Below are 55,500 nucleotides of genomic sequence, written 5' to 3' on the forward strand. Positions count from 1 at the left end.
GATGCAGACGACGTTCGGGAACCGCTATCCCATCGTGCAGGGTGCGCCGTTCTCCATGCTCGCACCGGCAATCGCCGTCGTGGGCGTCGCCAAGGCGACAGACCCGTCTGGCGTCGCGTGGCAGAGTGCACTCTTACAACTACAGGGAGCCATCATCGTGGCCGCGCTGGTCGAGGTGCTCGTCGGCTACTTCGGACTGCTCGGACGCCTTCGGAAGTTCATCTCACCGGTGGTCATCGCGCCGACCATCGCGCTCATCGGCCTGTCGCTTTTCAGTGCGCCGCAGGTCACGTCGGCCACCAACAACTGGTGGCTCCTCGGCCTGACGCTCGCGCTCATCGTCCTCTTCTCGCAGTACCTCGACACCGCACACCCGGCGTTCAAGCTGTTTCCGGTGCTCCTCGGCGTCATCGTCTCGTACGTCGTGGCCGCCGCGCTGTCCGTTACGGGCTTCATCGCACCGGGCGCATCGGGCTACGTGAACTTGCAGACGGTCATCGACGCGCCGGCGTTCATGCCCATCTACCCCCTGCAGTGGGGCTTTGCGGGCGGAGCAGGAACGACGACCCTGTCGCTTCCGGTCGTCGGAAGCGTCGCGTTCGGTATCCCACAGTTCTCGACCTCGTTCATCATCGGCATGCTCGCGGGCGTCGCCGCCTCGATGGTCGAGTCCTTCGGTGACTACCACGCGGTCGCGCGTCTCTCCGGCATCGGCGCGCCCTCGGAACGCCGTATCAACCACGGCATCGGCATGGAGGGCATCATGAACGTCTTTTCTGCCCTCATGGGCGGCAGTGGCTCTACTTCCTACTCCGAGAACATCGGTGCAATCGGTCTCACGGGCGTGGCCTCTCGCTACGTCGTGCAGGTCGGCGCTGGCGTGATGCTCGTCATGGGATTCGTCGGCTACTTCGGTCAACTCATCGCGACGATTCCCGACCCCATCGTCGGCGGCCTCTACATCGCCATGTTCGGCCAAATCGTCGCCGTCGGTCTCTCGAACCTGAAGTACGTCGACCTCGATTCCTCGCGGAACGGCTTCGTCATCGGCATCGCCCTCTTTGCGGGGCTGGCTATTCCGGCGTACATGGGTAACGTCGGAAGCGCCGAAGCCTTCCGACAGGGAATGAGTCAGGTCGCCCTCGTCGGTCCCGTCCTCGGGAACCAACTCGTCGCGGACACCATCTTCGTCATCGGCTCGACCGGCATGGCCGTCGGCGGTCTGTTCGCGTTCTTCTTCGACAACACCATCGAGGGAACCCGCGTCGAACGCGGCCTCGAAGAGTGGGAAGACACCGTCGAAGACGACAGCGAGTTCGAATCGGCTATCGACCGACTTCGGGGCGACGAGCCGGCGACCGCGGACTGAGCTGTCGGTTCGATATAGATTTTTCCACGTCGGGTCGACAGGAGACGCGGCACCGACTGATATCCTCGTCGGTTAATCGATGGTCTTACCACTATTTAGAGGGGCCGAAAGTACAGGTAGTGAACCGCATTACCGCTGAGTGACACGATTTAGGGTTCCCTAAAAATCGAAGTCCTTTTATTAGATTAGGCGAGCCTAAACGTATGAACTACTCCCGACGGAGTCTGTTGAAGACGACGGGACTGGCGGTTGCGTCGGCCGGTCTCGCTGGATGTAGCGGACCGTCAGAAGACGCTTCCGCGTCGACTGGGAACGAATCGACGGAGACGGGAACAGCGACCGAGGCGGACGCTTCCGTGACCGTCGACGCAACGGTCGCCGTCGCGGCCGAGTGGAACGTGATGCGTGCACGACTGTACGACACCATCGCCCTCGCCAGCGCAGGACGGCTGGGGACGGCTGCCCGTGTTGCGGAGGACGTGTTCGCTCGGTTCGAACAGGCCTCCAGCGAGTGGGGCACTCACGAGCAGTTGGAGAAAACGAACGAGGAGAACTACGAAACGTTCGAAGAGCACCTCGGCGGCGCGAAGGACGCGTTCTCGAAGGGTAACGCCGACTCCGGCGTCGACCTCGCAGTGCAGGCTTCGGACAACCTGCTCGCGGCCCAGCGCGGCCGTGTCGACTCGGCCGTCGTCGACGCGATGGGCGTCCTTCTCTTCGGCGCTCGCGCACGGGACGTCGAGATGCTCGCGGCCGCCGGCGAAGTCGAGGCAGCGGCAGAACTCGCTCACGAAATCTACGAGTCGTTCGAGGAGGCACCGGAACACTCGGTCCTCGAAGACGCGTCGGGCGAACTCTACGAAACGTTCGAGGCTGGCATCGAAGGCGCGGCCGATGCTGGCGACGCCGACAGCATCGCCTCGTCCGCCCGCTCCGCGGCGGACGCAACAGTCGAGGCGAGTTACGAGCTTGTCCCAGAATCCGTTGCAGGTGCGGGGCACCTCGCACTCATGCAGTCGGTCGGATTCGACGCCGAAGTCCTCGCCGGTCTCGGCGGTCCCGGCGACGACTACGCTCACGCCTCTGCGCTCACGCTGTACCGTGCCCGCGCAGCGGACGTGACGCGACTGGTTGCACAGGGCAAGACCGACTTCGCCGCCACGCTCGCCGGTGATATCTTCGCGCACTTCGAGGGCGCACGCGCTCACGAAGCGCTCGAAGAAGCCGACCACGACGCCTACGAAGGCTTCGAAGGCGGTCTCGAATCGCTGAAGGAAGCTGCCCAGTCAGGCGACACCAAAGCGACCGAAGACGCGCTCGCGACGGTCGACGAGAACCTCCTCGCAGGAATCTCGGCGCTCGTCGGCGGCGAATCGGCAACGATGCTCGAAGCGGCGTTCTTCCGCGCCCGCCTCGGCGACGCCCGCGAACTCGTCGCCGTCGGCGAGACGGACCGCGCCGCCTCCGTCGCCGAATCGCTCTTCGCCCGCTTCGAGGAGAACGAAGCGAACCTCCACGAGGCCGTCGAACACGAGTCCGAAGACCTCTACCACCGCTTCGAAGAGGAACACCTTGCCGGACTCGTCGACGCCGCGAAGGCCGGAGAGGCCGACACTGCGACGACCCACGCCGAGGGCGCGCTGGACGCGCTCTTCGAGTTCGAGACGGCCGTTGGAACGACCGCAGAAGTGTCGGCCGCCGAGGCCGCGTTCTTCGGTGCCCGCGGCTTCGACGCCGCAGCACTCGCAGAGGTCGGTGCGGCCGACCGCGCAGCAGCAGTCGTCAAGTCCACGTTCGGCTTCTTCGAGGAAGGCGCAGGCGGCTACCACGAAGCGCTCGAACACGCCGACCACGACCTGTACGAGTCGTTCGAAGGCGCGCTCGGCGGCGTCCGAACCGCGGCCGAAGAAGACGGAGACACCTACGGCGCGGCCAAGACCTACGGCCAGAAGGCGGTCGATTCGATGTACGCCGTCGTCGCAACCGCCGCCGCCGACGCGGGTCTCGCAACCGCTGCATCCGAGCGCATGAGCGGCGTCTTCCAGACCTTCGAGGGCGCTCGCGTCCACGAAGCGCTCGAACACGCCGACCACGACGCCTACGAAGGCTTCGAGGAGGCGCTTTCGACCTACGTCAAGGCGCTCGAAGACGGAAGCGAAGTCGACGCCGCCGCAGAAGGCTACGTGACGGCGACCGCCCGCGCCCAGTTCGCAGTCGTCGGTGCCATCGACAAGGCACCCCTCGACCACTCGAACCACAACCACAGCCACGGTGACGGAGAAACCGAGTACACCGGCGGCCCGAACGTCGTCGAGGGCGTCCCCGAGGACGCAGACCACGTGGTTGAGATGACCGCCGTCGCGTTCGAACCCGCCGAACTGACGGTGACAGTCGGCGACACGGTCGCATTCGAACACGCCGCTGGCGAGGCACACACCGTGACCGCCTACGGCGACAAAATCCCCGAGGGCGCAGCATACTGGGCCTCCGGCGGATTCGAGTCGCAGGAAGCCGCCGAGGCTGGCTGGGAAGAAGGAAAGGGTGCGGTGCAGTCCGGACAGTCCTACACGCACACCTTCGAGACGGCGGGCGAGCACCAGTACCTCTGCATCCCGCACGAGGCCGCGGGTATGACGGGTACCATCGTCGTCGAAGAGTAAGATACGCAGAAATCGGGGTGAAAATCCCCTCGTAGGACTCCATTGACGCGATAGTGGGTCGCCATCGCGGCACCGGCGGGCGGTTTCTGGTCAGTCACCGCCCCATCCGGTCCGTCCGAGGGCGACGAGGACGAGGTATCCCACGAACCCAGCAACGAACAGGAGAATGGGAATTGCGAACGGGCCGAACACCTCGATAAGTCCGTCTATCGGCCCAAGTTGGAGCATACCCGACAGATGGTCTCGTCGGAGTTAATTTCCTCGGCGTCGCGTCTGTCGATTCTTACACCCGCGCGACCGATTTTCTGGACCGTCACTCGTCGTCGAGTGATTCGTCAGCAGATGTGGCGTCCTCGTCGCCGAACTCCGTCGGCGCTCGCGACCGTCGGTCACCGCCGTTCGACAACTCGGTCATCGGCGATTGCTCGGGGTTGCGAGCGGGAGTCTCAGACTCTACGGAGTGAACGTGTACGTCGCGCTGGGGGTACGGAATCCCGATGTCTGCGGCGTTCAGCCGGGTGTATATCTCGCGGTTGAGGTTGTGCGTCGCCTTCCCTCGCTTGAGCGGGCTGTTGACCCAACAGACGAGTTCGTACTCCAGCGCGTCCGGGCCGAACCGACGAAATCGCGGACGCGGACGGGGCGTGTCGAGAACGAGTGGTTCGTCGAGTGCGAGGTCGGTGAGAACCTGTTCGAACTCGTCGATATCGGTGCCGTAGGCGACGCCGATGGGAACTTTCAGACGGCGGCGGCGATTCGGGGCGGACTCGTTGATGATTTTCGCGGCGTTGAGCACCGAGTTCGGAACCGTGACGAGGAGGTCGTCACGGGTGAGAAGCGTCGTCGAGCGAATCCCGACTTTGACCACCGTCCCCGCCTCACCGGAGTCGAGGACGACGTAGTCACCGATTTTGTACGTGTCGTCGAAGTAGAGCGCGATTCCACCGAAGAAGTTGGCGACGGTGTCCTTGGCGGCGAACCCGACCGCGATACCGGCGATGCCAGCCCCCGCGAACAGCGGGGTGATTTCGATTCCCCAGAGATACAGGAGCATGCCGATGGTGCCGACGGAGACGACGATTGTCCAGACGTTCGAAAAGACGGGTGCGAAATCGTACTGGTGGCCTTTGTCCTTGACCGCCTCGACAAGTCGATTGACGAGGCGGTTGAGCGCCCACGCCCAGACGATGATGCCGAGAGACACAGACGGCCGACCGAAGAACGTGTGGAGTACCGCCGAATCGACGACGAGAGCTTCGGCGACCGCCGGAGTCTGCGCAAACAGATAGATGCCGGTCAACGAGATGGTGATGACGATGGGCCACCGGAGTTCTTTGACGACGATGTTGTCGAGCGACGTCTCCGTTCGTCTCGTGTACCGAAACAAGAGGCGGAGGACGACCGCCTCCATGACGAATGCGCCGCCGACGGAGACGATTAAGACGAAGAGTGTCGCCTCCGCCGCCGACAGCCCCGAGAGGAAGTCGGAGAGGTGCTGGCTCATGCGGCGGAAGTCGCGGCCATCGGGGATAACGATTGCTCCGGTCTGAAAGGCTCACTCCGAAAGCGACCCCGCAGCCGAAAGGTTTTGTTCGACGCACCCGCGAGGTCGAAGCAAATGTTCCGATTCGGCCACTGGGGCGTCTCGCTCCTCGTGTTTGCCCCGCTCGGGTTCGCGCTGGTTCAGACCGGCCACCCGGAACTCGCGTTCGTCTCGGGGGCGGTAATGTGCTGGTTGGCGATGCTCCCCGATTACGACATGCGTATTCCCGGTATCTCACACCGCGGACCGACACACACGCTCCTGTTTGCATTCCTCGTCGGTGGTGTCGGTGGCGGCGGTGCGTTTCTGCTCGCAAGCAACGTCGGCCAGCCCGAGGCGGCGGCGACGACACTCGGCGCGTTCGGGTTCGCCGTCGGCACGCTTACCATCATTGCACACCTCCTCGCCGACGCGCTCACGCCAGCGGGAATCCGTCCGTTGTGGCCGCTTTCGTCCCGGAAATTCACGCTCTCGCTGTGGACCGCCGATAACACCGTTGCCAACTACGGACTCTTCGCAGTCGGCGTCTTCGCGGTTGCGGCGGCGGCCTACCTCTCGCTTATCCTTTGAACGAGCGCGGCCGCACTTCCCATATCGTCCCTCGAATCTGAGGAATCATTAAGGTCTGTCCGGGAGTGAACCGAGGCATGGACGACGATGCGATGCGCCGATTCCCGGTGCCCGACCTCGACGACCTCCCGGACGACCTGCGCGAGCGAATCGAAGACGAGACAGAACGCGCCGGGTTTACGCCCAACGTCTTCGCCGCGCTCGCGTACAAGCCCTCGCACTGGCGGGCCTTCTTCGACTACCACGACGCCCTCGTCGACGACACGGACCTCGAACGCCACGAAGTCGAGATGATAATCGTCGCCGTCTCGGGTGTCAACCACTGTTACTACTGCAACGTCGCCCACGGCGCACTCCTTCGTATCTACGCGGAAGACCCGCTTCTCGCGGACCAACTGGTCGCCAACTACCGTACTGCGGATATCCCCGAGAAGCACAAGACGATGCTCGACGTGGCGGTCAAACTCACCGAGCGCCCGGTCGAAGTCGGCGAAGACGACCTCCAGCGACTCCGAGACGTAGGGTTCTCTGAAGAGGAAGTGTGGGATATCGGTGCGGTCACCGCCTTCTTCAACCTCAGCAACCGTATGACGATGTTCGCCGATATGCGACCTAATGAAGAGTTCCACACGCTCGGGCGGGAATCTCGCGGGGACTAAAAACGCGAGGTGTGTTACTACTCGCCATTTATTGTCAACCAGCGGAACTCTTATGGCCTCGTCCGGAGACCGTTGACACGCAATGGCGAAAGGCAAGGTTGCATTCTTCAAGTCCTCCGGCGGCTACGGCTTCATCGAGACAGAAGACCACGACGACGACGTGTTCTTCCACATGGAGGATATCGGCGGCCCTGACCTCGAAGAGGGTCAGGAAGTGGAGTTCGAAATCGAGCAGGCCGATAAAGGCCCGCGTGCGATCAACGTAACGCGGCTCTAAGTCTGCGGACGCTTCGACCGACGGCGACTCGACTGCAAACAGAGTTTTTCATTTTCAGTCGGTGAGCGGCGCGGCTCCGGCGTATCGACCGCCCGTGGTCGCGCCATGTGAGGTGGGAGTTCAGCTACCGGCGCTCGCCCGGTTGTGGGTCGGCGTGAGCGGGCGCAAGTAGGTCATCTATCGGTTGTGCGTCGAGCCATTCGAGCAGTCGGACGAGTTGGTCGCTCGCGGCCTCGAACAACGTCGCCCCTGCTTCGGGCGTGGCGTCTGTCTGGTCACCGAAGACGCCGTTTTCGGAGTTCTCGATGGCGTCGTAGAACGTCCGCGCGCCGTGCTCGCGGTAGTCGCGGCCCTTGAAGGTTGTTCGCCCGCCGTCGCGAGCGTCTTCGAGTTGGTCTTCGCGGACGAGGTCGCGAGCGATGTGCATAATCATCGCCGTCTCCTTCGGACCGCCGTGCGGGCCGGGATGGTCGAACAGGTCGGTCACGAGGTCCGGAATCGACTTGTCCCACATCCACTCGATGGCGTACATCGTGCCGTCATCGCGGAGGCGGCGGCCGACTTCGCGGAGGTGCTGGACGTTGCCGCCGTGGGCGTTGACGTACACGACGCGGTCGATACCGTGGTACGCGAGGTTGCGCGTCATCGACTCCACGTAATCTCTGAACTGCGGGGCGTCGACCCACATGGTTCCGTGGAACTGTCGGTGGTGCGGACTCACGCCGACATTCACAGTGGGCGTACAGAGAAAGCCGGTTTTACCGGCCGCATCGCGGGCCAACGACTCCGCGATGAGGTGGTCAGTCGCGAGCGGGAGGTGCGGGCCGTGCTGTTCGGTCGACCCGAGCGGGACGACTGCAAGCGACGATTCGGCGACGTAGTCGCCCAGTTCTGGCCACGTCTGGTCCGCGATGTACATGACCATCACGACGCAGCGGCGGGTAAAGAAAGTAAAGTGCGAGTGAATCTTCTGACCTATTCGCGCTCTTGGGACCGCAGTTCGATGCGGCGAATTTTCCCCGAAGAGGTCTTCGGGAGTTCGTCGACGAACTCGATTTCGCGCGGGTACTTGTACGGCGCAGTTTCCTCTTTCATGAACGCCTGGAGTTCGTCCACGAGTTCGTCGGAGCCTTCGTATCCTCCGGTGAGAACGACGAACGCCTTGACGATACTTCCGCGTTCCTCGTGGGGACTTCCGACCGCCGCGGCCTCCGCGACCGCCTCGTGAGAGACGAGCGCGTCTTCGACCTCGAAGGGACCGATGCGGTAGCCCGCAGAGATGATGATGTCGTCGGCGCGGCCCTCGAAGAAGAAGTAGCCGTCCTCGTCGCGAGAGGCGAGGTCGCCGGTGCGGTAGTAGTCGCCGGCGAACGTCTTTTCGTCCAGATGTGGCTTCTCGTAGTAGCCGTCGAAGATGCCCGGACAGTCGACCGGGACCGCAATCTCGCCGATTTCGCCGTCGTCGACTTCTTCTCCGTCTTCGTCGATGAGGGTGGTTCCGAGACCCGGCGTCGGCTTGCCCATGCTGCCGGGTTTCACGTCGATACCGGGGTAGTTCGTGAGGAGGGCCACCGTCTCGGTCTGTCCGTAGCCGTCGCGGGGAATCACGTCGAACGCTTCGCGGAACGCTTCGATTGGCTCGCGGTTGAGCGGTTCACCCGCCGAAAGCGCCTCTTTCAGTTTCAGGTCGTACGAGGCGAGGTCGTGCTGGGCAAACATCCGATACTGGGTTGGGACGGCACAGAGCCGAGTGATTCCCTCTTCTTCCATGATATCGAGGAACGTCTCGGGTTCGAAGTCGCCGCGATAGACGAACTGTGTCGCGCCCGTCGTCAGTCCGACGCCGACGGGACTCCAGAACCACTTCGCCCAGCCGGTGCCGGTCGTCGCCCAGAGGAGTTCGTCAGAGAGGTCGTCGTCGGCCGTGACGCCCCACCAGTAGGGCGCGTTGACGAGTTCGAAACAGCGCATCCAGCGGTGGCGGTGGCGGACCGGTTTCGGCTTACCCGTCGTCCCCGACGTGTAGTTGATGGACATCGGGTCTTCGGCCTTCAGTTCCGGGCCGTCGTGGCGGTCCGACTCGCCAGCGACTACCTCGTCGAATTCGGTCCAACCGTCGGCGTCACCGCCGAGGACGACGAAGTGTTCGAGCGGCGTGTCGGCTCGCACCTCGTCGACCATACCGACGAGCGACTCGTGGACGATTGCGGTCGTCGCTTCACAGTCGTTCGCGCGGAATTCGATGTCCTTGGGCTTGAGCATCGACGAACTCGGGACGAGCAGCGCGCCCCGCTTGAGCGCGCCGAGTTGGATGGCGAACACGTCAGGGTCACGCGGAAGCAGGTGAATGACGCGGTCGCCCTTTTCGACGCCCATCGATTCGAGCGCATTGGCAAACCGATTCATGTCGCGCCGAAGGTCGTCGTAGGTTCGTTCCTCACGCCCGCCGTCGGCGTCGCGGAACTTCAGCGCGACCCGGTCGCCGAACGAGTCGGCGTGCGATTCGATAACCGCAGGGATGTTGTACCCTTCCGGGATGTCCCACTCGAACGATTCCAACTCGACCGTGTAATCGATTGCCATGGCTCGACAGACAGAGAGGACCATAATAATTGTTCGTCCGAAATTTGACGGGTGTTCGGCGCGCCGTCAGGCCATCGGTGCGCCTTCTTGTGAACCCTCGTCGGCCGCACCCACGTCGTCGTCGCCGTCGTGGCCGGATTCACCGCGGAGTGCCAGCGCGAACGCGCCGAGACCCACGATGAGGACGGCGAACTCGAGGACGCCTCCGAGGGGGACGAAATCGAGCAACGTGAGGACGAACAAGCCGGTGAACAGCGCGACCCAGCGGTTGTTGTAGTCGGCCAACGAGAGGAGCCACGCCCCGAGGACGAGCGCGCCGTAGATGCTCGCCACCCAAAGGGCTAAGAGGAATCCGACGCCGCCGGCGAGCGACAGCGGGATTCCCACGATGGTCAAGAGCAGCACGAGCAGGACGATTGGAACGCCGACGATGGTGAGGAGTCCCGCGCCGCCGCTCCGGACGGCTTTTTTCGTTCCGAGTCCCGTCACGCGGCGGGCGAACTCGGGGGCGACGAGGACGATAATCGAACCGAGGACGAGGTTCACGAGGAGCCAGTAGCCCGAAAACACCCAATTCGGAATCGTTGGCCCTTCAAACTGGCCGAACTCGACTGGGACACCCGCGATTGGCGGGGAGTCGATTCCGACGTTGTCGACCTCCGTCACGCCGCCATCGACGACGGCCGCGGAGTCGATAGCTGTGCTCTCCGCATTGTATTCGAGCGACCCGCCGACGCGAGTGTTCGGACCGACAACGAGGTCTTCAGCGCCGACTCTCACATCACCGCCAACTGCACCGTCGAGTCTGACGTTGCCACCGGCGGCCTCCAACGACCCATCGATAGTGGCGGTGTCACGCACGAAAACCGCGCCCGCGGAGAGGCTCACGTCGCCACCGACCGTTCCTTCGATAGTCGCGGAGCCTGCGACGCCTTCGAGCGTCCCGGTAATCTCGCCAGTCTCCGTCACGAGGACCGTCCCCGCGGTGGTCTCTACGTTGCCATCGACCGTTCCGGCGATGACGACCGTCCCGCCGATTGCTTCGAGGTCGCCGGTGAAGGTTTCTCCTTCCTCGACGACGACGGTACCGCCGGCTGACGGCCCTTGCTGTGCGGTCGCGACGCCTGCGAGCGAGCCGACGACGAGAACCGCCAACAGGAGTGCAACCAATTGTTTGGATGTGAACATCGGAATCACCGAGGCTTAGCCTCGGTTTACTGATACGATGCGCCGGAGTATAAACATCGAGTGACACTTTCAGTATCGGAGAATCAGCCTCGTCAGTGGAAGACCGAGGGCAGTGTCGAAACCATCCGGTTCGTCCACCTTTTTGCTGATTGCCGGAGACGGTTCGCGCATGGAGTACACGACGCTCGGGAACACCGGCATGGAGGTCTCCCGCATCTGTCTCGGCTGTATGAGTTTCGGCACCTCCGACTGGCGCGAGTGGGTCTTAGACGAGGAGGCAGGCCTCGAACTGGTCGACCGCGCAATCGACCTCGGTATCAACTTCTTCGACACCGCGAACATGTATTCGAACGGCGAGTCGGAGCGCATTCTCGGAAAGGCGCTGGAGGGCCGCCGCGACGAGAACGTCGTCGCCTCGAAGGTGTACTTCCAGATGGACGAAAACGACCCGAACTCGGGCGGTCTCTCCCGGAAGGCCATCGAGCAGGAACTCGACAACTCCCTCGACCGCCTCGGGATGGAGACGCTCGACCTGCTCCAGATTCACCGCTGGGACGACGACACCCCTATCGAGACGACGATGCGCGCCCTCGACGACGCGATTCGGCGGGAGAAAACCCGGTATATCGGCGCGTCGTCGATGTGGGCACACCAGTTCGCCGAAGCGCAGTACACGGCCGACTCGCTCGGTCTCGACCGCTTCGCCACGATGCAGAACCACTACAACCTGCTCTACCGCGAGGAAGAACGCGAGATGCTACCCCTCTGTTCGAAACAGGGCGTCGGCGTCATGCCGTGGTCGCCGCTGGCCCGCGGCTATCTCACCCGCCCGCACGAGGAGTTCGAGGCGACGACCCGCGGCGAGACCGACGAACTCGCCAAGGACCACCCGTACTTCGAAGGCGGCGGCCGCGAAGTGAACGAACGCGTGCAGGAACTCGCCGCCGAAAAGGACGTGAAGATGGCGCAAATCGCGCTGTCGTGGGTGCTCCACAAGGACTGGGTCGACGCACCCATCGTCGGTACCACGAGCGTCGAACACCTCGAAGACGCCGTCGAAGCGCTCGATATCACGCTCTCCGACTCGGATATCGAGTATCTCGAAGAGCCGTATCAGCCGGTTCGCGTCTCCGGCCACGACTAAGGGAAACCATTTCGGCCCCCAGCCGAGAGATTCGACCGTGTACGACGAACTCGCCAGACTCGCCCGCGACGACCCCGACAGAGTAGCTCTCGGTGTCGAGTTGGTTTTTGCGGCGGTCGCGCTCCTCGGCGTCGCGGCGACGCTCGTCTCACCAACTCTCTCCGCTTTCTTCCTCACCGACCTCGGGTTTCAGGTGGCGGCAGTCGCAATCGTCGCCCTCACGGTCACGTCGTTACTCGCCGCCTCGCGGCGCATCGTCCGCTTTGTCACCGGCCGCGGCGGCCTGAGTATCGAGTCGTTCTGGCGACTGCTCGAAGTGATGTTCGCGTTCTTCGTCACCGGTATCATCGCGTTTGCAGTTCAACTCGGCCAGTTCGCACCAAGCGTTCCCGACCCGCGTGGCAGCAGTCTCTTCGTCGGTCTCTTTCTCGCGTTTATCCTCGCGGGTGTCGGACTCGCGGTTATCGTCTGTCTCCGCGGGATGTGGCTCGTCGTGAACGCCGAGATTCAGTCCGCGCTGGGTGCGGACTGAGCCGCCTCGGCTCGGTCGAGTCGTCTGACCGCCCGAAGCGCGACGGTCGCAATCGCAATCTCCGCGAATCCGACGACGAGAAAGGAAGGGAGGTAGCCAACCATGTCGGCGACGACGCCGCCGATGACGAATCCGGCGAGGAAACCGAGGCTGCCGAAGACGTTGAATCCGCCGAGCGCAGCACCGCGTTCGCCGGGCGGGGCGAGGTCGGTGACGAGTGCCATCGTCGCCGGTGCGACGAGTGCTCCGAAGACACCGACGGCGACCATCAGTCCGGCCGCGAGTTCGAATGAGGGTGCGAGACCGACTGCGATGATGGAGACGCCGTACAGCATCGACCCGACGACGACAGGGGTGAACCGGCCGACGCGGTCAGAAAGCGACCCGAACGGGTACTGCAAGAGGGCGAACGGGACGAAAAAGAGCGCGAGCACGCCGCCCGCGACGGTGGCGTTCACGCCGAACGTTTCGCGGAAGTAGAACACGCCGACGAGCGCGAAGAACCCGGCGGTCATCCGGTCGATGAAGCCGAAGGCGTAGGGGACGGCGAACGCCGGTCGCGAGGCTAATTTTCGGAGGATAGTTCCGATTCCGACGCGGGTCGTATCGGGGGTTCGGTCGGGGACGGTAGTGACGATGAGGGCGACGAAGATGAGCACCGCCGCCGCCGCGTAGAGGGGCGCAAGCGGGTCGAACGTCGAGAGTCGCCCGCCCACGACCGACCCGAGTGCGGCACCGAGTCCGATGGCGATACCGGCAGCGCCCATATTCCGACCGTTTCCGCCCGCGAGGTCGGCGAGCATCGTAATCGACAGCGAGAACGCGCCGATGGTCATCGCACCGCCAAGCAGGCGGACGACGAGCACAGCCCCGAACGTCGCATCGAGTCCCGGCATCGTGGCGAGTGCGAGGAGTGCGAGATAGCTCGATGCGCCGCCTAGCGCGCCGATGACGATGAGCCACGTCCGACTCCCGACCGTGTCGGAGATGGCCCCCCACACGCTCGAAAAGACGACGAACGCCGCGAACTCGGCGACGAGAAAGAGCATCCCCGCCGAGAGGTCGCCGCTGCTGCCGAGTCTCTCGACGAGGTCCGAGACGCCCGGATACAACAGGACCTGCGAGACGAGCACACCCCAAACCGCGAGAGCGAGCGTCATCCGTTCTCGGTTCGTCGAATCCATACGTCGTCGGTCGTTCTGAATCAAAATAGCACTGTCCTTGTCGAATCGGTGTACTGTCCTTGTCGAATCGGTGGTCAACCGAGACGCGCGGGGTCGAAGTCGAGAAACGCCGTTTCGTATCCTTCGTGTCGTGCCACCTGCGGCGGCACGTCCACCGTCACGTCGACTTGGGGGTCGCCGATGTCCTCTTCTGCTGAGAGTCCCGATACAGGCGCGCCGTAGTGGAACCCGAGAGCAGGGTCTAGTCCGGGGTCGAGACGCCCATCGAACTGGGTCGTTTCGCCGGTCGAGACGGCCGCAGAGATACCCATTCGTGGGACGACGAGCCGGTTGTAGGGCGTTTGCGCCGAGAGGGCGAGATAGGGGTCGTCGCCGAAGCGACTGTCTGAGACGACCGTCCCGGCAAGTCGAAGGCCACCGGTCGTCGCGGTTCCCAGCGAGTCGCCGGGGAGCGACTCGGGGACGGTCCCGAGCGGGACTGCATCCATTCCCATCGGGTCGAGTGCGGCCAAATTGCCCTTCTTCTCGTCGAGTAGTTTGTAGGTGATGTCGTTGCGGTCGTCCGCGCTGTACTCGAAGTCGAGCGTCGTCGATGCGGGCGACCCGAACTTCCCCGCGAAGTCGCCGAAGCGGGTCAGCGAGGGCGCGCCGACGTTCACCGTCACCTCGTATGTTCCGTCGCCGTCGAGGGCGAAATTCGCCCCGTAGTGGAATCCCATTCGCTGGGAGAGCATCGCGTAGACGACGTCTTCGCTGACGAGGTTGCCGTCGCGGGTAAGTTCGACAGAAAGGCCCGTGTCGGGCACGACGATACCTGTCTCGGGGTCCCAGACGGACACCATGAGGTGGACGTCCTCGCTGGCGGTGTGCGGGATTTTCGTCGTTCGGAACCCCGCAGACTCGTCGTCGATGACCCAGAATCGGTGGGGATAGCTGTAGAAGACGCCAACGCGAAGGTCGCCAGCGGCGGCCGTGCCGACCATCCGCATCCCTTCGATGTGGGTCGGGACGTACACCTCGTCGGGGCGGTTCGAGAGGACCGGTGGCTCGTTGGACGTGTAGAGTCGGCCGAGTTTGGCGAGACATCCTGAGAACCCCGCCGTTGCGACGGTTCCGGCCGTGACGAGGAACCGACGACGGTCCATTATGCCTCTCGGAGTGCGGTCAGGTCGTCGAGTAACGTCTGTTCGTCCGGTTGGTTGCCGCGGTAGGTTCGCTCGACGTAGCCGTCGCCGTTGACGAGCATTACGAGACCGAGGTGGGTGAACATGTAGTTGCCGTCCTCGTCGGGTTCGTTCTTCTCGAAGAAGACGCCGAACTGGTCTTCGACGACATCCTTCGCTTCGGCCTCGTCGGCGGTGCGAAGGAAGTGCCAGTTACCTGCGTCCATATCGACGTTCATATCGTTGGCCTCCTTTTTGAAGGCCGCTGCGTCGTCGCGGGCGGGGTCGAACGTAATCGGGTAGAACGACACGTCGTCGGCGTAGCCTTCCGAGATGGAGTGAATCTGGGCTTCTCGAAGGGCGCTGATGAGGACCGGACAGACGGTCATACAGTTCGTAAAGAAGAACGTGTGGAAGTGCGGACCGTCGATGTCGCGGACCGAAACCTCGGTCTCGTGAATCGGGTCGGTGAGTGTCACGTCGGGAACCTGCTGGCCCCACGCGGGATACGGCAGGTCCTCGCTCGTGACGTCGTTCTCGCGTTCGGGTTTCGAAAGTGAGACGTTGGAGTTTCCGCCGATGCCGCCGAGACAACCGGCGAGTCCGACTGCCGCGCCCGTCCCGACAGCACGGAGATACGTTCGTCGATTCATTACTCTCATTATCGGGTGGGGACTCAAATGCCGTTTGGTGTGCGTTTCGAACGCCAACGCGACGAAATGTGACTCAGGTGTCGGATTGAATCTTCGACGCACACACCAGAACGGACTTGCCCCCGAAGTCCCTAGCCGAGGTATGTTCGACGGGTCTCCGTCACGCCGGGCGTTCCTGAAAGCCGCAGTTGCGGCCGGGGGCGCGGCGGCACTCTCCGCATGCCTCGACCGGGCACCGGACGACCCCGTACCAGCGGGAACCGCCGAGTTCGACACCCTCCCAGACAGGCAACACGCGTGGAACGACGTCTGTGCGACCGACGACCACGGGAACGTCGAGGTCCCGCACCACCAGATACTTTTGTACCTCGACCTGTCCAGCGATGGACCGCCGACCGAGGACCAGCGAGCGACGACCGAGCAAGCCTTCCACGTTCTCGACCGTGCCTACGAGCGAAGCCACGAGGGTCTGCTCTGGTCTGTCGGCTACTCGCCGCGGTACTTCCAGCGATTCGACGAGTCGCTTCCCGAGCGCGTCGACCTGCCCGAACCGCGGGCGCTTTCACCGTTCGAAACACCAGACTTCGACCGACAGGACGCGCTCGTTCACCTCGCATCGGACCGCGCCGACGTGGTTCTCGAAGCCGAGCAGGCGCTCTTGGGCGAAGTCGACGAGGCGAACGGCGTCGCGGTCGATACCGACCTCTCGGGCGTGTTCTCGGTCGATGACCGACGGACCGGCTTCGTCGGTGCGGGACTTCCCGCGAAACACCAGTCGGACCTCAACGGCATCCCGGATGGCAACCCGGTCCCCAAACAATCCCCACTTTTCATGGGGTTCAAAGCCGGGTTCGCAAAGAACCAGGCTACCGAGGACTACGTCACTATCGACGAGGGGCCGTTTGCCGGCGGGACCACGAAACACATGGCGAACCTCCGGCAGCGACTCAAGGACTGGTACGACGAAGAAGACCAGTACCACCGCATCATGAAACTGTTCTCGCCGGGCCACGCCGAGCAGGGTCTCGTGGAGGGTATCGGCGACAACCTCGGTGACGACAGCGGCATCGACGCGATGGTCGACCGCATCCGCGAGGACGCAGAATCGTTCGGCCACGTCGGCCACGCCCAGAAGGCCGCCCGCGCCAACCGCGACGACGAAGGAAACGTCAAACTCCTTCGGCGGCACTTCGAGTCGGCCGACGACGACGTGGCAAGTCTCCACTTCCCGTCGCTCCAGCGCGGCATCTCCGACTTCGAAGCGGTCCGCGAGGCGATGAACGGCACCGACCTGACCGACGTTCCGACCGTCCGCCAGCGCGTGAACAACGGGATTTTGGAGTATATCTTCGCCAAACATCGCGGGAACTTTCTCGTCCCGCCGCGGCGACTTCGGGCGTTGCCGACGGTGACCGGTGACGCGCCGATGTCGGGCGAGTAGGCCGTATGGAGGCGTAGCAGGGCGTCGGTTGACGACTCAGACGTACCCTAAGAACCCCAGCGAGAGCCAGATTTGCCACGCGCCAGCCAGTATCATCACGCCAGCGGCGACCTTCTGCACTGACCCGACGTACCCCGAAAACGACCGGATTAGACCACCACTGAGGGCCGCCAACACCGTTACGATAGCAAGCGGGAGCGCGGCGGCCGCGGCGTAGGCTCCGAGTGAGATGGCCGCCTGCGCGGGCGGAAGCGCAAGTGACTGTGTGACGACACCGAGGAAGATAGGGATGACACAACCCGCGGCGGCGAGTCCGTACACTGCGCCGAAGATGCCGAAGCCAGCCACTGATGCGCGGTACTCGGGGAGTACGACGTGGAGACTCGGCGCACGTCCGGTAAACATAAGCAGACCAAAGACCACGAGCGCCGCGCCGATAACGGGTTCGAGAAGCGTGATTTGGGAGGTGATTCGAGTACCGATGAATCCGAGAGCGCCACCGAGAGCGCCGAGAACGACGAGTGCCGCGAGTGAGGCGACGGAACCGCGGGTGACTGCACCGCCGAGGCCGGCCTCATCACGGGAGAGGTAATAACCGACGTAGCCCGGAAGCAGCGGGAACGCACAGGGCGCGAAAAAGGTTGCGACGCCAGCGCTGGCGGCGAACACGAGCGTCCCGGCGAACGCGGGGTCGAGACCGAGACCGAAGCCAGACCCGGGCATCAGCGCACGTCCTCGATAGCTGCCCGGAGGTTCTCCTCGCTGGCGAGTCCGCGGTGGGTCCACGATATCGACCCGTCGGCATCGAAGACCACGAGATACGGAAGCCCGTTCGCCCGAACCGCACGCATCAGTTGGCTTTCGGGATCGTGGCCGACGGTCCACGAGCCATCGTGTTCGGACCACCAGTTTTTGATGTCGTCCATGGTGAGTCCGCCGCCGAGTCGCTCGTTCGTCACCGAGACGAACGCCACGTCGTCGCCGAACTCGTCGTGGAGGGAGCGAAGGGACTCCATCTGGGCGACACACGGCGCGCACCACGTCGCAAAGAGGTCGAGGACGGTCGGCGTCCCCTCGACGGGCACGCGAACTTCACCCGCAGTCGACCCCTGTGCCTCGATGGTATCGACGACGAGTGGAAGGTCGCCGGTCTGTCCAGTACCATCCGCCGTGTCCGTCGATTCCCCGGAATCAGCCTCAGTTGTGGTGGACCCCGAACCCCCGGACCCACCGCCAAGACAGCCTGCGAGTCCGGTAACGCCCGCACCCGCGAGGACACTGAGGAGGTCGCGTCGTCTCACCGGGTATCACCTCGGCTGGCTCGGCGGGGCCATTGCGTCGTAGCCATACGGTGGCTAGTCAATCTCGCCCTAAAGAACCGCTGGTGTCGTGCACGAATCATGCGCGAGAGATAGTGTGCGCGTCGAATCCAGCTTATCGAGCGTTTTCGACGGCGGTCTGGATAGCGTCCCACGTGGGTTTGACCTGTTCGCCGTTTACGAGAATAGTGGGCGTCCCGTTGAAACCGCGTTCGTCGACGGCATTCGTCCGGTCCGCCTTGACGACCGGGCGATAGCGTTCACGCGAAGCAGCCGCAGCAACAGAACAACCGTCGAGTTCGGCGTCGTTTGCGAGGTCCTTGAGCGTCGTGAGGGACTCTTCGGCGTTGCCGCCGGCGAGTTCCGACTGCTTTTCGAACAGCGTGTGGGCGAACTCGAAGAACGTCTCGTCGTCGGTTTCGTCCTGAACCGCGCGAGCGGCCGACGCACCCTTCCACGACCACCAGTCGTCGACTGGAATCGGGAAGTCGTGGTGACGGTACTGGACGATACCTTCGGAGACGTACTCAGATTGGAGTTTCGGGAGTACATCGAGCGAGAACGTCGCACAGTGGGGACACGCGAAATCCTCCCAGCCGTCGACGACGACCGTCGCATCGTCAGGGCCGAGAGATGGCGTGGAGAGGGAACTGACCGCATCGCGCTTAGAGACGTCACAGCCGATGTCGGCGACGATATCGGATTCAGTACTGGTTCCGGTTTCGGTGCCGGTCGCGGTGTTCTCCGACTCGTCGTCTCCCCCGAGGCACCCGGCGGTGCCCAGGGTCAACGCACCCGCCGTCGCGGCGAGGTACGCGCGTCGTGTTTGGCGCATACCCGGTCTGGGTAGCGGACGGACTTAGATTCACCGAGGTGTCGCGAGTCTCGTGAATTCGGCGTCTCGAACGATATCGATTAACCCCGGTGTCTCCTCCCTTCGGCCGTGCCAACCGTCCACTTTCGCGGCCGAGAAATCGAGTGCGACCGAGGGGCGGTCCTCCGGGACGTGCTTCGGGGAGCCGGTGAACCCCCACACAACGGTCACTCGTCATGGCTCAACTGCCACGGGAGAGGCTCGTGTGGGACCTGCGCCGTCCGGGTTCAGGGTCCCGTAACCTACCGGACCAAAAAAGAAACGCGGCGGCTTCGACTCCCGCCGCACGACCCGGATTCTGGGCTTCGACTGGCGTGTCAGACGCTCGTTCTCGGTGATATCTGGGTCGAGAAGTACCCGGGGTTCTGGGGACACCACGTCGACGACGACCCGATTGACTGATGCTCCTTCTGTGTCACCCGTGTTCTCTCAGTCGCCAGCGACGTGACCGTACCAATTCAACAGGTCGTCTCGGTCGCGGGTGTCGGCGGGAATCTCGTCGACGTGGAACCACCGTGCTTCGGAAATCTCGTCGTCGGGGTCGTCCACGCTAAGTTTGACTCCAGTTTCGGTGCGGGCACGGTAGATTGGCATCACGCCCCACGTCTGGTGGCCGTCACAGCGGATATCGACTCGGGTCGCCATCGCGAGTCCGCCGTAGTCGGCGGTGATTCCGGCCTCTTCAGCGAGTTCTCTGCGGGCCGCCTCGGGGAATCGCTCGCCGTCGTCGACGCCGCCGCCGGGGAGGACCCACATGTCGACGCCTTCGTGCCAGACGAGCAGTATCTCGTCGTCGCGGCGACGGACGACGGTGTGGACGCCATAGGGAGTACCAGTGGCTTTCACGCGCGTTGCGAGCGTTCGGAAGCGCGGCCGTGAGACGCGGCGGGTGTGGACCGGTTCGATGAACTCAGCGTGACCGCTGCGGAGGCGGTGGTACGCCTGTTCTGCGCGTTGGCGGGCCTCGTCGGCGAGGAACCAGAGGTCGTCGACCGTCATCGGAGCGCGCACGGCGGGCGATGTGCGAGCGGACAACTCGGCATACTCGCAGTTTGACGTGACTCCACAAATCGGCTTCGACCCCAGTTCGGGGCGCGTGTGGCCCCCGCCTCACGCCCAACCATCGCCCTTTTATTCGGCGGCGCGGAACCTGTGCGTATGAGCTTCGAGAAAGACGACAAGGTCGTCCTGAACGACAAGCACAGCGAGTTCGACGGCGAGACGGGTACGGTCACGCAGGTCATCGAGAGCATGTTCGGTGAGCCGACCTACACCATCAGCTTCGACGAGGGCCAGGAAGTCGGCATCGCCGAGGACCAGCTCGAAGCAGCCGACGACGAAGCAGCCGCTGAAGACGACGAATAACCGACGACAAACCGACGCCTCCGAGAAGACCCACAATGCCACGCGTTCCGTTCCACTACATCGACCTTCGCACGTTCTGTTACGAGACGGAAGACGAAAAGCGGGTCGAGGAGGCGCTTCGGACGTTCCTCCCCGACGACTTCGAAGTCGACCGTATCGAGAGCACCGGTCACCACGGCGACCGTATCGTCGTCTTCTCCGCGCGCATCGAGCGAGCGGACGACATTCGGCACGTGCTCGCAAAGATTCGCGAACTCGACGACTTCGAGACACTGTTGGATGAACTCGACCAGCGGGTCACCGACAACACCGAGTTCTTCTTGCGACTGGACAAACAGGCAGCGTTCAACGGTGCGGTCAAGCGCGGCGGCGGGCTTACGCTCCGCGCGAAAGTCGAAGCCTACCCGGCCAAGAAGGAAGCGGCCGTAGAGAACGCCCGCGAAGCACTGCTCGGCGACGAGTAAGGCTTCGAGGACCCGACTGTCCCCGGTCGAGGTCCGGCCACTTCCGGTCGGTCCCCGACTATCTCCGGTCGGCCTCCGACTATCTCCGGTCAGCCCCCGATTTTTACTGTCCTCGGCCGACGCTAGCGAGGACGACGACTCCGTTCGTTAGTCGTCTTTCCACTTGATGGAACAGCCCTGCGACGGGGTCTCTTCGACAGGAATATCCTCGCCAGCGAGGAGAGATTCGACCGCATCGCGCATCTCGTAGTCCGTGACCTCGTCGTCGGGACTCATCGCGTCGTCGATGCGGGAGTGGAACACGAGTTCGAAGCCGTCGTCGGTGTTCTCGAAGAGGAATGGGTCAGGTGTACAAACTGCCCCGTATTCGGCGGCGACGTCCTGTGACTCGTCTCGGAGGTACGCGGTGTACTGAATCGTGCCGTCGTCGGCGAGTTCTTTCATCCGGTCGAAGGAGTCGTCGGGGTACGCCTCGGCGTCGTTCGGGTTGATTCCGACGACCGCGAGGTCGTCGTAGACCTCGGCGAGGTGGTTCAGTTCGTCGAACTTCGCCTGCGCATACGGGCAGTGGTTACACGTAAACACCACGAGCACGGCACCGTAGCCCTCGAACGACGACAACGAGTAGGTTTCTCCGTCGGTTCCGGGGAGTTCGAAGTCGGGCGCGGTGTCACCGTGTTCGAGTTCCGAATCGGATTCCAAGAGTACCATGTCGCGGGCTACGCCCGCGAGAGACAAAGCCGTTGCCCGCGAGGTGTGCGAGATAGGTATCCAGTAACGGGGGGACGAGTAGCCAGTAACGGTGGTTTCTCGACGGGATTCGTTACTCGACGGAGACGAGGAAGACAGCGACGACGGCGAAGGCGATGCCGGCCACTTTTCGAATCGTCACGGGTTCGCCGAGCGCGATGATGCCGACGACCGACGAGACGGCGAGGAACATCCCGAAAATAGGTGCGACGATGGAGACGGGACCGAGCGCGAGCGCCCGGTAGTACGAGAGGATACCGACGGCCAGACAGACGCCAGCGAGGAGGACGTATGGGAGTTTCGAGCTGACGACGGAGTCGGATACGTTCTGTCCGGAGACGACGATGACGCCGATTGTCGCAGTGACGAGGACGCCGTTTGCGACGAGTGCGGCGACGTCGCTCGGAATCTTTCCTTGTCCCGTCGTTGCGACTTTCATCAGGGGTGCAACGAGTGAGTAGGCACCGAGTGCGATGACAGCCCAAGAGATGTAATTCACGGATAATTCACCATCCGAACAGGTGCTCTCGAGCGTGTATAGGGTTACGATTCAAGAGAGTCTCAACACGGTGCGAAGCGGCGTTGATTCGATGACAGCGACGAGTTTTGATTTATGATTGAGCACTAAATAGAGTATTGTGAATACATATGGAGACATAGAATGCATTAAGGTAAACTTTTATCAAGTATTCTCGCATATTAGTTTCCATGTCCCAGGACGTATCCCCCTCGGTCATCGCGCACACGTGGGACGACCCAACCCGCTGCCCGTTCTGCCTCGCCGAACTGGAAAGCGAAGGCGCAGGCTTCATGGACCACCTCGACGAGAGTCCAATCTGCCAGCAAGGCTTCGGAATGTGGCGCGATGCAGTCGCCGACGACGTTGCCGGCGAATGGTCCGGTTGAGCAGTTGCACTCACTGTTCAACGACTGAATTTTTCTGGATATACCGACCCTCGACAGCGTGGCGGTTCGAAAAAAGGCTGCTCACTCGGGTACAACGCCGAGTTGCGACAGCATCGTCATGATATCCGTGCTGTTCCATTCTTCGATGCACAGGCCACCCTCGTAGCGGGCTTCTACGAGACCCCACGTCTCAACGTCGCGGTGGGTTGCTGGAATATCGTCGCCACCTTCCCTCCGGAGCGTTCCGTCGTGTGTTCCGGTGAGACGATACCGTCCGTAGACGAACTCGTCTTTCGCCTTCACGTCGAACACCTCGATGTGGAAGTCGGAGAACGCGTCGTGGTACTTCTTCGCCCAGGCTTTCATCGCCTCCGTTCCGACGACACCATCCGGTTCGGAAAACGCGTGCGCCTCGACGAGCGGGTCGTACTCCTCGTCGACGACGTCGTAGTTCCGCTTGTTCCACAGTTCTTCCGCGACGCGGATGAACGATTCTCGGTTCTGTCGTTCCTGTTCGGTTGTTGTTGACATCTCCACCACCGCTCGATACAAGGCGAACGAGCGGCTTAGTTATGGATTATTGTCATCACGAACGTCGGCGGAGAACGGAACAGGGCGGAACAGGACGAGACGAGGGAGACCAGAACGGAACGAGATGTGACAAATGACCAAATTGATGACATTTGGGGTTGAAATCGGTCGTATGTCAGATACGATTTCTCCAATTGCAGTGTTCGTCCCGGCGGTCATTTTCGGCGGGGTCAGCTTCTACCTCGTGGATGCAGTTAGTGGCGACCTGGGCCTTTCGGCGCTCGGTGCAGGTATCGGTGTCGTCATCGGTGTTGCTATCGGTGTGACTGTGAGTCGCCGCGATTAATCACTCGCCGCCGCCTTTGGGTCGCGTGCCGACCCGTCGACCCGACCGAGGAGCCACTGTGTCATCCCGAGCGATAAGACACCGAGAACGGCGACGACGCCGAAGGCGACACGGACACCTGAAACGTCGATAAGCGCACCGAACGCGGGCGGGGCAACGGCCCCACCGAGCGAGATACCGACGGTGACGACGGCGAAGCTTTTCCCGAGGTCACTCCGCGCCGAGAGTCGGTCAGCCAGCGTCGAGCGCGCCGGTCGAGAGACGCTGATAGTCCCGCTGAAGGGGAGTACTAAGACGAGGAGTGCAAGCGGGAGCGACCCGCTGGCGAGAAGGGCAGCCAATCCAACAAGCGCCGCGTACCCGCCGAGTGCGACGTTCCCGGGACCGATACGGTCGGTGAGCGTTCCACCGAGAAGAATCATTCCTGCACCCGTGACGAGCATCCCCGAGACGAGGAGATTCGCCGTACTCGGAAGCAGGCCATATCCGTCAGCAAGCAGTTGCGGCGAGTAAGTCCGGATACACCACGCGGCCGCCGAGGTGAGAAACGAAAGAAGGGCGAGTCCCATCAATCCAGACGACGCGAGGAGGTCCGTCGCACCCTGTCGAACAGCCGAAATCGACGGGCGAGAGTCCGGTCGGTCCTCCGCCGCCGGTTTACGGATTGATTCGGGGAAGCCACGCGCGAGCGGCAGCGCGACGAGCGAAAATCCCGCACCGAGGACGGCGAGGACAACGATAGACCACCGCCAACCGAATCCGAGCGCATCGACACCGGCGGCGATTGCGTAGGGAACGGCGAAGCCGAGCGACCCGCCGAGCGCGTGCAGCGAGTACGCGCGGCCACGACTCGCTTCCGAGGTGGCTGTTGCGAGAAGCGGATACTGCGCTGGGTGGTGGCCCGCGATGCCGACGCCGAGAAGCGCCTGTGAGACGAGGAGCCACTGATACGTGGGTGCGACGGCGGTCGCGACGATTCCGACGGTACCGACGACGAGCGAGAGTGCGAGGACGAGTGTCCGACTTCGCGAATCGGAGAGGTAGCCGAAGGGGAGTTGCAGGAGCGTCACGACGGCCCCCTGAACACCGATAGCGAGGCCGACGGCGGCGATGCTCACACCGAACTCCGAGGCGACCGTGCCGATGACCGGCGCGAGCGCGACCAGATAGGCGTGGTTGACGACGTGTGACCCGGAAACGAGGCCGACGACCCGATACTCCTGTGTCTCCGTCACGGGCGTGTAATCAAGCGCAGCGGTGAAAAACGCGCCGTCCGCGGCAGGCCTGTCTTCCGGTGGTAGATGTGGGCCGAGTCCCCTTTCAGTCCCGGTGGTCGCCGCCGAGTCGCGCACCCAGCCATAGGCCGGCGAACGTGTCGAAGAAGTCACCGCCGGTATCGACCAGTTCTCGCTCGATTCCCAGCGCTTGACACCGCTCTTCGACATCGTCGAGGTGCGCCTGAAGCCTGTCGCTGTATCTCCGTGCGGCCGTCCCGCCGAAGTAGGTCCGCCGGATTGCGTCCGATTCGGGGTCCTCGAAGATTGCATCACCAGTCGCTTCTGGGCCAATCTCTTCGGGTGTGAGTACCTGCGCGACGACCACGTCGTTACGGGCGAGCGCGGTGAGTCCGGCGGCGACGTCGTCGGGGTCGAAAAGGAGGTCGCTGACGACGAGAATGAGCGACCGCGAGCGGATGGTCTCAGCGTACTCCTCCAGCGCCGCCGTAATGTCCCCGTCGCCCGTCGGTGTCGTCTCGTTGAGGTGGTTGACCAGACGAAGCACTTCGCCGCGACTCGACGCGTCGGTGTCGATGCGGTCGGGCACGTCGCCGATGAGCGAGAACTGGAAGTCGTTGTTGTCTTCGGCGGTGAGATGACAGAAGCCGAGTCCCAGTTTCGCGCCGTACTCGAATTTATTCAGGTCGCTCTCGCCGAAGTCCATGGAGGCCGTCGCATCGAGGAGGACGTGAACCGTCAGATTGCGCTCGGCCTCGAATCGCTTGATGAACAGCTCTTCCGTCCGTGCGTACGCCTTCCAGTCGATGAGTCGCGGGTCGTCGCCGGGGGCGTATCGTCGGTGGTCGCTGAAGGTCAACCCCTCGCCGACGTCCGGCGACCGCTGGTCGCCTTGCAAAGGCGCGTTCGAGACGCGCTTGAGTGAGGTGTCGAAGCGGTCGAGTTCGGCGAGGAAACCGGGGTCTATCATTCCAGGAGTCGTTCGACCACGTCGTCGGGTGTCAGCCCTTCGCGCTCCGCCCGGAAATCGAGGATGATGCGGTGGCGAATCACGGGTGCGGCCATCTCGGCCACGTCCTCCCACGACACGTGACTCCGGCCGTGGATGAACGCCCGCGCCTTCGCCGCGAGGACGAGCGACATACTCGCGCGGGGACTCGCACCGAACTCGATTGCGTCGTCTTCGCGGGTCTGGCGGACGAGTTCGATGGTTCGGTCCCGGATATCGTCGGCGATGGGGACTCGCTGGACGAGTCGCTGCGCCGCGAGCAGGTGCGTTCGAGGAAGGACGCGCTCGATTTCGGGAACCGACCCGCCTTCGGCGTACTGTTTGACGATGGTTCGCTCCTCGTCGAGTTCCGGGTAATCCACGAGTATCTTCATCAGGAAGCGGTCGGTCTGCGCTTCCGGAAGCGGGTACGTCCCACCCTGGTCGATGGGGTTCTGGGTCGCGAGGACGAAAAACGGTTTGGGAAGCGAGTAGGTCTCTCCGGCCGCCGTAACCTGCTTTTCCTGCATCGCTTCGAGGAGCGCGGCCTGCGTCTTCGGCGTCGCACGGTTTATCTCGTCGGCGAGGACCACGTTGGCGAAGATGGGACCGCGTTCGAAGACGAACTCGCGTCCCTCCGACGACTCGCGGATGATTTCGGTCCCGGTGATGTCCGAGGGCATCAGGTCTGGCGTGTTCTGGACGCGCGAGAACTGCAGGTCGGTCGCCTCCGTGAGGGCGCGGACGAGTGTCGTCTTCCCGAGACCGGGGTTCGATTCGAGAAGGGCGTTGCCATCACAGAGCACGCAGACGAGGAGGCGCTCGATGACGTCTTGCTGCCCGATGATGCGCTTTCCGACCTCGTCTTTCACGGCTGCGACGCTCGATTGGAGGTCTTCGATGCTCAGATCGGAAAGGTTGGTTTTGGGTGGCGATTCGGCCCCGCCAGTAGCGGGTGAATCGGCCCCGTTGGGGCTAGCTACTTGGTTGACGTCGTCTGAAAGGTTCCAGTCTTGGTCGTCACTCATCGTCTTTTTCACGTATCTGCAGGGTGTAGTCGCGAATCAGTTCAGCTTCTTCGAGGGTGTCGTCGTCGAGATAGCCGGCGCGCTGGCTCTCAACCGCAGTGTCGCCAGTGTATCCCGTGGAGTCGTAGGCGGCGGCAGACGACCCCGGTCCGTCGCCGCTGCCACCGGTTCCGGCGAGTGTCGCATTCACTTCCTCGGACCCCGCGGAGACGTTCTCGGAGTTGCCGAGGATTGCACTCCCGTTCTGGAGTTCCGTGGGTCGGTCGGACCCATCGAGATTCCCGCCGGAGACGGCCTGGTCGCCACCCAAACCGTCGAGGTGGAGGTCGGTGATGGCGACTTGGATGCTTCCCGCCGAGAGAAGCAGAGCAACGACGAGCGCACCGACGATACGGCGCGTCGGAAGCAACTCTACCGACGACGTATCGCGCAGTCGGTCGAGTACGTCCTCGTAGAGCGCGAGCGTCATCCGGGAGGGTTCGGTCTTCGACTCGCCGGTCAACCACCCGTTTTCCGTCGACTCGTCGCCGTGGTCACCGTCACTTCCGAGTACATCGCGGGCGGTCCGCAGTGCCTCTGCAACGGACGGATTGACCGCCTCGAACTGCTCGACGGGCGAGTCGCGCAGACGGATAACGTACTCCGCGACGGCGACGAGAATGCCAAGGGCGAGCGCGATTGGAACGGCAACGTGGACCACCACTGACGAGTCGACGCCGGGGAGCGAACTGAGCGACACCGACGACTGAATCGGCAATTCGAAGAGTCGCAACACGAGGTTCGAAAGGAGCGTCGCGACCGCGGCGTCGACGACGCTCGGAACGAGTGCGGCCTTCTTCGCCTCTCGGCGGACTTCGCGGATTGCCGCGGCCATCTCGTCACGAGGGTCTGGTTCCGCCGCTGACGAAGGGCTATTCGAGGTCTCGGATGGAGGTGTATCAGACGCCATTGCACGCGGGGGGTTTGTCGCCTTCTATCGCCGAACACGCCTCTTCGAGGTCGTTTTCGAGGTCGTCGACCTGTTCTTCGAGCGACGCAACCTCGTCTCTGAGGTCGTCGATTTGCGTTTCCAGTTCGGCGTTGGTCTCGTTGAGTTCTTCGTTCTTCGTTTCGAGGTTTCTCCGTTGCTCTTCGAGTTTGTCGATACTGTTGGTGAGTTCGTCGATTTTGTCGCGGGCGTCGCTGAGTTGCGACTTAGTATCATCGAGGTCCTCGCGGGTCGTATGCAGCTCTTTCTGCGTCGATTCCAGTTGTGACTCGGTATCTTCGAGGTCCGACGACACCTGCGAAACGTCTCCTTTCGTCTGTTTGAGACTGTTGTTCAGTTCGCGCAGTTTCGCCCGCGTCTCCGATAGATTCTGCTGTGTTTTTGAGAGGTCTGACTGGAGCGCCTTGTTTTGCTCGCGCAACTGCTCGTTTTGCTGGTCGAGCGTGTCGACGGAGTACTGATAGAACATCGTTGCGCCGACCGTTCCTGCGGTCAGGAGGACCACGATGAGGACGAGACTGAGGTTCAGGGACCGCCCGAGGAAGCTCATATCAGACCACCTTCACTTTGGGTTTTACCCCGATACACTTGAACTCGCCGGACGAGCACCTCCGCGAGATACAGGAGGAACGCGGCGAGGACGAAGGCGATGGCCCACTCGTCCCGGACGGGTTTCACGCCGGCTGCATTGTCGCGGGCGGACCTTGCTATTTCGGTGGCATCGCCGGGACCGTACAGTTTGCCGCCGCTGTCGGTGACGGCGGATTTGAGTGCAGCGGACTGACCAAACCCGCTGTGTTCGGCCGGGTAGTTCACCGCGAACGAGGTGTCGAGCACGTCGCGGTAGCCCTGTTCTCGGGGGACGACGGTCGCCTCGTAGACGCCGGACTGCACCGTCGAGAAGGTGAGGTTGCCCGTCTCTTTCGGGCGGTTGTCTCCGCGGTAGACGACAGTCGCGGGCGACCCGATGCGGGTGTCTTGGACCTCCGTGACACCGGTTGCTTTTCGCTCGGGGTCGCCGATGACGAAGTTCGTCGACTTCGTGAGCAACAGCGAATCCGGACTGCTGAGGAGTCCATCGAGCGACCCATCGTTGCCGTAGGTCGTGATGGTCGCAACGCGGCCGAGTCCGTAACGCCACGAGGCGACCGCGGGCGTGCCGTCGTCGGCCGCGACGAGGAAGTTCGCACCGCTTCTGACGGACACGTCGTTGACGCTTCCGGGATTCGCGGTCAACTCCACACCGGCGGTGACGAAGTCGTTCCGGTCGACGACGGTCAGGCCGTCGCCAGCGTACTGGCGGTTCGACCCACCGAAGAGGATGCGGAGTCGCTTGGTCTCGTCGGCGCGGAGGTAGTTCCCGCCCGAGGCCCGGGCGATTGCGCGAAGCGTCTTTCCGTTCGGATTCGGTCCGGTGCCGATGGTGATGACGCGGATGCCTTCGCGGCCGAGTTGGTCCGCAACCGTCGCCGCATCTTCGAAGCGGTCGTGTCCGTCGCTGATGAGGATAATCGTCCCGCGTCGGTCACCGAGCTGCTGTGCGGCACCGTTGAGTCCGACGGCGATGTCGGTCGCGCCGCCAGATTGGAGACGGCGGATGAGGCCGACGGTCGACTTGCGGTTCGGGCCGAGCGGTCGAAGCGGCGACACCTCGTAGGCGCGGTAGTTGAACCCGACGATGCCGACTTTGTTGTCGTCGCCGAGTTGGTCGAGCGCATCGAGCGCGACCGACTTCTGGACCCGCATGCCCTTTTCCGCGCTCCCGGACACGTCGATTGCGAAGACGAGGTTCGTGCGTTTCGAAGTCCCCTCGCCGGTCGTGACGGGAAGCATCGAAGCGAGACTCGACCCGTCGTAGCCACCGTTTTCGAACGAGTTCTCCCCGCCGACGACGAGCAGGCCGCCGCCGTCGATGGTGAACCGCTGGAGGGCGTCGACGTTCCCAACGTCGTCGGCGTGCATGTCCTGAAGGACGACAGCGTGGTACGACGAGAGGTCCGATGGGACCGACTTTGCGGTCTCGACGTCGTACAACTTCGAGAGGTAGTCGCGGAACGGGAAGGACCCTTTCGAAACGTAGAGCACCTTCGGCGGTTCGACGACGCGAACCGTCTTTCGGAACACGTCGTTGTCGCTGAAGCGGTCGTCGCCGGCGATGTGGGCGGTGATTCGGTGGGTTCCAGTGTTGTCAAACGTCTGTGAAAACTCGACGCGACCCGGCGAGTCGACGGTCTCGCGGGCAACCTCGTTGCCATCGACTTCGACGACGACTTCGAGGCTCGCCGTCTCGTCGGGCGAGACGCCATCGACCCGTGCGAGGAAGGTGTTCTCGACGCCGACGCTGGTCTTCGACGGGCCGCGTATCGAGACGTAGTGTTCGGCTTCTTTCGGCGACGGTGAGACGGCGCTCACGGTCGCGTTCAGGTCGCGGGCGAGCGTGGTCGCAGAGGCGAGACTTCGACCCGACGTAACTCGCCCGTCGGAGACGAGGACGACGGTCCCGTCCGGTCTGAGGTTGGCGGCAACCGCGTCGCCGAGCGGTGATTCGTCGCCCTGTGCGACGGTCGACATCGTGACGGGAACGCCCTCTGCTTCGATTTCTTCTGCGAGGTCGGACGCCACGTTCTTCGAGACGGCCATGCTCTCCGATTTGTCGACGAGCATCGTCACCTGCGGGTCGCCGTCGGTCTGTCTGGTCATGACGGTGTACGGTCCCGCCGCCGCGACGACTAACAGGAACGCGACGAGCAGCCGCGACGCGAATAGGAGGCGGCGCGACCGATTTCCGGCGGTTCCGGACGCACCTCGGTAGATAAGCGCCCACACGAGGAGGGCCGCAACCGGAAGCGCGATGAGGAATATCGGCCGCTCCAAACCGACCGTTCGACCGGCGATTTCGACTGTCCATGCGAGGGGTGTCGGAGTCAAGGGAGTGAGTCCAGGCAGCATCAGAGGTCACCTCGTCGGCGCAGATAGGCGAGTTCGACGAGCGTCACCGCGAGCGCGACGAGCGCCGCCCACTCGGTCAACGGGTTCGGAACGATTTGCTCTTCGACCCGCGTTGTGGACGTACCGGGTGAGGAGTCCGATTCCAGCGACTCCGCGGCTACGTCGGATTCCGACTCGCTGAGAAGCGAGGCGGCGAACCGCTCGTCGCCGACGCGGTAGACTCCGGCATCGGAGAGTTGCACCTCGGGACCGGTGGTTTCGCCCGCTGGCGTCGCGACAGTCTGGTTTGTGCCCGCCGAGAGTGACCCGCCAGTCGCCCGGTTCAGTTCAGGGAGCGTCGAGCGACCGGCGAGGTAAAAGACGGTGCGCTTCCAGAACACCGGATACTGGTAGTTGTACTTGAACGCCGACTTCGCTTCGAGGAAGCCGTAGTAGACGACCCGGCCCGGGCCGCGTTTGTCGGTGGCGACGAGCGGCGTTTCATTGGTCGTGCTCACGAGCGACTCGCCCGACCGGAGGGTGCCGGCAACGTACTGATTCGGTGGCGGGAACGTGATGCCGCGGGTGAGTTCGTGGTCTTCGACGGTTCCAATCGTCGGATTCGTCTTGATTTGCTGCGGGGAGACCAGTAAGAGGTCACCGTACTTCGGCGTCGTGTCTTGGGCCTGAATCGCCACGCCGCCGCCGCGCTCGATGGTTTTGCGGCCAGCCTCGACGTTGCCCGAGAGCAAGCGGTCGGGGGTGACGTTGCTGTAGATAATCACGTCGTACTTCTTCGAGACGGTCGTCGGCGGGTTATCGACCGTCAGCGACACTTCCGGGATGACGGAGAGCGCGGTCGTCAGGAACTGATTTTCGTCGTTCGTGAGGACGAGGACGTCGACCGAGGCGTCCTCCGGAGCGGCGACGTACAGTGTGTTATCAGTAGGGAAGTCGTCACCCTGCGAGAGGCTGATTCGACCTCCACCCGTCGGGACCGGCAGTGTCGCCGTCGCCACGTCACCCGCGTCCAATTGGACCTGCCGAGTGACGCCACCGAGTTCGAGTGACCGCGTCGCGGGCGCGTCGCCGTAGTTCTTCACAGTCACCGTGACGTTCGACCCGGAGAACCGTCGGTCGATGATGCCGACGTTGCCCTGTCCGCCGCCGTTGAACTGCCGAAGTTCGACGACGAGCCCTCTCGCGCGGGACTCTCTGACCGCGTCGGCCCATGGGGAGTCGTCGGCGAAGTCGCTGAGAACGACGATTCGAGCGTCCTTCCCGGCAATAGAGGCGGCCGTCGTGATTGCGGACCGAAGGTCGCCCGGCGCAGAAGTCACGCGCAACCCGTCGAGGGCCGAGCGAGCGTCGGTGTCGCTTCCGCGACGGAGGACGACATCGGCAGTCGAACCAGCCGAGACCACGGACGTTGTTCCAGTCACCTCCTCACGTGCGGTGGCGAGCGCTTGGTCGAACCGAGTTGCGCCGCCGTCTTGAACTGCCATACTCGCGCTCGTGTCCACGACGATAACGGTCTCGGATACCGTTTCGGACTCGGGGACGAGCATGTACGGCGTCGCGAGCGAACCGACGAGCGCGACGAGTGCGAGAAGTTGAATGAGGAGAAGGAGACTTCGAAGCAGACGGTCGAAAATCGGGTTCGATGCATTCCGCCCTGTGGCCTCCGCGAGGAACTGGAACGTCGGAAGCGTCCGCCGGACCGGCTCCGGTCGCAATAAATAGAGGACGACGAGAGGCACCGCGCCCAGCAAGGCGAGAAGCCCGAGGGGGAACAAGAAGAACTCGTCGAGGACCATGCGCGGTTCGTAGCGCGCATCCAGTATGGGTGTTTCCCTATACACTGACACTTCCTCATTCACAGACGTATCTACCCACAAGAACACTCGGAGCAGTATTACTAATAAGCATAGTAGTGTCAAAAATAACTACGTCAATGCATAGCATGCGTTAACTGCATAATACGATACTATTTTATGCTCCAAGGTTATTCATCGAGATACGATGGGAACTGATAGGTATACACCGCGGTCGTTCGACGACCTCTCACCGGACAAGCGCCCGAGTTTCAGGCAGGCGCTCATCCCGGTTTTAGGACTTGTCGCCTTCCTCGGCATCGGGTCGGCGTGGTTGAAACTCGACCCACACATTCCGCTCATCTGGAGCATTGCACTCGTTGGCCTTCTCGGCCGATTCGTCTGGGGATATACGTGGGAAGACCTCTACGAAGGAATCGAACGGAGTCTCTCGATGGGGTTACAGGCGCTTCTCATCCTGTTTACCATCTACGGTGTCGTCTCGACGTGGGTCGCCGCGGGGACGATTCCGACGCTGATGTACTACGGCCTCGACCTACTCTCACCGCAGGTGTTCCTTCCTGCGACGGCTATCCTCGTCGGCATCACCACGTTCGCCATTGGGTCGTCGTGGACCGCCGTCGGGACGCTCGGCGTCGCATTCATCGGCATCGGCTCCGGACTCGGCGTTCCCGCGCCGATGACCGCCGGTGCCATCCTCACCGGCGCGTACGCGGGTGACAAGCAGTCGCCGCTTTCGGACACGACAAACCTCGCAGCGGCCGTGACGAACACCGACCTCTACGACCACATCCACGCGATGCGAACTGGGACGTTCGTCGCGTTCGGCCTCTCTATCGTCGGCTTCGTCGTGCTGAGTCTCGGAATCTCCGGGACGATTCCGGCCGGGCAAATCGCCGAGATTCAGACCGCACTCGCGTCGACCTACAATATCTCGCTTCTCGCGTTCCTCCCGCTTGCCGTCACCTTCGGCCTCGCCGCGGCCGGCTATCCGGCACTGACGGTGCTCCTCGCCGGTGCCTTCGCAGGCGCGTTCACGAGCATTCTCGTGCAGGGCGCTTCGTTCGTCACTGCCTGGCAGACGTTCATGAGCGGCACCGGTCCCGAAACGGGTTCGGAACTCGTCAACAGTCTCCTCGCTTCCGGCGGCGTCTCGGGTTCGGCGTGGACCATCGCTATCGTCGTCGCGGCGCTGACGCTCGGCGGACTCCTCGAACAGACGGGTATCCTCGCGGTTCTCGCCCACCGCCTCGAACGCGGTGTTCGCAGTACCGGGTCGCTCGTCGCTGCGACCGGTATCTCCGCGATTCTAACCAACGCGCTCACCGCACAGCAGTACATGAGCATCGTCGTTCCGGGCATGACGCTTCGCAACACCTACGACGAGTTCGGTCTCGACAGTTCGGACCTCTCGCAGGCCATCGAGTCGGCGGGGACGCCGACCGGCGCGCTTCTTCCGTGGCACGCCGGCGGCGCGTACATGTCCGGCGTCCTCGGCGTTGCGACGTTCAGCTACGCACCGTACTACCTGTTCGGCTACCTCTCGCCGCTGGTCCTGTTCGCCTTCATCCTCGCCGGTGTCGGATTCGCCGGGAACGCGACGAAAACGAGCGACCCATCGGTCAGCCCGGCAGACGACTAAGGTCACGTCTCCATCGCTTTTCAGAGGACGGACCTCGGACGGTTACCGGACCATCGAATCCTTGATACTTGACCGAATGGTCGCAAGAACGCCACCACCGCAGAGGAGTCCGAGCAGCATCGGACCGAACGTCCTCGGGTCGGTCCAATCGAACGACCGAGATGCCGTGAATAGATACTTGCGGCCATCTCGTTTGATGCCTTCGCTCGCGATTTCCGATAGGTTTGACTCGTTTACGTACAAGCGACTGCCAAAATTAGTCTCGGTGGAACCCTCACTCGGTAGTGACGATTTTTTCACACTCGGTATCGCTGAACCGTTTTGTCTCGTGACGCGTCCCGTTTCGAGTGCTTCGTCGACGACTTGCTGACTCTCCGGTTGGAGGGCAGAGTAATCGGTCGGGTAGACTCTGGGTGGGAAGTGGTCTACCTCACGTTCGTACGTGTAGTGGTAGTCGTAATCGGCGAATCCGACGAAAAGCGCGATACTGGAAAGTGCGATGGAGCCAAGCAAAAAGAGCGCGATGAAATGTTTCCAATCACTCATTTTCACTATTGTAAAATGGCTCCCATCTGTCTTTTATTTACTGATAGACAGTCTAGTCGAGAGTCGAATAGGAGCTACTCCAGCGCCGCCCGAAGCGACCGAACCTCGTCGAGAACGGCGGTCCACTGCTCGACGGTTCCCGGAAGTTCGTCGCGTCCGAGGCGGCTCTCGATTCGGTTCCGGAGCGCCTGCGGGTCGTTTACGTTCTCGAATCGGATACCACCGCCGCCCGCAACCTCGACCGAGACGGTGCCGTAATCGAACATCTTCCCGGTGATTCCCTGTGAGAACGCGCTGTTCTGGACGTGCTCTAGCGAGACGCGCTGGACGCTCCGTGAGAGGATGCCCGTCTTGCGGTAGAGCGCCGCGTCGGTGATGACAAAGCGCGTGTTGGCGACGCGAAGGTACGCCCACAGCGGCGCGGCAAGGCCGACGACGCCGAGGAGTCCGGCGAGCGGTTCACCCACCGTCACCGCAATGAACGCGACGCCCGCGATGATACCCACACCGACGAAGACTGCGGGGATGACCGTCTGAATCCGCGGCTGGCCCGTCCATACGATGGTTTCGTCGGCTCCGCGGGCCATCCAGTCGTCGATGTCGTCGATGGCTTCGGCGTTCGCGTTGCCGATGTCGGACGCGTCGGTCGAAGCCGAATCTCGCTCGGGTGTCGGCGTTTCCTCACCCGCGGTCATTGCTCGTCGGTCGTGGTCGCGTCAAACTCGAAGTCGCTCGGGTCGGTGTTCGCCGTTTCCGCCGTCGAATCGGTGTCGGCGTCGACACCGGCAGTCGCACCACCGTCTTCGACGGCTTCCCGAATCGAACGGAGTTCCACGAGAATATCGTCGAGAACGGCCGCCTTCCCGTTCGATTCGGACTCACGCCCATCCCGTCGCTCGCGCTTGAGTCGCTCGTTGATGAGCGTCTGGAGCGACTGCGGTTCCGCGACGTTTTGGAAACTCATTTCGATGCCGCTTCCGCCCGCGGTGCTGATGTTGACCGAACCGTAGCCGAACTGCGCGCCGAAGAACGTCTGGCCGTAGGATGTGTCCTGTACCTTGTCGAATTCGATGCGCTGGACGCTCCGCGAGACGACGCCCGTCTTGCGGTAGAGGGCGTCGGAAGTGACGACGTAGTTGGTGTTTTTGTGCGTGAGGTACGCGCCGACGAGCATCGGAATCCCGATGAGAACCAGCGAAAGCGGGACGCCGATGATAAACGACGGCACGAGGCTGTACGGGTGCGGCGTGTCCGCCCAGAGAACCTCCTCGTCGTCGTCGAGCGTGAGCCAATCGAAGTTGTTGTCCATACCTGCTCCGTCTCGGTGCACACTGGTAATAGTTTTCTGCGGGACCGCATCGCCGTTCGTCGGTTTGTCGGTCGCTCGTGTCGGACGGGTACAGGAATCGTGACAATTCCCCCCGCATGGGTAAACCATTTCAATGATGCCCGCAACGGAGTGTCCATGGACAAGCAGTCACTGCTCGACTTGCTGCGTCACGACGCTCGAGAGAGTGTAGACGACATCGCCCGCCAGCTGGGCGCAGACGCCGAGGCAGTGGCAGCAGCACTCGACGAACTCGAAGACGACGGGGTCGTCCGCGGCTACCAGGCCGTTGTCGACTGGAACCGCGTCGACGAGGAACACGTCCGAGCGCAAGTCGAAGTCGACGTGGAACTCGACCGTGAGACGGGATACGAGGAGATTGCCACCCGTATCGCGCGGTTTCCGGAAGTTGCGACGCTCAGACTCGTCTCCGGTACCTACGACTTCTTCATCGAAGTCGAAGGCGAGTCGATGCACGCCGTCTCGAACTTCGTCTCCGAGCGCATCGCCCCCATCCCGGAAGTCACCAAGACGGTGACGCACTTCGTGATGGACTCCTACAAGGAGGAGGGCATCGAACTCGGCGACGGCGACGACGACGACCGACTCTCTGTGTCGCCATGACGTTCGGCGACCACCTTTCCGACCGCGTCGAACAGGTTCCGCCCTCGGGTATCCGACGGTTCTTCGAACTCGCCGAGGAGGTAGACGATGTCATCTCCCTCGGTGTCGGTGAACCGGACTTCTCTGCGCCGTGGGCCGCTCGAACCGCCGCTATCGACTCGCTCGAACGCGGGAAGACCTCGTACACCTCGAACCGCGGCATGCGCGAACTCCGGGAGGCGATTTCGGAGCGCGTCACCCGCTATGGACAGGAGTACGACCCCGAAAACGAGATTATCGTCACAACCGGTGCCAGCGAAGCCGTCGACCTCGCGTTTAGAGCCTTCGTCGATGCTGGCGACGTGGTTGCCATCCCGCAACCGTCGTACATTTCGTACACGCCTGGGGCCATCTTCGCCGGCGGCGAGCCGCTGCCAGTGCCGACTCACGCCGAAGACGAGTTCAAACTCACGCCGGAGGCACTCGAAGCGGCGGGTGCCGACGAAGCTGACGTGCTGGTGCTTTGCTACCCGAACAACCCGACCGGCGCGGTAATGACCGACGAGGAACTCGCCGATGTGGCGGACTTCGTCAGGGAACACGACCTGCTCGTCCTCTCGGACGAGATATACGCCGACCTTCGGTACGAAGACGACCACGCCTCAATCGCAACCCATCCTGGAATGCGCGAGCGAACCATCGTGTTCAACGGGTTCTCGAAGGCGTACGCGATGACCGGCCTACGTCTCGGCTACGCGATGGGACCGCCGGAAGCCATCGACGCGATGAACAAGGTCCACCAGTACGCGATGCTCTCGGCACCGACGACTGCGCAGTACGCGGCGCTCGAAGCCCTGCGGTCGTGTGACGATGCCGTCGAGGAGATGCGCACGGAGTACGACCGTCGCCGACGGTTCGTCCTCGCTCGCTTCGACGAGATGGGACTCGACTGCTTCGAGGCGAAGGGGGCGTTCTACGTCTTCCCCGAAGCGCCCGATGGCGACGACGAAGCATTCGCGGAAGGACTCCTCGAAGAGCAGAACGTCGCGCTCGTCCCAGGGAGCGTCTTCGGAGCGGGCGGCGAAGGCCACCTCCGCGTCTCGTACGCGACAAGTATGCGAGAGCTTCGCGAGGCGATGAACCGAATCGAAGCGTACGTCTCCGAGTAGTTCGGCGACTCGGGCTATTGCCCTGAGTCTTCACCGAACATCCCCTCGAAACGTATTTTCCCCACCGGAGGTTGCACTGATTACCGTTTGTTACTTACCCATGCGTGAGAAAGACTAACACACATGGGGCACAGATATTGAGTTATGTACGACAACATTCTCCTCCCAGTTGATGGGAGTCCGGCCGCCGAGCAGGCCATCCCACACGTGTTTGGACTCGCAGAGCAGTACGACGCGACAGTTCACGTGTTGTTCGTCGTGAACACCAACCGGGATAACGTCGGCATCGTTGGGGGTACCGTCCTCGAGGCTCTCGAACAGGAAGGTCAGCAAGTCGTTGATGAAGTCGTCTCACGGGGGGAAGAACGCGGAATCGAAATAATCGGGGATGTGACACGAGGGGCACCACACGAAGCCATTCTCGACTATGCCGACGACAACGAAGTCGAAGTGATTGTAATGGCAACCCACGGCCGAACAGGAGTTGAGCGCGTCCTCCTCGGGAGTGTTACTGAGCGAGTCGTACGGACATCACCGGTTCCGGTACTCACGGTTCGTGCTTCGGAGTAACCCACAGAAGAGAACTACACCTCGACGACACAAATGTGCCCGTTGAGACCATCAAGTATATAATAATGACACATGGTGTCATATTTCGAGAGAATAACACGCAAAGTATTATTAAATATGGTTTCGTCGTCCAACATGAATGGTTTCGGGAGGTGACACAGACACAGTCGTGACCGAGGATACATCCACATTCCACCTCGGATTGGATGACCTCAAGCGACGAGGGAGCGCACTCCTTGTCGTCGGTTCAGTTCCAACTGAACTCTACTCGCGTGCCTCGAAACAGATGCTCGGAGCACCAGATGAACCGCGCCGACGCCTCCTCGTCTTGAACGACTCCACACCGCTTGACGCCCGACTCAGCCCTTCCATTCAACGGTCGATGGAGTGGACACGGGCGATTCGATACACGACGCTTGAACGTGGTACTGCGGCCGTCACCTCACCGGTAGCGGGCCGGGTGCAGACGGCGTACGAACGTCATGTGAGCGGTGGGCTCGGGGAACTCGGTGCCGAGATTTCCGAGGATGTAACCGAGTTCGACCGTCTCGCAGGAACGCTCTCACCCGCCGAGCTTCGGGTTGCCTTCGACTGTCTCCCGTCGCTCCTGTCACGATACGAGCGTGAACACGTATTCCGGTTTCTCCACATCATGACAGCACACGTTCGGGCCCAAAACGGGATGGTTCACGTCTGGTCGCCGGGTGACCGGTCCGACGAGATAAATCGAGTTCTCGAACCGCTGTTCGATGCTGTCGTGGAGCTCAATGTCGAAGGAACGGAAGCACAACATCGGTGGCATCTCAGACAGAAAGACGTGTCGTCCGGCTGGTTACCCCTGAAACCGTGAAATTCTTCCGACCAATACGTTTTTCACTCTAATCGTGTCACATGTACTCAATGCAACCGTCCGGGCAGAGCGAACGGGCCGACACGTCCTCCACCCTCGAAGTCGGCTTTTCGCTCCCTTCAGAAGGCACGGGGTTGGTCGTTCGAGATAACGTCGAACGCCACCAGTTCAAGTTGCAAACACCATCGCCAGTCACACCAAACCCGACAGACGAAAGTCAGTTTTCCCTCCCCACTGACGCAGCGGTCCGCATCAAGACGAACCGAATCGAAGTAGCCGCGAACACTGTCGTGTGCGTTCGCGACGAGAGTGATTCGATGCTCGCGCAGGTCGACCAGCAGGGGTCCGAGCGACTGGGCGACGAAACATACAGTATAGAACTCTTTGGCGCAGTCAAAACGTACCTCAAGGTCGATGGTCCGCTTACCATCGACGCGAAACCACTGGAAACTGTTCTTTCGTTCGAGGGGCCAACGGAAGTCCACGTCGGTGCTCGTTCATCGCACGAGAGTCCGGCGACGACAGTCACGACGACGGAGAATCCATACGAGGTGATGCAAGCCGTCTCGGCATTCAGTTCGGCACTCAAGACGACGAGCGTCGAACGGTCGTATCCGACACTCCGTGGGCATCCACCACTTCTCGAACTCGGTGATGAGTTGGATATCCCTGAGGGCCTTCATACCCCAGAGACTGGTATCCGAATCGAACTCCCGCCGACACTGAGCCACATTTTCGTTGCGACACCGCTTGCGTATTATCTCGGGGCGAAACTCGTTCCCGGAAATTCACCACGGTTGGTCACGGACACCGGATTCGTCCACGAATTTGACGGGCCACATGGTTTCGAGGAAGAGGTTTCACGGGCGCTCAAACGAACGTTTTTCCTCGATTGTGTGGTTCGAACCGAAGGAATCTACGACGTTGAACTCCACGAGCGCCGGACCGTCGAGTCACGAATTGATATTGATGCCTCAGGACTGTACGACGCGCCACTCAGCGAACAATTGGAGACGTACTTCGACGTTCCGTACGAGTGCATCTCGGACCTCATCCCCGAGTGGAAATTGACGACACACGTCGCGCCAGAATCGAACAACATAGAACTGTTGCCCTTCGTCACGAACGACCTCGCAGTTGTGCGGACACCGTCCGGAACTGAGATTCCAGAATCCGAAGTACAGGCCGCCGTCGTTGACGATTTCCTCCGGGACGAAACAGTCAGGAGCACAGGGACAACGACCACGGACGAGACGTACGTTCGACCCAGTTCAACTGACTCGGTTGAACAAGCGTGGGTGGGCGACGGGACACCTGTCGGTGCGAGTAAGGCGACACCCGCTGCGTACCGAAACCGTCTCCAGCGCGAACCGGCGACGGGTGATATCGGCATCACCGTCGTCTGTAACGACCAAGAGATGCTCGACGAGAGCAATATCGTCGACGACGTGTATGGTTCGCGAGATAGTCTCTCGTTTGACGTAGACGCACATTATAACCTCAGTCGTGCGGAGTTGCGAGAGATACTCGCTAAGTCGACAGACTTCCTGCACTACATCGGCCATATCGACGATGAGGGCTTTCAATGTCGCGATGGGAAGGTTGACGCGAAAACACTCGACCACGTTGGAACAGGAGCGTTCTTCCTCAATGCGTGTCAATCCTACAGCCAAGGGCTTGCACTCATCGAGGCGGGCGCAATCGGCGGTATCGTCACACTCAGTGACGTTATCAACAGCCAAGCTGTCGGTGTCGGTTGTACAATTGCACGATTTCTCAACCGTGGGTTCCCATTGCAAGCTTCACTTAATCTTGTGCAGATAGACAACGATGTCAGGCACCAATATGCTGTGGTCGGCGATGGAACCATCTCGGTTGTACAAGCTGAAAGCGGATTCGCTGTCCTCTGTGAAGTATCCTATTCAGAAGATAACATATACGACCTGTCGTACAAGACGTACCTGACTTCTCGGTGTGGGCCAGGGTCTTTGACGATTCCAGCATTCCCTGGGAACCAGCAGTACTACCTCGGCTCTCAGCGAATCTCCAATATTAAGATGACTGAAGATGAGCTTAGAGACTTTCTCTCGCTAGAACAGATACCGGTTATCTATAACAGCGAAGTGTACTGGGACGACGGTTTTCTGTCGTAATTACGGTCCGTAGATGTATCCTGCACAGCCAGCGGCCACACTCCCCGCCTGCGAAAGCAGGAGTAGGAGCGTAAACAGGACACCCATCATACGGGGATTCTGACGAAGGTACGAAACCATCTGGTTGGACTTATCGGCCATGTACAGACATACCATTGACCGGGGATGAAATATAATTATTCGTGTATATCTGATATGAAAATAACTTAATTAACTGAATGGATAATGTAGGAAACCATCACGGGAATGATGTGACTGTCGCTCGTGTCGAGTTACCCGATAAGAGAAGTCTCGGCCCCCAGAGCAATTGTGCCCGTGTTAGGACTCGTCGCTATCGGCAGCGTCGCCGATATCGCGGTAGACGGCAGGTATTCCCTCAGTGTCGTCGAGTTGACTAAGTGTTTCGTCGAGTTCGCGTCTGAGTTCTTGGAGGCGGTCGGTGAGTCTCTGATACTCTTCGTTCTCTTCGAGGGCTGCCTCATCCTTCTCGGATTCGAGGAGCGCTTTCTTCGAAGCGAGGGAAAACAGGTCTTGAATCCCCACATCGTAGGCATTTCGCAAGATAAGGTTAGAGACGGTGTCCGTTAGCGCTTCACGCGAGACCGGCTTGACGAGATAGTCGTCGAAGCCCATGGCGATGATGTCGAAATCTGGTTCGACCGCAGTCACCATCGCGACGCGGCAGTCGAAACCACGGTCTCGGATTTCCGAGAGCGCTTCGTCGCCGGAGAGGTCGGGCATTCGACGGTCGAGGAGGACGACGTCAACCTCGTCGTCGAGTTCGTCGAGTGCCTCTCGGCCTCCATAGGCGACACGAACGCGATAGTCGTTCCTAAGCCAGGTTGCGTACAGATCGGCGAGGTCAGGCTCATCTTCTACGATGAGCACCAGTGGCTGTTCTGCACTCATTGGTAGTTCAGTGGTGTTCCGGGGACACTCACGAAATTCAATGTCGTGTGGTGGTATATCAAAATACCCCTTGTCAAGCGTGTCCCGGAACTGCGCTTGTGGCCTGTAATTATCCCCCTTAGTTGTTATACATTCCGGCGAATCGAACAGTCCCCCATCGACAAACAGTTCTTCCTCGATGAACAGTTCAGGCGATTTCCTCAATAGTGATTCGATTTGCCTCAATCTCCTCCAACATTGCGCCCCAACCACCGACAGAGTACGTCTCGCCGTTACTCTCGACAGTTAGGCAGACCTGTCCTGCGAGTTCAGAAAACGATAACGTATCGTTGGGAGCCGATACCGCGGTGTAGAATACATCTGTCACTTCACCAGTAAAATCGACTGGCTCTCGGTCATCGGTCCCGTATCCCTTGATGTGCGCGACGATACGTTTCCCATCGTGAAGCAGGGGTTCGGCGTCCTGTACGAAGTGCCGAATATCGGAGTAGACGATCGGTGGGTCACCCGTCTGTGCGGTATAGACTACATCCCACACTTCCCATAGTGCGGTCTGGAAATACCAGTGGAAGACGTACGCCAACGTGTAGTCATCGACGAGGACACCGTACTGATTCACCGAGTTGGTGTGCGGCGCGAAACACGCGCCGGTCCTATCTGCAATTGCGACAAACGGCGTCGGAAGTGTCCGTTGTCGAACTTCGGTTGCCACCCCTCGGTAATCACTCTCGTCGAGTGCGTCGAGTTCTACGGAGTGCTCGGAATGGAGAGACACCTTCACCAACGCGCCGTTTTCGTACGCCTCGGTGAGCGCCGGTTTGAGGTTCTCGAACTGTTCGGGAGTGACCGACAGTTGAACCTCTCCATCGGCGTCCCGAATCATCTCCTCGGTCCGACTAAATACGGTTTCGAACCGCTTGACGATACTCAGCATGTGCTTGTCGACCGCCGGTTGTTGCCAGCGTGTCTCTATCTCCGCCGCCGCCTCGTCGAGTTGAACGGCCCGGCTCCGGAGGTCCTCCATCACCGATTGTGGGTCGCACGCTCGCGCATGCAAGCTGTCTTGTTCGTACGTCTCTATGTAGCCGTTCGCTTCGAGGTCCCGGAGAACGTCGTAGATGCGTGCTGTCGGGACAGCACAGGCGTCAGCCAGTTCTGTTGCGCTCGCTGCTCCGAGCTGGAGAAGGGCCACGTACGCCTCGGCCTGATACTGCGATAATCCAGCATTTCGAAGTGCGGTGCGTAGCTCCGCGGTATCCATCGCTTATAGATGCACGATATACATCCCTATTAATCATATCATGTTTTTCGCTGAGTTCGAGTGGTACACGTGGTTGTGCGCGCCATTTGCACCGTCGCGAGGGACCAAAGAGTACCAATAGACAACAATGTCTGTGGACGAGACGCAGGAGTACAATCCGGTTTCAGGTGTTCAACAAGCAGCCGAGTCATTGCTTTCGCGGGAGTTTTCACCCTCTGTTGGCCACACAACAGCCGTCCTTTCGGGGTGTGCCTTCGCCCCATCACTCCTGACGTTCTGGTTCGTCAACGGCCTACTGGACTTCTCGACTGCCCTCGTTATCGGGTCTGCCAGCGCAGGCGGCGGCCTCGTTGTCAGGCTGATTGCGTACGTCCTTCTCGTGCCGACGTTCTTGGCACTCCGCGTCGGATACTACCTCGCACACCCCGTGCATCGCCGCGCAGTGTTCGCCGGCGTGTGTCCCAATGCGACGCTCCTCAGCCTCGACTGGTTCAGCGTCGGCATCCTCGCTACAGGACTCCCACTCGCGTTCCAACGACTCGGCCCGTGGGTCGGTGCGAACACGGTGTACCTACTCGGCCTGTTTGTTCTCCCGCGACTCATGAGCGGTCGGCGTGAGACCGGCCTCAAGGTCGGGAGTCTGGTTGTCGGAACAGTGTTGTTCCTCTATGCGAACTATGGCGCAGTTGTCGCAGGCGTGATGGGACTTCCCGCTCCCGCAGCACTGTTGGGACCAATCGCAACGATGACGCTCTCAGAGGCGACGACAGCCTCTCTGCTGCGGATGACAAACAGCGTCGTCATCGGACCGGTGTTCGTTGCCCTATTAGCACTCTCGATGAATCGGATACTCACCAGACCCGAGCTAACCGAGATACCAGTGTTTCGACGGACGCTTCCCCGCAGAGACCCGGCGCAAGTCGTCCTCACGAGCGCGGCAGTCGGGACGCTGTTTTACCTCGGCGTCGTCGCGGTGTCTGGTGGGTCAGTCGTCGTAATTCCGTAGCCGGTGACGAGAGATAGACCGCGCTACGATTAGAGGTCCTTCCCGCCGTTGACGTCGAGAACTTCGCCGGTGATGAACGACGAGCGGTCGCTTGCGAGGAAAGCGACAACCTCCGCGACCTCTTCGACGGTGCCGAACCGCCCGAGTGGAGTATCATCTTGGATGCGGTCTTTGACTTTCTGAGGGATTCTCTCGACCATTTTGGTCGAGATGAACCCGGGCGCGACACAGTTAGCGGTCGTGCCTTCGCGGGCGAGTTCGAGCGCGAGCGTTCGCGTGAATCCGAAGATGCCGGCCTTGGCTGTCGCGTAGTTCGCCTGCCCGAGATTGCCGCCTTTTCCCACGATACTGGAGATGTTGATGAGCCGGCCCTCTTCAGCATCCACTAAATCGTCGTAGAACACCTGCGTACAGTGAAACGCCCCGTCGAGATGAACGTCGAGAACGACGTCCCACTCCTCGTGGGTCATCTCCTTGAACATGACGTCCTGGTTGATACCCGCATTGTTCACCAAGACATCCACCTGTCCGAAGGCATCGTGGGCCTCCTTTCGCATCTGTTTAACTTGGTCCGTGTCGGTCACGTCGGCCTGTACCGCGATAGCCGACCCGCCTGACGCTTCGATTGCGTCGACAGTCCCTTCGGCCGCCTCCGGAGAAGTCCGGTAGTTGACCACGACTTCGCACCCCTCTTCGCCGAACCGCTTGGCAATCCCACGCCCGATTCCCTTTGACGATCCCGTAACGACACACGTTTTAGCCCGCATAACGTTCTGAATACGGTCTGTGCAGTGAAAGAACTCTAGGGTGGTTGAGACGTTTCGGTAGCTGGCAGGCCTTCTCTGTGAGACGAACTAACGGTCGAACTCGCAATCGACGGGCGGCGGCGCACGTAGTGCTTGGTCACCTGCCGGTCGCGCTATCTCGTGTTGGAAACTATCGTCTTGGAAACCGCCGTGTGCAGTCGAAAAGCGAACGAGTTCTGCGCGTTACTCGCTCGGGCTGTAGTTCGGCGCTTCGTCAGTAATCATCACGTCGTGGGGGTGTCCTTCGGTCTGGCCCGCCGCGGAGACGCGGACGAACCGAGCGCGTTCTTTGACCTCCGGAATCGTCTCTGCGCCGACGTAGCCCATCCCGGACTGCATCCCGCCGACGAGTTGGTGGAGTTCGGACGCGAGCGAGCCTTTGTACGGCGTCGCGGCCTCGACGCCCTCGGGGACGTACTCTTCGTCTTCGTTGTCCTCTTTGAGATAGCGGTCGGCACCGCCGGAGCGCATCGCACCCACGGAACCCATGCCGCGGTACTGCTTGTACTTCTTGCCGTTCATCGTGATGACGCGGCCGGGTGCCTCGTCGGTGCCTGCGAAGTAGGAACCGAGCATGACGGCGTCCGCACCGGCAGCAATAGCCTTGATGGCGTCACCGGAGTAGCGAATGCCACCGTCGGCGATGACGGGGATGTCGTACTGCGAGGCGACGTCGGCGACTTCCGCGACCGCCGTAATCTGCGGCATGCCGGACCCGGAGACGACGCGGGTCGTACAGATGGAACCGGGACCGATACCGACCTTGACACCGTCGGCGAAGTCGACGAGTTCTTCGGCGGCCTCCCGGGTGCCGACGTTTCCGACGACGACATCGGCATCGACGGACTCCTTGATTTCGCGGGCGGTGTCGATGACGTTGAGATTGTGCGCGTGGGCGCAGTCGATGAAGATGACGTCAGCACCGGCTTCGTCGGCCATCTGGGCGCGCTCGTCGTCGAACGGTCCGACGGCGACACCGCAGACGAGGCGGCCGTCCTCGTCGCGGGCGGCGTTTTCGTGTTCGCGGCGCTGGAGGATGCCCTGCATCGTGACGAGTCCGACGAGTCGGCTGTCGTCGTCGACGATGGGAACACGCTCGATTTTGTGGTCGTACATCAGTTCGAGGGCATCGCGGGCGGTCACGTCGCGTTCGGCCGTGATGACCTCGTCGGTCATCGCTTCGCGGACCTCGTCGGACTCGCCGACTTCGAGGTACGGACGGATGTCGGTGCCGGAGATGATGCCGAGGACGACGTCGTCGTCGTCGACGACGGGTGCGCCGGAGACACCAGCGCGCTCCATCATTTCGTCGACTTTGCTAATCGTCTGTCCGGGCTTCGCAGTGACCACGTCTTCGCGTCGGATGACGAGTTCGTCGGCTCGCTTGACGCGTTCAATCTCGTGGACCATCTGGTCTGCGTCCATGTTTCGGTGGAGGACGCCGAGGCCACCTTCACGGGCCATGCCGATTGCCATCCCGCTCTCGGTGACGGTGTCCATCGCCGCAGAGAGGATGGGGATGTTGAGTTCGACGTTCTTCGAGACGCGCGTAGACACGTCGGCGTCGTCGGGCTCGACGCGGCTCTCCATCGGACGGAGCAGTACATCGTCGAACGTGAGGGATTCGGGTACCCGTAGCTTCTCGGAAAAAGTATCTTCGTCAGGAACGTCGTTCGCCATATCAAGCGTGGTTTCGGCGACAACAAAAGGGTTGCGAGATAGCACGGGCGTGTCGATGTATGGCAAAGCCTCGCAACGAGATATACACGGGCGTGGTTATGTTTGGCTGCACGCACCCGCAACAAGTGCACCAACTCACAGGCACCAACTCACAGGCACCAACTCACAGGCACCAACTCACAGACTCACTCGCGGGACAGGTGACGAGGCAACACTTTGTCACGAATCGGTCGCTGAACAACCGCGCACCTCGCCACTGAGGAATATTCACGCCTATTCCATCGTGAATAATCGCCATATTCACGAACGTGTATCGCAATATCGTAGGAAATCGGAGAGAAAACCGACAAATCGTAGCCTTCTTTTTATATTGGTGGTGTCGATGCACATGTTCCATGCGGTCGTATCCCACACAACGTTTAATACTCCTGTCCCAATTCTATCCTGTATGGACTCCACGTGTCCCGCCGCATCGCGCATTGCCGGTCAAATGACCTCCGACTCCGGCATTCTCTTTACACCCATGTGGCAGACATTTAAACGGGAGTTCAATAAAGGACACAATGGACCAGGACTTCGGGTACGACATCTTCGTACGCACTTGTCCGAATTGCGTCCTTATCGCCGCTTGGGCCATGGTGAAGGCCAGTAACATCGAATGAGTGTCTCACGCCACCCTGTCGCCCTTCGCCTCGAGCAGCAGGTCGGTGGTGCCACCCGCCTGCTTGCGACCGTCATGGCGCTGCCTCTCGTCGACGGCATCTTCCCCGCACTCATTATGGCGGGGGCGTTGACGACCGCAGCAGGAGGCCTGTCGGTCACGGGCATTCTCCAGACCGGTCTGCTCATCTTCGGTGGGTCGGCTACCGTCGCGGTCATCCTCGCCGAGATGGACGGCACGCGCCGCGAACAGCTCACGTCCATCCTCATACTCGGTGCGATTCTCATCCCGATTGCGGTCGCCGAGGCCGCCGTCGCCGAGACGATCGAGACGGTGCTGAGGTTCGAGACCTTCCACCGCTTCGCTGGCCTCGTCATCCTGGCGGTCGCCGCGAAGACGGCCTCCTCGAAGGTCGGCGAGTATCTCCCCTCTCCGAGCATCATCATCGGGTTCGGACTCGTGGCGAGCTTCGAACCGTCCGGATTCGAATTCATCGTCAATCCGAACCTGACGCGCCTCGTGAGCGCCGGTGCCGCCGCCGGGACCGGCGTCGGCTTTGCGGGCGCTATCGCGCTGTTCGCCCCACGCCTCCGCGGAAACGTCGATATCAATCTCTTCCGCTTCGGGAGTTCGGTCGCCCTCGGCATGCTGGCGCTGGACGTGCTCGGCCTGATGCCGACTAAGGCACCCGTCGCACTGGGCGTCCTCGGCGTCACCGCGCTGTTCGCCTTCGACCCCGGGTCGGCGGATGAGGGGGAAGCTGACTTCGACGACCTCGCGGCCGCCGACGGTGCCGACGTGAACGGCGCTGTCGCCGACGGCGGCGACGATGTCGCACAGGACGACGCGTACGACGGGTATCAGGACGCGGACGAAGACGCCGACCTGAACGCGCTGACCGACGACGGTATCGCACAGGCCGGTGACGACGAGGATGCATCTAAGCCGGGCTACGGCTACCCCGGCGAAGAAGAGTCGCGCGCCCCCTGGTTGTAAGCGAGGGACGGTGTCACGGTAAGCGTCTGACAGCCGCCACGTATGGTTCCCGGACGACTTTTTCTCGCGGCCGTCGAACATCGTGTATGCGCCGAACCTTCGACGTACAAACAGACAGGCGTCTGCAGGCTCTCGACGTGACCGACAAGGTCGCCGACGCGCTTCCATCCGACTACGACGGCGTCTGTACGGTCTTTTCGCAACACACCACTGCGGGCGTCTGTGTCAACGAAGCTGAGTCGCGTCTCCTCGGCGATATCGAATCGATGCTCGCCGGGACCGTGCCTGACGAAGGGTGGGACCACGACAAACTCGACGGGAATGCGGATTCGCACCTCCGCGCGCTGCTGGTCGGCAACGGCATCTCGATTCCGGTCGCCGACGGCACACTCGACCTCGGGCGGTGGCAGTCGGTGCTCCTCGTCGAGTGCGACGGCCCGCGGACGCGAACGGTGACTGTGGCAACTCCATAGGTTCAAAATCTGATTTTACAGTACGGCGAGGTGTTGGCGGAGGGCTTACTTACCTCGGGACGGTTGCTCGGATATGAGCAACCGCGTCGTACAAGGACGGATGGTCACACCAGAGACGCTCGCCGAACTCGTCGAGGGTGAACGACCGATGGAAGCCGAGCCGATTCAGGACGCCGATTTCGAGTGTCCCGACTGTGGAGAAAACGTGATTCAGGTCGGCTACATGCCGAGTGTGACGGAATTCGTGACCGCCTACAAGTGCCAGGAGTGCGACTGGGCGGACGACGACCGCGACGAATAGAATCGAAACCCCTTTAAGAAAAATCGCCATACGAGAGAGTGCAGACAGATCGAATCGGGGCTGTGGCCAAGCCCGGCATGGCGACTGACTCCAGAGGCTTGGCGCCCGGGACGACACTCCAGCTGATATACTGAGCGGCCGACTGATCATCGGTCGTGTTGACGACCCTCTGGAGTTCCGAGGCGCACACCGGAGATATCAGTCGATCGGGGGTTCAAATCCCTCCGGCCCCATACCTAAAATAACCTTTTCGTGTGGATTAATTAAGGAGCAACAGCGCTCCACTAACCTTACGTTAGTCCCCCTCTCAGGGGGTGAATCGGCATGAGTCTCGCGCCCTCTCGGAAGGCGGGAGACACCGTCGAATCAACCCTTCTTCAGGTTCACACAGAGCTACGGCACGTTTCGGACCACGAGCACGAACATCACGACGCAGTCACTGTCGACTTACTCACGCCGAGTCGTGACCTCCCGTTCGTCGGTATCTGTCTCCTCAAACCCGGGACTGTCGTCGAAATCAAGAGCGCGATGGTCGTCTACGGCGAAGCGCAGCGCCGCGGACGGTTCCTTCTCCGACGGAGCCAACACGAGCACCTCCTCGAGGAGGGCGGCGTCTACCTCTTCGCCGTCTGTGCGCCGAATCCTGCGCGTGACATCATCGCCGCGAAGGTCGTCCCGGCGAGCCTCGTCGACGAGTTTGATTTCTCGTGGGTCTCGCGGAAGACCCGCTCCGACTACGCACAGGTCACTTGGACGCAGGTCTTCGCGCCCAAGGAGGTCGAAGGGCAGTGAGCGTCCGCGGAACCTATTTCACGGCGCTCGCGAACGGCGAAGCCATTCCAGCAGGCCGGGATCGCGTCTTCGCCATCGTCCAAGATGTGCCCGAGTGGGCCGATGACCTCATTGACCGTGCGGTCCCGCACCTCGCACCACCAGAGTCTCTGGAAAAGGCTCGTCGTCGGGTCGAAGAAGCCGCTGAGAAAGACGACGACGTTGACGATGCACTTGCTGTCTCGTGGCGCTCGACCGACTACGAGACACGCTTCCAGACTTACCTTCGGTCGTCCGGTGCGCGCCAAGTTCTCTCGAAAGTGCAATCCGACGCCGAAGAGCGGGCCGTCTGGCTCGTCTCGTGGCGCGCTGATGACCTCTACGACCATCGCCGCATCGTCCTCGCGGAACTCCGTCAGCGGACGCAGGACGGCCCATGCGACGAGGGACAGCACCGATGGCGGCGCGGCACTGTCGTTGGCGTCTCTGTCTGTGATATCTGCGATTACTCCTCGCAGTCTATCATCGACTGGTTCGGTCAAGATGTTCGCATCGCCTACGGAGGTGACCGGCGGTGAGCGACCGTCAGTCAGTCCAGGGTACGCTAGCGGGCCACCAGCAAGACCCGGACGATAACGAGTACGCTACTCCTCCGGAGATTTGGCGGCCCCTTTCACGCGCAGTCGGGGGTTTCGACCTTGACTCCGCAAGTGGTGCCGAACCTACGCCAATCGCTCCGACACGGTTTACTGCAGAGGACGACGGCCTGAGACAACCATGGCACGGGAAGGTGTTCTGTAACCCGCCGTGGTCCACGAACGGTGACGGAAGCGCGAAACACGACTGGTTACAGAAAGCACGAACCGAAGCGAGCCGCGACGCCGTCGACGTCGTGGTCATGCTTCTTCCAGCGGATACCTCCGCTCACTGGTTCCATGACCACGTTCTCGAAGCAGAAGCGATCTGTCTCGTCGGTCCGGGTCGGATACCGTTCATCGGTGAAAACCGAAACCCCTCATTCCAACTGTCGATTTCCGTATTTGGCGAGGTACAGCGTCCGCTTCTCGATGCGCTTGATACACTCGGGGCGGTCATCCGTGGGAAGACTGTCTACGAACCGGCCATCCAGACGAGATTTGGAGGTGACCGGCGGTGAGCGACGACCCGCATCCCGGCGAGGTCGTCGCGGAGTTTTCGGTCCTCGACGAGGCGACCGCCGTCACGTCGGACGAAGACGACACCGTCGCGTCCGCAGTTGAAGGTGAGTACGTTCCGGAACACCTCGACGAAGACGTCCAGGAGGAACGCGACCGCGTCGAGTTCGAACTGCCCGAGTACGTCGCCGCATGTCGGTACTGCCAGACGACCTTCGAGAGCGAAGAAGCCGCGCTCGAACACGAATGGAACTGCGACCTCGAACCGACCGGTGAGTGTCGCTTCTGTAGTGGTACGCACATTCGGAGGGACGTTCGCGAGGATCACTTCTACTCGTGCGCGGAGGCAGAGATGCACGAGCGTCGTCAGAAGCGTGGCGTACGCGCTCGGACGATGCGCGGGCAAGACTCGAAGACAGCCGTTTCAGGTCTTCGGAAGTTCCTCTTGCCGCAACCGCACGAGTTCGCGGCGTACCTCAAGTGGGATAAGTCGCTGAAAACCTACTTCGGACTCGTCTCACTCTACAAAATGCACGACTTCGAAGAGTACGGCAACCTCCGCGCCGGGATCGAGTTCGATGACGAAGAGTGGAACGTCGAGTTCGGGTACGCCGACGAGCCTGGTCTCGCGACGCCAGACGACGATACCGATCTCGGTCGATGGGACTGGCGACTCGAGGGAGACGAAGTCCCCGAGTTCATCGTCCGCGTCTATCCCGAAGCCTACAGCTCGTTCACGGACGCGAAGGACGACAACCGGAAGCGCGCGTACTTCCGTGTCCGGCCGCGATGGCCCGGTATCGAGTCCAAGAGCGGCAAGTCGATTCCGAATCCCCACGGCATTCTCGGCGTCGACGTCGAGACGCGTGGGAGTTACTTCGAGTTCGACCAGTACCCGAGCGTGCTGTTCGAGGCGCTGCGCGAACTTCGCGAGCGGCAAGACGAATTCGGTTGGAATTCTTTTACTGGAATCGATTATCAGGCACTCTCGCCGGAGAATGTCCACGACTCGTCGAACATCACTGACGCCGAGCTTTACGTGCGCGCGAAGAAGGGCGAGACTGGCAAGGTGTTCGCGCTCGACGGCACACTCCACCGCATTTCACTGATTCTTGGTCGTGAGCGAAGCGGCTACTCGAAGACTGTTCGCGATGACCGCGAGTGCGCTGGCTACTACCACACCGCGACGATCTGCGCGATGCGCGCTGCCGAGGTCGTCGGTGGACACGAACTCCCGAAGGAGTTCAAACACTACCACGTCCGCAACCCCGACGCCGTCGAAGGGACTCCTTTGGAGAACCCGAAAATCGGTGTCTCCTATCAGAACTCACTGTACGACGATGTCCTCCGATTCAAGGACGTCGAGAGCCTCTACAAGGAACTCGAAGAAGGACTCTTGAACGTCCTGAACTGGTCAGACCTGCCAGTGACGCCGGACCACCAGAAGTACGTCGCGGATGACTACTTCGCCGTCGACGGCGAGGCGCGGATGGTCAAAGTCATCGACAACCCGCTGCCGCGTATCGCCCAGCAGCAGGACGACGAGATTCGGAAGTTCGCCGCCGCTGGGAATATGTACGAGACCGATATCGACCTCGTCGACGAACTCGCGACCGACGGCGGTAACTGGTCACCAGCGGAACTCGCCGAGGCGATTGGCAAAGATATCGATACTGTGTATAAGTCGTTGAAGCGTCTCGGCGACCTGGTCATCCACGAGTACGGTCACGTCGAACTCGCGTCGAAGCACATCGCGAACGGGATCGTCGAACACATTGAGTCCGCGCGGCGGACTGTCGAGGCCACGCTCGAGGAAGCTGCCGACGACATCATCCGCGCGGACACCTACGGCGGTGGAGACGGCCCGTGGGAACGCTGGCTGCGCAACTACGTCCGTGGCCGTTCCGATGATCGCGACGACGGTCGCGAGCGTCTCGAGCTTGCACCACAGGAGACGCGCCAGGAGGTCAAGCGTATCCTTCGGACTGGCGCTGCGAGGTGGGCAGAGGTGACTGGGAACGACTGGAAGCAGTTCGCCCGCGAGTTCGCTGTTGTCGGTGAGGCCTACGACACCTCCGCTCCGTTGACGTACAGCTTCGGTGAACTCCGTCAGCTCGTCGGCTGACGTTCTGTTTGCTGAGTGGCGACACTGTCCTTCCAGTGTAGAAGCGGCTTCTTTTGCAGGTTTTTCAGGCGCGTAGCGGGTGCAATTTTCTGGACGTCGTCTCGACCGCCCAGCGACCGCCACCGCCGTCACTTCGAATCCGGGGGTCCCCCCTGATTCTCCGTTAGATGTGTGGCTAAAGAGCCACACACCAAGATTACCGGAGTCTGCTGCGCAGACTCCAGATGAAACACATGAAACGGGGGTCGCCGCGCCTACTCGGCGCGGCTTGCCGCGCGCGAAAAATTTCAGCTATAAGCTTCATCGGTGTGCGGGCAGGTTAGCCGATGAGACGTGTCTGTACACCAAACGGTTTTCTAAATTCGGTCTTTGGTTCCAGCATGGCCATCGAACAACACATCGGTTCGATAATCACTGGTACAGTCGCTCTTGCTGGGGCTGCACTCGGATATTGGGGGAGTCTAAAGTCCCAACAAATAGCCACACAGGCGGAAAATAATAGACGCAGAGCAGACCATTTATTGGAAAAGGAGGCTGAACTGCTGATTCAACTGCTGGAAGATGCAGAGCATTGCCATGCTGTAGCACAGGACTACATGAGGAGATCCTCAAACGGAGACTTGAGCGATGAATTTCTCATAGATGCAAATGACGCACTTGCGTCGTTTGAATCAACTGCCCGGCAATCAAAGGTGTTCTTGGACCCCGAAAGGCAGGAATCTGTGAGTTCTCTACTTGGGACATTGAGAAAAATGTATAAATACGGAGACGAGCAGCGTCGAGGGCGTCCCCAAATGGCAGAAGAAATACTGGACCGTGAAGGAATAGTGAGCGACTTCAGCGAATTTATCGCCTCAATCCAGGCATTCATTCAGGAACGAACCTCTGAGTTAGAATCCTGACTTTTCCCCATGTGCGTGTACTCTCGTAATCGCACAGACTGGGCGAAACTGCCTCTCTTAGCGTGTTTAACCCATCATCTCCTCAACAACATCGTCGTCTGAGACTATGTACGCGAAAACCACTGCCAAAAACCCGACAACAGATAATATCAAAACGCCGTAGAAGAGGAACATAATTACCGCATACACCAGTAGATTCTCTGCCCACTGGTGAACGGCTCTTCTTTTACTCTCTATCAGATTCGCGGTGTGTTTGTGGATTTTGACCATATTCGTTCAACTCCACTTTCATCCATAAACCTGTGTCAGACAGTTGTTCTTTTTGTCTGACGATATTGAGTAATTGAGTTGATTTCGTCTGACATCACGAAATGGACAGATGAGCCATCGCTTTCGAGGTGATGTGATCCGGCACCGGACCGAGGTAGTTCCGACGGAACGTCTCACGCCCGGAGTCGGTCATCGCCCATCCGCCCCACGCCATCGTCAACTCCTCAGCAATAGGAACACCCTCGAACGCGAGCGAGTAGAACGTATCCGTCGCCCACGTCCGGCGAAGGTCGTGCATCCCGAGGTCGTGCCAGCGGTCGTCGTCGAGGTCATCAGCCAACTTTCCGCGTGCCTCAACAATCCAATCTCGCAGTGACCGGGTCGAGACATCGATGATTGGTTCGTCAGCTCGCATCCGCGCTGCGGACTTCAGGTACTTCACGCGTTCGCGAAGAGACTGCGATACCGGCGTGTCCCGAGCGCCGGATTTCCCGTCGGGGACGGTGAGTCGCCACTTCCCCTGGTCGTCGAGGGGCTCGAAGTGTCGCGGCTCGACGTTCCGGACTTCGTCGCTGCGGAGACCGTGAAGCGCGAGGTCGAGTGCGATGCGACGACGTGGGTACTCGTCCTCGACGAGCGAGAGGAGTTTCTCTTGTTCCGCGCGTGAGAGCCACAGTCGCTTTCCTGACTTCGATGGATATGGGCGTGCTTGCATGGTTCCGGTCTTGGTAGTTGGCTCTGTTTTCCGGAACCTTAGCTAGTTGGGTCGGGTCGATCTCGAGTGAAAACAGGCCGATTTGGT

Annotated in this window: 60 protein-coding genes and 1 tRNA gene (1 of these 61 running past the window's edge); 29 read left to right on the forward strand and 32 right to left on the reverse strand. The window is 61.4% G+C overall.

From position 1 onward, the window contains the following. Nucleotides 1-1,369, forward strand: the 3' portion of a protein-coding gene (locus HFX_RS06010; protein WP_004572441.1) for a uracil-xanthine permease family protein. 224 nt of this gene lie to the left of the window's left edge; 1,369 of the gene's 1,593 nt are visible here — the last part of the coding sequence; the start codon falls outside the window, past its left edge; the stop codon is at nt 1,367-1,369. A 203-nt stretch (nt 1,370-1,572) separates the two neighbouring features. Beyond that, entirely contained in the window at nt 1,573-4,029 is a 2,457-nt protein-coding gene (locus HFX_RS06015) for a DUF5059 domain-containing protein (RefSeq protein WP_004572440.1), read from the forward strand. 90 nt (nt 4,030-4,119) lie between these two features. Here HFX_RS06015 and HFX_RS19995 read toward each other — a convergent pair whose 3' ends face one another. Beyond that, nucleotides 4,120-4,257 carry a hypothetical protein gene (locus HFX_RS19995; protein WP_004572439.1) on the reverse strand — a complete coding sequence of 46 codons (138 nt, stop codon included), beginning with the start codon at nt 4,255-4,257 and terminating at the stop codon, nt 4,120-4,122. Nucleotides 4,258-4,342: 85 nt separating this feature from the next. Then, complete coding sequence (locus HFX_RS06020) at nt 4,343-5,533, reverse strand: mechanosensitive ion channel family protein (protein WP_004572438.1); 1,191 nt, start codon at nt 5,531-5,533, stop codon at nt 4,343-4,345. A 114-nt stretch (nt 5,534-5,647) separates the two neighbouring features. Between HFX_RS06020 and HFX_RS06025 the strand changes: the two genes are divergently transcribed. The 3 genes from HFX_RS06025 to HFX_RS06035 all read left to right on the forward strand — a co-directional run bounded on the left by HFX_RS06025 (nt 5,648) and on the right by HFX_RS06035 (nt 7,078). Continuing rightward, on the forward strand, nt 5,648-6,142 hold the full coding sequence (locus tag HFX_RS06025; protein ID WP_004572437.1) for a metal-dependent hydrolase: 495 nt from the start codon (nt 5,648-5,650) through the stop codon (nt 6,140-6,142). 77 nt (nt 6,143-6,219) lie between these two features. Further along, nucleotides 6,220-6,801, forward strand: coding sequence for a peroxidase-related enzyme (locus tag HFX_RS06030; RefSeq protein WP_004572436.1), 582 nt, complete (start codon nt 6,220-6,222; stop codon nt 6,799-6,801). An 82-nt stretch (nt 6,802-6,883) separates the two neighbouring features. Then, nucleotides 6,884-7,078: a cold-shock protein gene (locus HFX_RS06035; RefSeq protein ID WP_004572435.1), complete on the forward strand. Its 195-nt coding sequence runs from the start codon at nt 6,884-6,886 to the stop codon at nt 7,076-7,078. Nucleotides 7,079-7,202: 124 nt separating this feature from the next. Here HFX_RS06035 and HFX_RS06040 read toward each other — a convergent pair whose 3' ends face one another. The 3 genes from HFX_RS06040 to HFX_RS06050 form a co-directional block, all read right to left on the reverse strand. Further along, nucleotides 7,203-7,997, reverse strand: a complete 795-nt coding sequence (locus tag HFX_RS06040; RefSeq protein WP_004572434.1) for a creatininase family protein — start codon at nt 7,995-7,997, stop codon at nt 7,203-7,205. Between the two features lie 56 nt (nt 7,998-8,053). After that, nucleotides 8,054-9,661 (reverse strand): acyl-CoA synthetase, encoded by a 1,608-nt coding sequence (locus tag HFX_RS06045; protein WP_004572433.1) that lies wholly within the window; start codon nt 9,659-9,661, stop codon nt 8,054-8,056. A gap of 66 nt (nt 9,662-9,727) precedes the next feature. Continuing rightward, nucleotides 9,728-10,849 carry a bactofilin family protein gene (locus HFX_RS06050; RefSeq protein ID WP_004572432.1) on the reverse strand — a complete coding sequence of 374 codons (1,122 nt, stop codon included), beginning with the start codon at nt 10,847-10,849 and terminating at the stop codon, nt 9,728-9,730. A 169-nt stretch (nt 10,850-11,018) separates the two neighbouring features. On the opposite strand from HFX_RS06050, the gene HFX_RS06055 reads away from it, so the two are divergent. Both HFX_RS06055 and HFX_RS06060 read left to right on the forward strand, forming a co-directional pair. Next, nucleotides 11,019-11,993, forward strand: a complete 975-nt coding sequence (locus HFX_RS06055) for an aldo/keto reductase (RefSeq protein WP_004572431.1) — start codon at nt 11,019-11,021, stop codon at nt 11,991-11,993. Between the two features lie 37 nt (nt 11,994-12,030). After that, nucleotides 12,031-12,525 (forward strand): hypothetical protein, encoded by a 495-nt coding sequence (locus HFX_RS06060; protein ID WP_004572430.1) that lies wholly within the window; start codon nt 12,031-12,033, stop codon nt 12,523-12,525. Here the strand turns inward: HFX_RS06060 and HFX_RS06065 are convergent. The 3 genes from HFX_RS06065 to HFX_RS06075 form a co-directional block, all read right to left on the reverse strand. Next, nucleotides 12,501-13,709 (reverse strand): MFS transporter, encoded by a 1,209-nt coding sequence (locus HFX_RS06065; protein ID WP_004572429.1) that lies wholly within the window; start codon nt 13,707-13,709, stop codon nt 12,501-12,503. The genes HFX_RS06060 and HFX_RS06065 overlap by 25 nt on opposite strands. Nucleotides 13,710-13,783: 74 nt before the next feature. Next, nucleotides 13,784-14,854 carry an iron transporter gene (locus tag HFX_RS06070; RefSeq protein WP_004572428.1) on the reverse strand — a complete coding sequence of 357 codons (1,071 nt, stop codon included), beginning with the start codon at nt 14,852-14,854 and terminating at the stop codon, nt 13,784-13,786. Continuing rightward, nucleotides 14,854-15,525 carry an SCO family protein gene (locus HFX_RS06075; protein WP_004572427.1) on the reverse strand — a complete coding sequence of 224 codons (672 nt, stop codon included), beginning with the start codon at nt 15,523-15,525 and terminating at the stop codon, nt 14,854-14,856. The genes HFX_RS06070 and HFX_RS06075 overlap by 1 nt, the downstream gene beginning before the upstream one ends. A 142-nt stretch (nt 15,526-15,667) precedes the next feature. Between HFX_RS06075 and HFX_RS06080 the strand changes: the two genes are divergently transcribed. Then, nucleotides 15,668-16,966: a DUF7405 family protein gene (locus tag HFX_RS06080; RefSeq protein ID WP_004572426.1), complete on the forward strand. Its 1,299-nt coding sequence runs from the start codon at nt 15,668-15,670 to the stop codon at nt 16,964-16,966. A 36-nt stretch (nt 16,967-17,002) separates the two neighbouring features. Here HFX_RS06080 and HFX_RS06085 read toward each other — a convergent pair whose 3' ends face one another. From HFX_RS06085 to HFX_RS06095, 3 genes are all read right to left on the reverse strand, one after another. After that, nucleotides 17,003-17,689 (reverse strand): cytochrome c biogenesis CcdA family protein, encoded by a 687-nt coding sequence (locus HFX_RS06085; protein ID WP_004572425.1) that lies wholly within the window; start codon nt 17,687-17,689, stop codon nt 17,003-17,005. Then, a complete protein-coding gene (locus tag HFX_RS06090; protein ID WP_004572423.1) occupies nt 17,689-18,267 on the reverse strand; it encodes a TlpA family protein disulfide reductase in 579 nt (192 codons plus the stop codon). The genes HFX_RS06085 and HFX_RS06090 overlap by 1 nt, the downstream gene beginning before the upstream one ends. 133 nt (nt 18,268-18,400) lie before the next feature. Continuing rightward, the gene (locus HFX_RS06095; protein WP_004572422.1) at nt 18,401-19,120 is read right to left on the reverse strand and encodes a DsbA family protein; all 720 of its coding nucleotides are present in this window, start codon (nt 19,118-19,120) and stop codon (nt 18,401-18,403) included. Nucleotides 19,121-19,228: 108 nt separating this feature from the next. Between HFX_RS06095 and HFX_RS06100 the strand changes: the two genes are divergently transcribed. After that, a complete protein-coding gene (locus HFX_RS06100; RefSeq protein ID WP_004572421.1) occupies nt 19,229-19,561 on the forward strand; it encodes a 2Fe-2S iron-sulfur cluster-binding protein in 333 nt (110 codons plus the stop codon). A 27-nt stretch (nt 19,562-19,588) separates the two neighbouring features. Here the strand turns inward: HFX_RS06100 and HFX_RS06105 are convergent, their stop codons facing one another. After that, the gene (locus HFX_RS06105; protein ID WP_004572420.1) at nt 19,589-20,158 is read right to left on the reverse strand and encodes an NUDIX hydrolase; all 570 of its coding nucleotides are present in this window, start codon (nt 20,156-20,158) and stop codon (nt 19,589-19,591) included. A 159-nt stretch (nt 20,159-20,317) separates the two neighbouring features. On the opposite strand from HFX_RS06105, the gene HFX_RS06110 reads away from it, so the two are divergent. Both HFX_RS06110 and HFX_RS06115 read left to right on the forward strand, forming a co-directional pair. Then, nucleotides 20,318-20,524: a hypothetical protein gene (locus tag HFX_RS06110; protein WP_004572419.1), complete on the forward strand. Its 207-nt coding sequence runs from the start codon at nt 20,318-20,320 to the stop codon at nt 20,522-20,524. Nucleotides 20,525-20,559: 35 nt separating this feature from the next. Further along, nucleotides 20,560-20,988, forward strand: coding sequence for an RNA-binding protein (locus tag HFX_RS06115; protein ID WP_004572418.1), 429 nt, complete (start codon nt 20,560-20,562; stop codon nt 20,986-20,988). Between the two features lie 147 nt (nt 20,989-21,135). On the opposite strand, the gene HFX_RS06120 is transcribed toward HFX_RS06115, so the two are convergent. Together HFX_RS06120 and HFX_RS06125 are read right to left on the reverse strand one after the other, a co-directional pair. Further along, nucleotides 21,136-21,699, reverse strand: coding sequence for a thioredoxin family protein (locus HFX_RS06120; protein ID WP_004572417.1), 564 nt, complete (start codon nt 21,697-21,699; stop codon nt 21,136-21,138). Nucleotides 21,700-21,811: 112 nt separating this feature from the next. Beyond that, complete coding sequence (locus HFX_RS06125; RefSeq protein WP_004572416.1) at nt 21,812-22,237, reverse strand: EamA family transporter; 426 nt, start codon at nt 22,235-22,237, stop codon at nt 21,812-21,814. A gap of 209 nt (nt 22,238-22,446) precedes the next feature. On the opposite strand from HFX_RS06125, the gene HFX_RS06130 reads away from it, so the two are divergent. Continuing rightward, entirely contained in the window at nt 22,447-22,644 is a 198-nt protein-coding gene (locus tag HFX_RS06130; RefSeq protein ID WP_004572415.1) for a DUF7501 family protein, read from the forward strand. 81 nt (nt 22,645-22,725) lie between these two features. Here the strand turns inward: HFX_RS06130 and HFX_RS06135 are convergent, their stop codons facing one another. Beyond that, nucleotides 22,726-23,175: an ester cyclase gene (locus tag HFX_RS06135; protein ID WP_004572414.1), complete on the reverse strand. Its 450-nt coding sequence runs from the start codon at nt 23,173-23,175 to the stop codon at nt 22,726-22,728. Nucleotides 23,176-23,347: 172 nt separating this feature from the next. Between HFX_RS06135 and HFX_RS06140 the strand changes: the two genes are divergently transcribed. Beyond that, nucleotides 23,348-23,521, forward strand: a complete 174-nt coding sequence (locus HFX_RS06140) for a hypothetical protein (RefSeq protein WP_231512906.1) — start codon at nt 23,348-23,350, stop codon at nt 23,519-23,521. Here the strand turns inward: HFX_RS06140 and HFX_RS06145 are convergent. From HFX_RS06145 to HFX_RS06175, 7 genes are all read right to left on the reverse strand, one after another. Continuing rightward, nucleotides 23,518-24,756: an MFS transporter gene (locus tag HFX_RS06145; protein ID WP_014732257.1), complete on the reverse strand. Its 1,239-nt coding sequence runs from the start codon at nt 24,754-24,756 to the stop codon at nt 23,518-23,520. The genes HFX_RS06140 and HFX_RS06145 overlap by 4 nt on opposite strands. 85 nt (nt 24,757-24,841) lie before the next feature. After that, nucleotides 24,842-25,726 carry a DUF58 domain-containing protein gene (locus tag HFX_RS06150; RefSeq protein ID WP_004572411.1) on the reverse strand — a complete coding sequence of 295 codons (885 nt, stop codon included), beginning with the start codon at nt 25,724-25,726 and terminating at the stop codon, nt 24,842-24,844. After that, nucleotides 25,723-26,772: an AAA family ATPase gene (locus tag HFX_RS06155; protein ID WP_004572410.1), complete on the reverse strand. Its 1,050-nt coding sequence runs from the start codon at nt 26,770-26,772 to the stop codon at nt 25,723-25,725. The genes HFX_RS06150 and HFX_RS06155 overlap by 4 nt, the downstream gene beginning before the upstream one ends. Continuing rightward, nucleotides 26,765-27,721 (reverse strand): DUF7502 family protein, encoded by a 957-nt coding sequence (locus tag HFX_RS06160; RefSeq protein ID WP_231512905.1) that lies wholly within the window; start codon nt 27,719-27,721, stop codon nt 26,765-26,767. The genes HFX_RS06155 and HFX_RS06160 overlap by 8 nt, the downstream gene beginning before the upstream one ends. Continuing rightward, a complete protein-coding gene (locus HFX_RS06165; RefSeq protein ID WP_004572408.1) occupies nt 27,711-28,310 on the reverse strand; it encodes a chromosome partition protein in 600 nt (199 codons plus the stop codon). Before HFX_RS06165 ends, HFX_RS06160 begins: the two co-directional genes overlap by 11 nt. Beyond that, nucleotides 28,307-30,709, reverse strand: a complete 2,403-nt coding sequence (locus HFX_RS06170; protein ID WP_004572407.1) for a VWA domain-containing protein — start codon at nt 30,707-30,709, stop codon at nt 28,307-28,309. Before HFX_RS06170 ends, HFX_RS06165 begins: the two co-directional genes overlap by 4 nt. Then, complete coding sequence (locus tag HFX_RS06175; protein ID WP_004572406.1) at nt 30,709-32,505, reverse strand: vWA domain-containing protein; 1,797 nt, start codon at nt 32,503-32,505, stop codon at nt 30,709-30,711. Before HFX_RS06175 ends, HFX_RS06170 begins: the two co-directional genes overlap by 1 nt. A gap of 205 nt (nt 32,506-32,710) precedes the next feature. Between HFX_RS06175 and arcD the strand changes: the two genes are divergently transcribed. Continuing rightward, on the forward strand, nt 32,711-34,165 hold the full coding sequence (gene arcD / locus HFX_RS06180; protein ID WP_004572405.1) for an arginine/ornithine antiporter ArcD: 1,455 nt from the start codon (nt 32,711-32,713) through the stop codon (nt 34,163-34,165). A 42-nt stretch (nt 34,166-34,207) separates the two neighbouring features. On the opposite strand, the gene HFX_RS06185 is transcribed toward arcD, so the two are convergent. The 3 genes from HFX_RS06185 to HFX_RS06195 all read right to left on the reverse strand — a co-directional run bounded on the left by HFX_RS06185 (nt 34,208) and on the right by HFX_RS06195 (nt 36,020). Then, nucleotides 34,208-34,711 (reverse strand): hypothetical protein, encoded by a 504-nt coding sequence (locus tag HFX_RS06185; protein ID WP_004572404.1) that lies wholly within the window; start codon nt 34,709-34,711, stop codon nt 34,208-34,210. 74 nt (nt 34,712-34,785) lie between these two features. Beyond that, nucleotides 34,786-35,406, reverse strand: a complete 621-nt coding sequence (locus HFX_RS06190) for a PH domain-containing protein (protein WP_004572403.1) — start codon at nt 35,404-35,406, stop codon at nt 34,786-34,788. Next, complete coding sequence (locus HFX_RS06195; protein ID WP_004572402.1) at nt 35,403-36,020, reverse strand: PH domain-containing protein; 618 nt, start codon at nt 36,018-36,020, stop codon at nt 35,403-35,405. Before HFX_RS06195 ends, HFX_RS06190 begins: the two co-directional genes overlap by 4 nt. Nucleotides 36,021-36,176: 156 nt before the next feature. On the opposite strand from HFX_RS06195, the gene HFX_RS06200 reads away from it, so the two are divergent. The 5 genes from HFX_RS06200 (at nt 36,177) to HFX_RS06220 (ending at nt 41,383) form a co-directional block, all read left to right on the forward strand. Beyond that, the gene (locus HFX_RS06200; RefSeq protein ID WP_004572401.1) at nt 36,177-36,662 is read left to right on the forward strand and encodes an Lrp/AsnC family transcriptional regulator; all 486 of its coding nucleotides are present in this window, start codon (nt 36,177-36,179) and stop codon (nt 36,660-36,662) included. Continuing rightward, entirely contained in the window at nt 36,659-37,810 is a 1,152-nt protein-coding gene (locus HFX_RS06205) for a pyridoxal phosphate-dependent aminotransferase (protein ID WP_004572400.1), read from the forward strand. Before HFX_RS06200 ends, HFX_RS06205 begins: the two co-directional genes overlap by 4 nt. A gap of 144 nt (nt 37,811-37,954) precedes the next feature. After that, nucleotides 37,955-38,380, forward strand: coding sequence for a universal stress protein (locus HFX_RS06210; protein WP_004572399.1), 426 nt, complete (start codon nt 37,955-37,957; stop codon nt 38,378-38,380). Between the two features lie 139 nt (nt 38,381-38,519). Next, complete coding sequence (locus HFX_RS06215; protein ID WP_004572398.1) at nt 38,520-39,230, forward strand: DUF7504 family protein; 711 nt, start codon at nt 38,520-38,522, stop codon at nt 39,228-39,230. A 134-nt stretch (nt 39,231-39,364) separates the two neighbouring features. After that, entirely contained in the window at nt 39,365-41,383 is a 2,019-nt protein-coding gene (locus HFX_RS06220) for a hypothetical protein (protein ID WP_049917422.1), read from the forward strand. Here the strand turns inward: HFX_RS06220 and HFX_RS20000 are convergent, their stop codons facing one another. From HFX_RS20000 to HFX_RS06230, 3 genes are all read right to left on the reverse strand, one after another. After that, a complete protein-coding gene (locus HFX_RS20000) occupies nt 41,384-41,524 on the reverse strand; it encodes a DUF7503 family protein (protein WP_004572396.1) in 141 nt (46 codons plus the stop codon). It lies immediately after the preceding gene. 177 nt (nt 41,525-41,701) lie between these two features. Then, on the reverse strand, nt 41,702-42,292 hold the full coding sequence (locus tag HFX_RS06225; protein WP_004572395.1) for a HalX domain-containing protein: 591 nt from the start codon (nt 42,290-42,292) through the stop codon (nt 41,702-41,704). A gap of 187 nt (nt 42,293-42,479) precedes the next feature. Next, nucleotides 42,480-43,553, reverse strand: a complete 1,074-nt coding sequence (locus HFX_RS06230) for a TrmB family transcriptional regulator (protein ID WP_004572394.1) — start codon at nt 43,551-43,553, stop codon at nt 42,480-42,482. 127 nt (nt 43,554-43,680) lie between these two features. Here HFX_RS06230 and HFX_RS06235 point away from each other — a divergent pair, with 127 nt between their 5' ends. After that, entirely contained in the window at nt 43,681-44,559 is an 879-nt protein-coding gene (locus HFX_RS06235) for a hypothetical protein (protein WP_004572393.1), read from the forward strand. Between the two features lie 29 nt (nt 44,560-44,588). Here HFX_RS06235 and HFX_RS06240 read toward each other — a convergent pair whose 3' ends face one another. Together HFX_RS06240 and guaB are read right to left on the reverse strand one after the other, a co-directional pair. Then, nucleotides 44,589-45,326 carry a beta-ketoacyl-ACP reductase gene (locus HFX_RS06240; RefSeq protein ID WP_004572392.1) on the reverse strand — a complete coding sequence of 246 codons (738 nt, stop codon included), beginning with the start codon at nt 45,324-45,326 and terminating at the stop codon, nt 44,589-44,591. 222 nt (nt 45,327-45,548) lie between these two features. After that, a complete protein-coding gene (guaB, locus tag HFX_RS06245; RefSeq protein ID WP_004572391.1) occupies nt 45,549-47,045 on the reverse strand; it encodes an IMP dehydrogenase in 1,497 nt (498 codons plus the stop codon). A 736-nt stretch (nt 47,046-47,781) separates the two neighbouring features. On the opposite strand from guaB, the gene HFX_RS06250 reads away from it, so the two are divergent. The 9 genes from HFX_RS06250 (at nt 47,782) to HFX_RS06285 (ending at nt 54,428) form a co-directional block, all read left to right on the forward strand. Further along, nucleotides 47,782-48,702: a DUF5794 domain-containing protein gene (locus HFX_RS06250; protein WP_014732261.1), complete on the forward strand. Its 921-nt coding sequence runs from the start codon at nt 47,782-47,784 to the stop codon at nt 48,700-48,702. An 86-nt stretch (nt 48,703-48,788) separates the two neighbouring features. After that, on the forward strand, nt 48,789-49,175 hold the full coding sequence (locus HFX_RS06255) for a secondary thiamine-phosphate synthase enzyme YjbQ (RefSeq protein ID WP_004572389.1): 387 nt from the start codon (nt 48,789-48,791) through the stop codon (nt 49,173-49,175). A 100-nt stretch (nt 49,176-49,275) separates the two neighbouring features. After that, the gene (locus tag HFX_RS06260; RefSeq protein WP_004572388.1) at nt 49,276-49,476 is read left to right on the forward strand and encodes a DUF5795 family protein; all 201 of its coding nucleotides are present in this window, start codon (nt 49,276-49,278) and stop codon (nt 49,474-49,476) included. A 56-nt stretch (nt 49,477-49,532) separates the two neighbouring features. Beyond that, a tRNA-Trp gene (locus tag HFX_RS19625) sits at nt 49,533-49,709 on the forward strand. Nucleotides 49,710-49,800: 91 nt separating this feature from the next. Then, nucleotides 49,801-50,268 carry a hypothetical protein gene (locus HFX_RS06265; protein ID WP_004572387.1) on the forward strand — a complete coding sequence of 156 codons (468 nt, stop codon included), beginning with the start codon at nt 49,801-49,803 and terminating at the stop codon, nt 50,266-50,268. Beyond that, nucleotides 50,265-50,825 carry a hypothetical protein gene (locus tag HFX_RS06270; RefSeq protein ID WP_014732262.1) on the forward strand — a complete coding sequence of 187 codons (561 nt, stop codon included), beginning with the start codon at nt 50,265-50,267 and terminating at the stop codon, nt 50,823-50,825. The genes HFX_RS06265 and HFX_RS06270 overlap by 4 nt, the downstream gene beginning before the upstream one ends. Beyond that, nucleotides 50,822-51,403: a DNA N-6-adenine-methyltransferase gene (locus HFX_RS19085; protein WP_081603751.1), complete on the forward strand. Its 582-nt coding sequence runs from the start codon at nt 50,822-50,824 to the stop codon at nt 51,401-51,403. The genes HFX_RS06270 and HFX_RS19085 overlap by 4 nt, the downstream gene beginning before the upstream one ends. Continuing rightward, nucleotides 51,400-53,526: a DUF7845 domain-containing protein gene (locus HFX_RS06280; RefSeq protein WP_014732263.1), complete on the forward strand. Its 2,127-nt coding sequence runs from the start codon at nt 51,400-51,402 to the stop codon at nt 53,524-53,526. Before HFX_RS19085 ends, HFX_RS06280 begins: the two co-directional genes overlap by 4 nt. A 380-nt stretch (nt 53,527-53,906) precedes the next feature. Continuing rightward, a complete protein-coding gene (locus HFX_RS06285) occupies nt 53,907-54,428 on the forward strand; it encodes a hypothetical protein (protein ID WP_004057247.1) in 522 nt (173 codons plus the stop codon). A 66-nt stretch (nt 54,429-54,494) separates the two neighbouring features. Here HFX_RS06285 and HFX_RS06290 read toward each other — a convergent pair whose 3' ends face one another. Both HFX_RS06290 and HFX_RS06295 read right to left on the reverse strand, forming a co-directional pair. Further along, nucleotides 54,495-54,698, reverse strand: a complete 204-nt coding sequence (locus tag HFX_RS06290; protein WP_004057246.1) for a hypothetical protein — start codon at nt 54,696-54,698, stop codon at nt 54,495-54,497. Between the two features lie 94 nt (nt 54,699-54,792). Beyond that, on the reverse strand, nt 54,793-55,413 hold the full coding sequence (locus HFX_RS06295; protein ID WP_004057245.1) for a site-specific integrase: 621 nt from the start codon (nt 55,411-55,413) through the stop codon (nt 54,793-54,795). Nucleotides 55,414-55,500 lie beyond the last annotated feature (87 nt).

The organism is Haloferax mediterranei ATCC 33500, assembly GCF_000306765.2.
Lineage (GTDB): Archaea > Halobacteriota > Halobacteria > Halobacteriales > Haloferacaceae > Haloferax > Haloferax mediterranei.

Excerpts from the sequence above, each read along its gene's own strand:
- HFX_RS06120 (WP_004572417.1), bottom strand. The coding sequence starts at position 21,699 with ATGGTACTCTTGGAATCCGATTCGGAACTCGAACACGGTGACACCGCG.
- arcD (WP_004572405.1), top strand. The coding sequence starts at position 32,711 with ATGGGAACTGATAGGTATACACCGCGGTCGTTCGACGACCTCTCACCG.
- HFX_RS06015 (WP_004572440.1), top strand. The coding sequence starts at position 1,573 with ATGAACTACTCCCGACGGAGTCTGTTGAAGACGACGGGACTGGCGGTT.
- HFX_RS06030 (WP_004572436.1), top strand. The coding sequence starts at position 6,220 with ATGGACGACGATGCGATGCGCCGATTCCCGGTGCCCGACCTCGACGAC.
- HFX_RS06230 (WP_004572394.1), bottom strand. The coding sequence starts at position 43,553 with ATGGATACCGCGGAGCTACGCACCGCACTTCGAAATGCTGGATTATCG.
- HFX_RS06200 (WP_004572401.1), top strand. The coding sequence starts at position 36,177 with ATGGACAAGCAGTCACTGCTCGACTTGCTGCGTCACGACGCTCGAGAG.
- HFX_RS06115 (WP_004572418.1), top strand. The coding sequence starts at position 20,560 with ATGCCACGCGTTCCGTTCCACTACATCGACCTTCGCACGTTCTGTTAC.
- HFX_RS06045 (WP_004572433.1), bottom strand. The coding sequence starts at position 9,661 with ATGGCAATCGATTACACGGTCGAGTTGGAATCGTTCGAGTGGGACATC.
- HFX_RS06205 (WP_004572400.1), top strand. The coding sequence starts at position 36,659 with ATGACGTTCGGCGACCACCTTTCCGACCGCGTCGAACAGGTTCCGCCC.
- HFX_RS06020 (WP_004572438.1), bottom strand. The coding sequence starts at position 5,533 with ATGAGCCAGCACCTCTCCGACTTCCTCTCGGGGCTGTCGGCGGCGGAG.
- HFX_RS06175 (WP_004572406.1), bottom strand. The coding sequence starts at position 32,505 with ATGGTCCTCGACGAGTTCTTCTTGTTCCCCCTCGGGCTTCTCGCCTTG.
- HFX_RS06035 (WP_004572435.1), top strand. The coding sequence starts at position 6,884 with ATGGCGAAAGGCAAGGTTGCATTCTTCAAGTCCTCCGGCGGCTACGGC.
- HFX_RS06195 (WP_004572402.1), bottom strand. The coding sequence starts at position 36,020 with ATGGACAACAACTTCGATTGGCTCACGCTCGACGACGACGAGGAGGTT.
- HFX_RS06225 (WP_004572395.1), bottom strand. The coding sequence starts at position 42,292 with ATGAGTGCAGAACAGCCACTGGTGCTCATCGTAGAAGATGAGCCTGAC.
- HFX_RS06135 (WP_004572414.1), bottom strand. The coding sequence starts at position 23,175 with ATGTCAACAACAACCGAACAGGAACGACAGAACCGAGAATCGTTCATC.
- HFX_RS06025 (WP_004572437.1), top strand. The coding sequence starts at position 5,648 with ATGTTCCGATTCGGCCACTGGGGCGTCTCGCTCCTCGTGTTTGCCCCG.
- HFX_RS06285 (WP_004057247.1), top strand. The coding sequence starts at position 53,907 with ATGGCCATCGAACAACACATCGGTTCGATAATCACTGGTACAGTCGCT.
- HFX_RS06240 (WP_004572392.1), bottom strand. The coding sequence starts at position 45,326 with ATGCGGGCTAAAACGTGTGTCGTTACGGGATCGTCAAAGGGAATCGGG.
- HFX_RS06185 (WP_004572404.1), bottom strand. The coding sequence starts at position 34,711 with ATGAGTGATTGGAAACATTTCATCGCGCTCTTTTTGCTTGGCTCCATC.
- HFX_RS06040 (WP_004572434.1), bottom strand. The coding sequence starts at position 7,997 with ATGTACATCGCGGACCAGACGTGGCCAGAACTGGGCGACTACGTCGCC.
- HFX_RS06260 (WP_004572388.1), top strand. The coding sequence starts at position 49,276 with ATGGTCACACCAGAGACGCTCGCCGAACTCGTCGAGGGTGAACGACCG.
- HFX_RS19995 (WP_004572439.1), bottom strand. The coding sequence starts at position 4,257 with ATGCTCCAACTTGGGCCGATAGACGGACTTATCGAGGTGTTCGGCCCG.
- HFX_RS06110 (WP_004572419.1), top strand. The coding sequence starts at position 20,318 with ATGAGCTTCGAGAAAGACGACAAGGTCGTCCTGAACGACAAGCACAGC.
- HFX_RS06160 (WP_231512905.1), bottom strand. The coding sequence starts at position 27,721 with ATGGCGTCTGATACACCTCCATCCGAGACCTCGAATAGCCCTTCGTCA.
- HFX_RS06130 (WP_004572415.1), top strand. The coding sequence starts at position 22,447 with ATGTCCCAGGACGTATCCCCCTCGGTCATCGCGCACACGTGGGACGAC.
- HFX_RS06295 (WP_004057245.1), bottom strand. The coding sequence starts at position 55,413 with ATGCAAGCACGCCCATATCCATCGAAGTCAGGAAAGCGACTGTGGCTC.
- HFX_RS06105 (WP_004572420.1), bottom strand. The coding sequence starts at position 20,158 with ATGACGGTCGACGACCTCTGGTTCCTCGCCGACGAGGCCCGCCAACGC.
- HFX_RS06140 (WP_231512906.1), top strand. The coding sequence starts at position 23,348 with ATGTCAGATACGATTTCTCCAATTGCAGTGTTCGTCCCGGCGGTCATT.
- HFX_RS06155 (WP_004572410.1), bottom strand. The coding sequence starts at position 26,772 with ATGAGTGACGACCAAGACTGGAACCTTTCAGACGACGTCAACCAAGTA.
- HFX_RS06070 (WP_004572428.1), bottom strand. The coding sequence starts at position 14,854 with ATGGACCGTCGTCGGTTCCTCGTCACGGCCGGAACCGTCGCAACGGCG.
- HFX_RS06055 (WP_004572431.1), top strand. The coding sequence starts at position 11,019 with ATGGAGTACACGACGCTCGGGAACACCGGCATGGAGGTCTCCCGCATC.
- HFX_RS06290 (WP_004057246.1), bottom strand. The coding sequence starts at position 54,698 with ATGGTCAAAATCCACAAACACACCGCGAATCTGATAGAGAGTAAAAGA.
- HFX_RS06095 (WP_004572422.1), bottom strand. The coding sequence starts at position 19,120 with ATGCGCCAAACACGACGCGCGTACCTCGCCGCGACGGCGGGTGCGTTG.
- HFX_RS20000 (WP_004572396.1), bottom strand. The coding sequence starts at position 41,524 with ATGGCCGATAAGTCCAACCAGATGGTTTCGTACCTTCGTCAGAATCCC.
- HFX_RS06255 (WP_004572389.1), top strand. The coding sequence starts at position 48,789 with ATGCGCCGAACCTTCGACGTACAAACAGACAGGCGTCTGCAGGCTCTC.
- HFX_RS06050 (WP_004572432.1), bottom strand. The coding sequence starts at position 10,849 with ATGTTCACATCCAAACAATTGGTTGCACTCCTGTTGGCGGTTCTCGTC.
- HFX_RS06150 (WP_004572411.1), bottom strand. The coding sequence starts at position 25,726 with ATGATAGACCCCGGTTTCCTCGCCGAACTCGACCGCTTCGACACCTCA.
- HFX_RS06170 (WP_004572407.1), bottom strand. The coding sequence starts at position 30,709 with ATGCTGCCTGGACTCACTCCCTTGACTCCGACACCCCTCGCATGGACA.
- HFX_RS06085 (WP_004572425.1), bottom strand. The coding sequence starts at position 17,689 with ATGCCCGGGTCTGGCTTCGGTCTCGGTCTCGACCCCGCGTTCGCCGGG.
- HFX_RS06165 (WP_004572408.1), bottom strand. The coding sequence starts at position 28,310 with ATGAGCTTCCTCGGGCGGTCCCTGAACCTCAGTCTCGTCCTCATCGTG.
- HFX_RS06210 (WP_004572399.1), top strand. The coding sequence starts at position 37,955 with ATGTACGACAACATTCTCCTCCCAGTTGATGGGAGTCCGGCCGCCGAG.
- HFX_RS06265 (WP_004572387.1), top strand. The coding sequence starts at position 49,801 with ATGAGTCTCGCGCCCTCTCGGAAGGCGGGAGACACCGTCGAATCAACC.
- HFX_RS06080 (WP_004572426.1), top strand. The coding sequence starts at position 15,668 with ATGTTCGACGGGTCTCCGTCACGCCGGGCGTTCCTGAAAGCCGCAGTT.
- guaB (WP_004572391.1), bottom strand. The coding sequence starts at position 47,045 with ATGGCGAACGACGTTCCTGACGAAGATACTTTTTCCGAGAAGCTACGG.
- HFX_RS06190 (WP_004572403.1), bottom strand. The coding sequence starts at position 35,406 with ATGACCGCGGGTGAGGAAACGCCGACACCCGAGCGAGATTCGGCTTCG.
- HFX_RS06250 (WP_014732261.1), top strand. The coding sequence starts at position 47,782 with ATGGCGCTGCCTCTCGTCGACGGCATCTTCCCCGCACTCATTATGGCG.
- HFX_RS06215 (WP_004572398.1), top strand. The coding sequence starts at position 38,520 with ATGGTTTCGGGAGGTGACACAGACACAGTCGTGACCGAGGATACATCC.
- HFX_RS06235 (WP_004572393.1), top strand. The coding sequence starts at position 43,681 with ATGTCTGTGGACGAGACGCAGGAGTACAATCCGGTTTCAGGTGTTCAA.
- HFX_RS06065 (WP_004572429.1), bottom strand. The coding sequence starts at position 13,709 with ATGGATTCGACGAACCGAGAACGGATGACGCTCGCTCTCGCGGTTTGG.
- HFX_RS06075 (WP_004572427.1), bottom strand. The coding sequence starts at position 15,525 with ATGAATCGACGAACGTATCTCCGTGCTGTCGGGACGGGCGCGGCAGTC.